We start from the raw sequence: 57,671 nt of genomic DNA, 5'->3' as shown, positions 1-57,671 counted from the left end.
TGCGCGGCCGGACGGTCGTCAACCTCTTCTTCGAGGACTCCACCCGCACCCGCATCTCGTTCGAGGCGGCCGCCAAGCGGCTGTCGGCGGACGTCATCAACTTCTCCGCGAAGGGGTCGAGCGTCTCCAAGGGCGAGAGCCTGAAGGACACCGCCCTGACCCTGGAGGCGATGGGCGCGGACGGCGTCGTCATCCGGCACGGCGCCTCGGGCGCGCCGCACCGGCTGGCGGGCTGGGTGCAGGGCAGCGTGATCAACGCCGGCGACGGCACCCACGAGCACCCGACGCAGGCCCTGCTGGACGCGTTCACGATGCGCCGCCGCCTCGGCGAGCTGGACGGCCGCAGGGTCACGATCGTCGGCGACGTCCTGCACAGCCGGGTGGCACGATCCAACGTCCTGCTGCTCGACACCCTCGGCGCCGACATCACCGTGGTGGCGCCGCCGACGCTGCTGCCGGTCGCGATCGACACCTGGCCGTGCTCGGTCTCCTACGACCTGGACGCCGTCCTCGCCAAGAGCGACGTCATCATGATGCTGCGCGTCCAGCAGGAGCGGATGAACGCCGCCTACTTCCCGACCGTCCGGGAGTACAGCCGCCGCTACGGCCTGACCGCCGAGCGCATGGCCGAGCTGCCCGAGCACGCCATCGTCATGCACCCCGGGCCGATGAACCGCGGCGTCGAGATCGCCGCCGAGGTCGCCGACTCGGTCCGCTCCACCATCGTCGACCAGGTCGCCAACGGCGTCAGCGCCCGCATGGCCGTCCTCTACCTCCTGCTCGGCGGCTCCGAGCCCGCCATCGGCCAGGAGGCCACCCAGTGAGCGAGCGGAGAGAAGCCGTGAAGTACATCATCAGGGGCGCGCGGATCCTCGGCGGGGAGGCCGCCGACGTCCTGGTGCGCGAGGGCGTGATCGCGGAGGTGGGGTCCGGGCTGGACGCCGCCGGGGCGCAGGTCGTCGACGCCGAGGGGCTCGTCGCGCTGCCCGGTCTGGTGGACCTGCACACGCACCTGCGCGAGCCGGGCCGCGAGGACGCCGAGACCGTCGAGTCCGGGACGAAGGCCGCCGCGATGGGCGGGTACACCGCGGTCCACGCGATGGCCAACACCGAGCCCGTCGCCGACACCGCGGGCGTGGTGGAGCAGGTGTGGCGCCTGGGGCGCGAGGCCGGGTACTGCGACGTCCAGCCCGTGGGGGCGGTCACGCGGGGCATCGCCGGCGAGCAGCTCGCGGAGCTGGGCGCGATGGCCGACTCCGCCGCCCGGGTCCGGGTGTTCTCCGACGACGGGCACTGCGTGTCGGACGCGGTCATCATGCGCCGGGCCCTGGAGTACGTGAAGGCGTTCGGCGGCGTCGTCGCCCAGCACGCGCAGGAGCCGCGCCTCACCGAGGGCGCGCAGATGAACGAGGGCGAGATGTCCGCCGCGCTCGGGCTGCGCGGCTGGCCCGCGGTCGCCGAGGAGGCGATCATCGCGCGGGACGTCCTGCTCGCCCAGCACGTCGGGTCGCGGCTGCACGTGTGCCACGTGTCCACGGCGGGCTCGGTGGAGATCCTCCGCTGGGCCAAGAGCAAGGGCTGCCCGGTGACCGCCGAGGTCACCCCGCACCACCTGCTGCTGAACGACGCCCGCGCCGTGACCTACGACCCGATCTTCAAGGTGAACCCGCCGCTGCGCACCGCCGACGACGTCACCGCCCTGCGGCACGCCCTCGCGGACGGGACGATCGACTGCGTCGCCACCGACCACGCCCCGCACCCCGTCGAGGCCAAGGAGACCGAGTGGGCGGTGGCGGCGATGGGCATGATCGGCCTGGAGACGGCGCTGCCGGTCGTCCAGGAGGCCATGGTCGAGACCGGGCTGCTCGACTGGGCCGGGGTCGCCGACCGCATGTCCGCCGCGCCCGCCCGCATCGGCCGCCTCTCCGGCCAGGGCCGCCCGCTGGAGACGGGGTCGCCCGCCAACATCACGCTGTACGACCCGTCGCCCCGCGGCACCGTCGACCCGACGGCGATGACGTCCAAGAGCCGCAACACCCCGTTCGCGGGCCTGGAACTGCCGGGACGGGTCGTCGCCACGTTCCTGCGCGGAAAGCCGACCGTCCTGGAAGGGAAACTGCAATGACCCCTGCTCTGCTCGTTCTGGAAGACGGCAGGGTGTTCCACGGGGCCGCGTACGGCGCCGAGGGCGAGACCTTCGGCGAGATGGTCTTCAACACCGGGATGACCGGTTACCAGGAGACGCTCACCGACCCTTCGTACGCCCGCCAGATCGTGGCCATGACGTCCCCCCACATAGGCAACACCGGCATCAACGGCGAGGACCCCGAGTCAGGGCGGATCCAGGTCGCCGGCTACGTCGTGCGTGAGCCCGCCCGTGTGGCGTCCAACTGGCGCGCCACCGGGTCGCTGGGTTCGGCGCTGCGTGAGCAGGGCGTGGTGGGCATCGCCATCCCCGGCACCCGTGCGCTGACGCGCCATCTGCGCGACAGGGGCGCGATGCGCGCCGGAGTGTTCAGCGGGACGGCGGCCGAGCCGGGCGTGGAGGCGCTGCTGGAGCGTGTGCGGCAGAGCCCCTCGATGGAGGGCGCCGACCTCGCGAGGGACGTTTCGACCACCGAACCGTACGTCGTCCCGGCCGAGGGCCAGAAGCGCTTCACGGTCGCGGCCGTCGACCTCGGCATCAAGGCCATGACGCCGCACCGGCTGGCCCTGCGCGGGTGCGAGGTGCACATCCTCCCGGCGGCCAGCACCACCGCGGAGATCCTCGCCCTCGAACCGGACGGCGTGTTCTTCTCCAACGGCCCCGGCGACCCCGCCGCCGCAGGCTACGCCGTGGACGCGCTGAAAGGCGTCCTGGACGCCGGGACCCCGTTCTTCGGCATCTGCTTCGGCAACCAGATATTCGGCCGTGCCCTGGGGCTGGGCACGTACAAGCTGCGGTTCGGCCACCGGGGCGTCAACCAGCCCGTCCAGGACCGCGCCAGCGGCAGGGTCCACATCTCGGCCCACAACCACGGGTTCGCGGTGGACGCCCCCAAGGACGGCCCGTTCGACACCCCCTACGGCCCCGCCGAAGTCACCCACGTCAATCTCAACGACGGCTGTGTGGAGGGGCTGAGACTCCTGGAGCGTCCGGCGTTCAGCGTGCAGTACCACCCGGAGGCGGCGGCCGGCCCGCACGACGCCTCGGGGCTCTTCGACCACTTCTGCGAGCTGATGGGAGGGTCGGAGTAATGCCGCGCAGGGACGACCTGAAGTCCGTCCTGGTCATCGGCTCCGGGCCGATCGTCATCGGCCAGGCGTGCGAGTTCGACTACTCCGGCACCCAGGCGTGCCGGGTGCTCAAGGCCGAGGGCCTGCGGGTGACGCTGGTCAACAGCAACCCGGCCACGATCATGACCGACCCCGAGTTCGCCGACGCGACCTACGTCGAGCCGATCACCCCCGAGGTCGTCGAGAAGATCATCGCGAAGGAGCGCCCGGACGCGCTGCTGCCCACGCTCGGCGGCCAGACGGCCCTGAACACCGCGATCGCGCTCTACGAGGGCGGCGTCCTCGCCAAGTACGGGGTCGAGCTGATCGGCGCCGACGTGGCGGCGATCCAGGCGGGGGAGAACCGGGAGAAGTTCAAGGACGTCGTCGCCAAGGTCGCGCGGGAGCGGGGCCTGAACGCCGAGTCCGCCCGGTCGCGCATCTGCCACTCGATGGAGGACTGCCTCGCCGCGGCGGGCGAGCTTGGGTACCCGCTCGTCGTGCGGCCCTCGTTCACGATGGGCGGCGCCGGCTCGGGGTTCGCCCACGACGAGGACGACCTGCGCCGCATCGCCGGCACCGGCCTGGACGCGTCCCCGACCACCGAGGTGCTCCTGGAGGAGTCGATCCTCGGCTGGAAGGAGTACGAGCTGGAGGTCATGCGCGACCGCCGCGACAACGTGGTGATCGTGTGCTCGATCGAGAACCTCGACCCGATGGGCGTGCACACCGGCGACTCGATCACGGTCGCGCCCGCGATGACGCTGACCGACCGCGAGTACCAGAACATGCGGGACGTCGCGATCGCCGTGATCCGCGAGGTCGGCGTCGACACCGGCGGCTGCAACATCCAGTTCGCCGTGCACCCCGGCACCGGCCGGATGATCGTCATCGAGATGAACCCGCGGGTGTCGCGGTCGTCGGCGCTGGCGTCCAAGGCCACCGGCTTCCCGATCGCGAAGATCGCGGCGAAGCTGGCGATCGGCTACACGCTGGACGAGATCCCGAACGACATCACCCGGGAGACGCCCGCGTCGTTCGAGCCCACGCTCGACTACGTCGTGGTGAAGGTGCCCCGGTTCGCGTTCGAGAAGTTCCCCGGCGCGGACGGCACCCTCACCACGCACATGAAGTCCGTGGGCGAGGCCATGGCCATCGGCCGCTGCTTCACCGAGGCGCTGCAGAAGGCCATGCGGTCGCTGGAGCAGAAGGGCTCGTCGTTCAGCTGGGCGGGCGAGCCGGACGCCGCCGCGCTGGTCGAGTCGGCCCGGCGCCCGCACGACGGACGCCTCAAGGACGTCCAGCGGGCGCTCTGGGCGGGCGCGAGCATCGAGGAGCTCTACGAGGCGACCGGCATCGACCCCTGGTTCCTCGACCAGATCGCGGCCGTCAACGAGACCGCCGAGGAGATCCGCACCGCCGACGACGCGCTCACCAGGGAGAAGCTGCTGCGCGCCAAGCGGCACGGGTTCTCCGACGCGCAGATCGGCGAGCTGCGGAACCTCTCCGAGGACGTCGTCAGGGAAGTGCGCCACGCCCTCGGCGTCCGCCCCGTCTACCTCACCGTGGACACCTGCGCGGCCGAGTTCGAGGCGCAGACCCCCTACCTCTACTCGGCCTACGACGAGGAGACCGAAGTACCGCCGGGCACCAAGCCCAAGGTGCTCATCCTCGGCAGCGGCCCCAACCGCATCGGCCAGGGCGTCGAGTTCGACTACTCCTGCGTCCACGCGTCGTTCACGCTGGCCGACGCGGGCTACGAGACCGTGATGGTCAACTGCAACCCCGAGACGGTCTCCACCGACTACGACACCTCCGACCGGCTCTACTTCGAGCCCCTCACCCTGGAGGACGTCCTAGAGGTCGTCTACGCCGAACAGCAGACCGGTGAGGTCGCGGGCGTCATCGTCCAGCTCGGCGGGCAGACGCCCCTGGGGCTCGCCCAGAAGCTCAAGGACGCCGGTGTCCCCATCGTGGGCACCTCGCCCGAGAGCATCCACCTCGCGGAAGAGCGCGGCGCGTTCGGGCGCGTCCTGCACAGGGCGGGGCTGCTCGCGCCCAAGCACGGCACGGCCACGTCCTACCGGGAGGCCCTCGAAATCGCCGGCGAGATCGGTTACCCCGTTCTCGTGCGTCCCTCGTACGTCCTCGGAGGGCGCGGCATGGAGATCGTGTACGACGACGCCACGCTGGAGTCGTACATGGCCCGCGCCACCGAAGCGAGCCCGGAGCACCCCGTCCTGGTCGACCGCTTCCTGGACGAGGCCATCGAGATCGACGTGGACGCCCTGTTCGACGGCGAGGAGCTCTACCTCGGCGGCGTCATGGAGCACATCGAGGAGGCCGGCATCCACTCCGGCGACTCGGCCTGCGCGCTGCCGCCCATCACGCTCGGGCACGACGACATCCGCCGCATCCGCGAGTCGACGGAGGCGCTCGCGCGCGGCATCGGGGTGCGCGGGCTCATGAACGTGCAGTACGCGCTGTCAGCGGGCGTCCTGTACGTCCTGGAGGCCAACCCGCGCGCGTCCCGGACCGTCCCCTTCGTGTCCAAGGCGACGGCCGTGCCGCTCGCCAAGGCCGCCGCCCGCGTCATGATGGGCGAGACCATCGCCGGGCTGCGCGCCGAGGGGATGCTCCCGGCGGCGGGCGACGGCGGGTCCCTGCCGCTGGACGCGCCGATCGCGGTGAAGGAGGCCGTGCTGCCGTTCGACCGGTTCCGCAACGAGCGCGGCCAGGGCGTCGACACCGTCCTCGGCCCCGAGATGCGGTCGACCGGCGAGGTCATGGGCATCGACGAGGTGTTCGGCACCGCCTTCGCCAAGTCGCAGCAGGCCGCCTACGGCTCGCTGCCGACCAAGGGCCGCGCCTTCGTCTCGGTGGCGAACCGCGACAAACGGCACATGGTGTTCCCCGTCAAGCGCCTCGCTGACCTGGGCTTTGAGATTCTTGCCACGGAGGGGACCGCCGAGGTCCTGCGCCGCAACGGCGTGCGTGCCAAGATCGTGCGCAAGCACAGCGAGGGTCCGGGACCGTCCGGCGAGCCCACGATCGTGCGGCGCGTCCTGGACGGCGAGGTCGACCTCATCGTCAACACTCCCTTCGGCAGCCCCGGCCAGTCCGGGCCGCGGCTCGACGGTTACGAGATCCGCACCGCGGCGGTGCTGCGGGGCGTACCGTGCGTGACGACCGTGCAGGGGCTCGCGGCGGCCGTGCAGGGCATCGAGGCCGTCGCCGGAGGCCAGGTCGGCGTCCGCTCCCTCCAGGAGCACGCCGAGCGGCTCGGCGGGTCCCGTGGGCGCGTCGGCGGGCCGTCCCCGGACGGTGACGGCAGTATGGCCTCCGGGTGACAGAAGCCGGGACGGGCGGGGCCGGGCGGGACGTGCCGCGCCCCGCCCGGCCGGCGCACGCGACGAGGAGAGGGAGACGGGTGTCCGACACACCGGTGCAGACGTCGGGGACGGTTCTGACGGTCCGCCAGGTGCAGGACTACCACGCGCTGACGCTGGTGGCCCCGGCCATCGCCGAGCGGTTCCGGCCCGGCCAGTTCCTGGCGCTCGCCGTCGGCGGCGAGCACACGTCCCGGCTGGTCCGCCGCTGCTTCGGGGTGCACGAGGTCAAGTCCGACTACGGCGGCACCGTCGAGCTGGTGTTCGCCGACACCGAGCCCGGCACCGCCTGGCTCGCCGGGCGCCGCTCCCGCGACCAGATCGACCTCGTCGGGCCGCTCGGCCGCCCGTTCCGGCTGCCCCGCGACCCGGTGAGCTGCCTGCTCGTCGGCGGCGGGCCCGGCGCGGCCGCCGTGTTCGCCCTCGCCGACGCGCTGCTGCGCCGCGGCTGCCAGGTGCACTTCGTGCTCGGCGGGCCGTCCGCCCGGCAGGTGTTCGGCTCCCGCATGGCGCAGCGCATCGGCGACAGCTCCACCGTCGCCACCGAGGACGGGTCGATGGGGGAGACCGGCACCGTCCGCGACGTCCTGCCGCGCGTCATCGAGGAGACCGGCGCCGACGTCGTCTACGGCTGCGGCCCCACGGACCTGCTCCGCTCGGTCACCCAGGTCGCGGGCGACTTCGGCCTGCCCTCCCAGGTGTCGGTCGAGGAGTTCCTCCAGCGGACGGGCGCCTGCGGCATCGGCGTCTGCATGACCTGCATGCTGCCCGTGCACGGCGACGACGGCGTGACCCGCATGGTCCGCGCCTGCGCGGACGGGCCCGTCCTGCGCGGCGACCGCGTCCGGTGGGGCGACCTCGGAACCATCCCGTTCGACGCGCTCGGCGCGCCGCGCGTCCTGAGCGTCTCCGAAAGGGGTCCTCGATGAGCGACCGGGTCAGGACCTCACTCGGGCCCCTGGAACTGCCCAACCCCGTCATGACGGCCTCCGGGTGCGGTGGGACGGGACGGGAGCTCGCCCAGTTCTTCGCCCTCACCCGCCTGGGCGCCTTCGTCACCACGTCTGTGATGTCCCAAGCGCGCGCGGGACGTCCCACACCACGGGTCACCGAGACGCCCAGCGGCCTCCTCACCGCGATGGGCCTCCCCGGGCCCGGCATCGAGACGTTCCTGGAACGTGACCTTCCCTGGCTCATGGAGCAGGACGTCCGCACGATCGTCTCCGTCGCCGGCAACAGCGTCGAGGAGTACGCCGACCTCGGCCGCCGCCTCCGCAACGTCCCGGGCGTCGCCGCCATCGAGGTCAACGTCGCCTGCCCGAACGCCGAGGACCGCGGCCGCGTGTTCGCCTGGCACCCGGCCGCCGCCGCGTCCGTCGTCCGGGCCGTCCGCGACCACGCCCGGCCCGGCACGGCCGTCTTCGCCAAGCTCGCCCCCGACGTCACCGACATCGTCACCATAGCCCTGGCCTGCGTCGACGCGGGCGCCGACGGCCTCACCCTCATCAACACCATGGAGGGCATGGCGATCGACCCGAAGACGCTGCGGCCCGCCCTCACCGGCGTGTCGGGCGGCCTGTCCGGGCCGGCCGTCCGCCCGATCGCGGTCCGCTGCGTCTACCAGGTGCACGCGGCGCTGCCGAGCACGCCCATCATCGGGGTCGGCGGCATCGCCACCGGCCTGGACGCGCTGGAGTTCATCCTGGCCGGAGCCTCCGCCGTCGCCGTCGGCACCGCCGTCTTCCACGACCCCTCCGCCGGGCCCCGCGTCCTGCGCGAGCTGGAGGACGCCCTCGCGGCCCGCCGCATCGGGCGCCTCGCCGACGCCGTCGGACTCGCGCACAAGCCCGCCGGGTACGTCCCGCCCCAGGTGCGCCCGCAAGAGCCCGAGAAGGAGAAGCTGTGACCGCCCCCATCGCCGTCGCGCTCGACGCGCCCGACCTGGAGACGGCCGCCCGCTGGGCCACCCTGGTCACGCCGCACGTCTCCACCGTCAAGGTGGGCCTGGAGCTCTACCTGCGCTACGGGCCGGACGTCGTCGCCAGCGTCCGGGGCGCCAGCCGCGTCCAGGTCTTCCTGGACCTCAAGCTGCACGACATCCCCGCGACGGTCCGCGGCGCCGCCCGCGCCGTCGCCCGCCTCAAGCCGTCCTACCTGACCGTGCACGCCGCGGGCGGGCCCGCGATGATCCGCGCGGCCGTCGAGGCGGCCCCCGCCACGAAGATCGCCGCGGTGACCGTGCTGACGTCCCTCGGCGAGGCCGACCTCACCGCCCTCGGCCTCGCGGGCCCCGCCCCGGACGCCGTCCGCCGGCTGGCCGTCCTCGCCGTCGAGGCGGGCGCCCAGGCGCTCGTCTGCTCCCCGCAGGAGGCCGCGGCCGTCCGCGCGGAGGTCGGCCCAGGCATCACGCTCATCACGCCGGGCGTCCGCCCCGAGGGCTCCGCCAACCAGGACCAGGCCCGCGTCGCCACCCCGGAGGACGCCCTGGCCGCCGGGGCGGACCTGCTGGTCATCGGCCGTCCCATCACCGCCGCGCCCGATCCCGGCGCCGCCGCGGCCGCCATAGCCGCCGCCCTCCGCAGGACGTCCGCCGGCGCACCGTGAGCGCGCGGGCCCGCGCCGGCGGCCCCGGTGCGCGGAGCCCGGCCGCCGCGCATCCGGAGGGCCTCCCCGGTGAACAAGTGACGGGTTCTGCTTTCTGAGCAGGTTTTGCTAAGGGGTTCTAGGACGTGCGGTATCGCACTTTGTGGTTTTACTCGCATGCGATTACGGAGACGGACTCCTCCGCATTGCGATACGTACCGAACGACGAACTCGTTCACGCGGGGCGACGATTCATGCCGGGGAACGTCCCCGGCGGATCGCCGGCGGTTCCGCGTCCATGTGCGATGCCCTGGCGGCGGGCGGGGAGCTGGAGCGGTGGCGGTGCCCTCCGGTGGCTGGCGCGATCTCGGCGGTCGGGGTGTTGTCGAGGATGACAGTAACCCTCCCGGCGCGACGTGCGGAACGGCGCGGCGTGACGAGTGTCACTCGGTCGGGATCATTTGTGGGGGACCTCACAGGCCCCGTCCGCGGGGCCCTGCGGAGGGTTCGCGGGGCGCCGGACGGCGCCGCGGCGGGGGCGCGAACCCCGCCCGCAAACCGGTACCGAGTGCCGCATATGGGGTCAGAAAGGGGGGATTTTCACGATCAAGCGAAAGTCCCAGCAAGGCGCCGGGATGGGCGGCCGAGGGGCCTCGATTGGGTACACTCTGTATTCAGGACACTCCAAGGAGTGATTTTCATGAATTTGTGGCGGGCTAAACGGCACTTCACGTTGCCTAAAGGGCGGTGAACTCGCTAGTTTCCCAACCCGTCCGACTCCGTCGAGTGGAAACCTGAGGTGACCCGGCGTGGCTCTTCCGCCCCTAACCCCCGAACAGCGCGCCGCAGCCCTGGAGAAGGCTGCCAAGGCTCGCAAGGAGCGGGCCGAGGTTAAGAACAAGCTGAAGCACGGGGGAACCTCGCTCGCCGAGGTTCTCAAAGAGGGTCAGTCCGACGACGTCATCGGAAAGATGAAGGTGTCGGCGCTCCTCGAATCACTGCCCGGTGTGGGCAAGGTCCGTGCGAAGCAGATCATGGAGCGCCTGGGCATCGCCGAGTCCCGCCGTGTGCGGGGCCTCGGCGCCAACCAGCGCGCATCCCTGGAGCGTGAGTTCGGCGGAAGTGCGAACCGCTGACGCGCGACTCACGGGCGGGCGCTGCGGCCAGGCCGCCGCGGCCGGACCGGGGCGACCCGGGACCGGCACCATCCCGCCCGGCTCCGGCGCACGCGCCGAACGCCTCCCATCACCGGCCGCCCCTCGCGGGGCGCACGTCCCCGGACGGGCCGGATGAGAATGTTCGACGCGGCTCCGGAAGGCTCCGAAACGCCTGGCCCGCTCTCGCGGCGCCTGACGGTCCTCTCCGGGCCGTCGGGCGTCGGCAAGAGCACGGTCGTCGCCGAGATCCGGCGAGCGCACCCCCGGGTGTGGCTGTCGGTCTCGGTGACCACCCGGCCCCCCCGGCCGGGTGAGACCCACGGTGTGCAGTACTTCTTCGTCGACGACGCCGGTTTCGACCGGCTCGTCGACGAGGGGGAGCTCCTCGAATGGGCCGAGTTCGCGGGCAACCGCTACGGGACCCCGCGGCGGCCCGTCGAGGAGCGCCTGGACCGCGGCGAGCCGGTCCTCCTGGAGATCGACCTCCAGGGCGCCCGGCAGGTGCGCCGCACCATGCCCGAGGCGCTGCTGGTGTTCCTCGCGCCGCCCAGCTGGGAGGAGCTCGTCCGCCGGCTGACCGGCCGCGGCACCGAGCCCCCCGAGGTCGTCGAGCGCCGCCTCGCGGCCGCCCGCGTCGAGCTCGCCGCCGAGAAGGAGTTCGACGTCACGCTCGTCAACACGTCCGTCCAGGACGTGTGCGATGAGCTGCTAGCCTTGATGGCTGTTCACTAGTGCGTCCGCCGCGTCCGGCGGGCGCGGAACGCAACACCGGAGCGAGACCTAGGGAAGGCCACCGAGTGGCAGCCAGCAATGAGGGCATCACCAACCCGTCGATCGACGAGCTCCTCGAAGTCGTCGACACCAAGTACGGCCTCGTGAGCATCGCGGCCAAGCGCGCCCGGCAGATCAACGCCTACTACGCCCAGCTGGGCGAGGGCCTGCTGGAGTACGTCGGCCCGCTCGTCGAGACGCAGGTCCAGGAGAAGCCCCTGTCGATCGCGCTCCGCGAGACGCGCGAGGGCCTCCTGAACGCCGAGCCCATCGAGGGCTGAGAGCGGCCCCGCCCGGGGCGACCCCGGCGGGAACCCGTCCGGTGCCTGATGGCACAGTGGGCGGCATGACCTCCCCCAAGCCGCGCGTCGTGCTCGGAGTGAGCGCCGGCATCGCCGCGTACAAGGTGTGCGAACTGCTCCGGCGGCTCACCGAGTCGGGCCACGACGTCACCGTCGTCCCGACCGAGGACGCGCTCCGCTTCGTCGGCGAACCCACCTGGGCCGCCCTGTCGGGGAAACCGGTCTCGACGGGGGTGTGGGACGGCGTCGCCGACGTCCCGCACGTCAGGCTCGGGCAGCAGGCCGACCTGGTCTTCGTCGCCCCCGCCACCGCCGACCTGCTCGCCCGGGCCGCCGGCGGCCTGGCGGACGACCTGCTCACCAACACCCTGCTCACCGCCCGCTGCCCGGTCGTGTTCGCGCCCGCGATGCACACCGAGATGTGGGAGCATCCCGCGACGCGGGCGAACGCGGCGACGCTGCGGAGCCGCGGCGCCGTCGTCGTCGAACCGGCGTCCGGGCGCCTCACCGGCAAGGACACCGGCCCCGGCCGGCTGCCCGAGCCCGCCGAGCTGTTCGAGGTCGCCCGGCACGTGCTGGCGCGCGGCGCGGACGGCCGCGACCTCGCCGGGCGGCACGTCGTCGTCTCGGCCGGCGGCACCCGCGAGGCCCTCGACCCCGTCCGCTTCCTCGGGAACCGCTCGTCGGGCCTGCAGGGCTACGCGCTCGCCCGCACCGCCGTGGCCCGCGGCGCCCGCGTGACGCTCGTCTCCGCCAACGTCGCCCTGCCCGACCCGGCCGGGGCCGAGATCGTGCCCGTGGAGTCGGCCGAGGACATGCGCGAGGCCGTCCTGAAGGCCGCCGGCGCCGCCGACGCGGTCGTCATGGCCGCCGCCGTCGCCGACTTCCGCCCGGCCGGCTACCAGGGCTCCAAGATCAAGAAGTCCGAGGGAAGCGAGCCGGAGCCGATCCGGCTGGCCAAGAACCCCGACATCCTCGCCGAGCTCGGCGAGAGGCGCCGCCCCGGGCAGGTGATCGTGGGCTTCGCGGCCGAGACCGACGACGTCCTGGAGAACGGCCGCGCCAAGCTCGCCCGCAAGCGCTGCGACCTGCTCGTCGTCAACCAGGTCGGGGAGGGGCTCACGTTCGGGCGGCCGGACAACGCCGCGGTGATCCTCGGCGCGGACGGCTCGCAGACCGAGGTGCCGCGCGGCGCCAAGGAGGCGCTGGCCGAGGTCGTCTGGGACCAGGTCGCCGCACGCCTCGTCCCGCCGCCGGCCGGCTGACGCCGTCCCCGCCCGGCGGCCCGCGGCCGGTGCGCCGCCGGCCGGCGCGGCGGAGGCCCCCGCGTCTCCCGGCGATCGCGGCGGCGTTCGGCGTTCCCGCTAGACTCCGCAATGACACCCGTGGGAAACCCGGCGGGGGGCGGGGTCCCCTGCCGAACTCGACAAGACATCCGTCCCTGCGACGACAGTCAGCAGCCGCTGCAAGGAGTTCACGTACGTGCCTCGCCGCCTGTTCACCTCCGAGTCCGTCACCGAAGGACACCCGGACAAGATCGCGGACCAGATCAGCGACGCGATCCTCGACTCGATGCTCAAGGACGACCCGAAGAGCCGGGTCGCCGTCGAAACGATGATCACGACCGGGCAGGTCCACGTCGCCGGTGAGGTCACCACCGAGACCTACGTGGACATCCCCGGCGTGATCCGCGAGAAGATCCTGGAGATCGGCTACGACTCGTCAAAGAAGGGCTTCGACGGCCACTCCTGCGGTGTGTCGGTGTCCATCGGCGCCCAGTCGCCCGACATCGCGCAGGGCGTCGACGACGCTTACGAGGCCCGCGAGGGCGAGGGCGTCGACGAGCTGGACCGGCAGGGCGCCGGCGACCAGGGGCTGATGTTCGGCTACGCCACCAACGAGTCGCCCGACCTCATGCCGCTGCCGATCACGCTCGCGCACCGGCTCGCGCACCGGCTGTCCGCCGTCCGCAAGAGCGGCGACGTCCCCTACCTGCGCCCCGACGGCAAGACCCAGGTCACCATCGAGTACGACGGCGACCGCGGCGTCCGCCTCGACACCGTCGTCGTGTCCAGCCAGCACGCCCCCGACATCGACCTGAAGGAACTGCTGGCCCCGGACATCAAGGAGCACGTCGTCGACCCGGTGCTCGCCGGGTTCGAGCTCGACACCGAGGGCTACCGGCTGCTGGTCAACCCGACCGGCCGCTTCGAGATCGGCGGCCCGATGGGCGACGCCGGGCTCACCGGCCGCAAGATCATCGTGGACACCTACGGCGGCATGGCGCGGCACGGCGGCGGCGCGTTCTCCGGGAAGGACCCGTCCAAGGTCGACCGGTCCGCCGCGTACGCGATGCGCTGGGTCGCCAAGAACATCGTCGCCGCGCAGCTCGCCGACCGCGCCGAGGTCCAGGTCGCCTACGCGATCGGCAAGGCCCACCCGGTCGGGGTTTTCGTGGAGACCTTCGGCACCGAGAAGGTCGCCCCCGAGAAGATCGAGAAGGCGATCTCCGAGGTCTTCGACCTGCGCCCGGCCGCGATCGTCCGCGACCTGGACCTGCTCCGCCCGATCTACCAGCAGACCGCCGCGTACGGCCACTTCGGCCGGAGCGAGCCCGACTTCTCCTGGGAGTCGACGGACCGCGCCAAGGACCTGGCCTCCGCCGCCGGCCTGTAGCCGACCGTCCGGACCGTGGTCCGGCAAACGGGAAGAGCCCCGGGGACGTCGCCCGGGGCTCTTCTTCGTGCGTGCGGTGTTTCGTTCGGCGTGGCGGTCGGCCGTGTCCGCTCAGGGGGCGCAGTGGTTGCCGCGCCGGAGGCCGTAGCGGGCGCCGATGGTGTAGCGGCCGGGCCCGTCCGCCTGCAGCCGGATGAACTCGCCCTCGCGCGCCAGGCACGCGTCCCCGCCCGTCACCCTCAGCCAGGGCGACCAGTAGGCGCGCACCAGGACGGAACCGCTCGACGGCATGTCCACGACGAGTTCGCCCGCGTCGAGCTCGTGGACGGACGCCGGGCGGTCGACCAGGGGCGTCGCCCGCAGGACGCGGTACAGCCGCCAGTGCTCGTCGTGCCAGATCTCCGTCAGGTACGGCTGGCCCTCGGCGACGAGCGCGGCCTCCTCCTGCGCCGCCCAGTCGTTCTCCTGCTCGGGCAGGACGACGTACTGCACCGCCCACTTGTGCAGCCAGTCGCGGTAGGAGTCGGACGTCAGCGCGCCGTCCTCGTAGAACAGGCCGTGGCGTTCGGCGTCGACCTGGCGGTTCCAGCCGCGCGCGAGGTTGAAGTGGCGGCTCATCCCCGCCGCCTCCCAGTGGGAGCGCAGCGGGACGACCTCGATGCGCCCCTTGCCGGCGCCGAGGTTCGTCAGCTCGGTGACGAGGCCGCTGGCGTGCGCGGCGGCCTCGTCGGCGGGTTCGGTGTGGATGAGGTCGTCGACGGGCTTCACGACCTGCCAGGACGCGGTGACGATGAAGGCCAGGGACAGGACGGCGATCCGCAGGCGGCCCTGCGCGCGCGCGACGGCCGACAGCAGGAACATCCCGCCGAACAGCAGCGAGAGCCGCTCGACGTTGCTGCCGACCGGGGACGGGATCAGCCACGTCAGGACGATCCCGGCCAGGTACACGGCGGCGCCGACCCGGACGAGGGTCCAGTTCTTCGGCGCGCACGTCAGCACGGCGATCACGCCGGTGACGGCGGGCAGGACGATGGCGGTGAACGAGATGGGCTGGATGCCGTCGAAGGGGAACAGCAGGCTCGTCGTGCCCACGACGAGGGGCAGGCCCACGGCGAGGCAGACCCCGGCGCGGCGGCGCCCGGTCAGGAACAGCGCGGCGGCCAGCACGAGGAGGAAGAGGCCCGCGACCGGGCTCGCCAGCGACGCGAGGAGGCTGAGGACGACCATCCCCGCCGCGCGCAGGGCGGGGGTGCCGCGGCGGGTGAACGCCGCGATCGTCGCCAGGAGCGCGAACATGAGGCCCAGCCCGAACGTGGTCCGGCCGGACGCGGCGTTGCATGCCAGCGCGAACGCGACCCAGAGGGAGGCGGGCAGCGCCACGGGCGCCTTGAACCGCCGCAGGAGGTGCGCGGTGAGCGCCGCCGAGACCGTGCCTGTCACCACGGCGACCGTGCGGATGCCGAACAGCGCCATGAGGTGCGGGGACAGGACGCTGTAGGACGCCGGGTGCATCCCGCCGTACCAGGCGAAGCTGTACGCGGCGTCTGGGTGCTGCCAGACGAAGTCCGTCCACGCGGCCTGCGCCGCGAGGTCACCGCCTTCCGTCGCCAGGTACAGCGCCCACACGAGGTGGAGGACGGCCGAGGCGAACGTGGCCGCCACCACGGGGTGACGCGGGTTCGCCCACTTTCTCCAGGGCGCCGGGGACGGGGAGCGGCGCGACGCGCTCTCCAGGGCAGGAGCGTCCGCCCGCTCTCGGGTATGCGGTGTTGTCATCGCCTGGTTGTCATCGCCTGCACGGGCTCGTCGGGCGGCTGGGGCTCGGGAGGCATCGGGCGGTCGACCGGCGCGACCGGCGGATGCGCACCCCGTTCGAACGGATCAACCCTAGCGTGCGCGGTCGGCTGTCGGGCTGATCTGGTAGGACGGGGTCGTGACGAAGGACGGCGGGGGGACGGACCTCATCCCGGGGCTGGGCGATCTGCCGGAGCGGCCCGTGGACGGGCCGGGCAAGTCCGCTAAGCCGGGCAAGTCCGCCAAGCCGGGCAGGTCCGCCAAGTCGGGGAAGGCCGCGAAGAAGGGTGCGCGGCGGCCCGCCGAGGAACTCCCCGTCGCGCGGATCGCGGTCGACATGTCCCTGCCCCACCTGGACCGGCCCTTCGACTACCTGGTTCCCGCCGAGCTGGCCGCCAAGGCCGTGCCCGGCTGCCGCGTGCGGGTGCGTTTCGCCGGGCAGCTCGTCGACGGTTTCCTGCTGGAGCGGGTCGCCGAGAGCGGCCACGACGGGAAGCTCCTGTACCTGGAGCGGGTCACGTCGTCCGAGGCCGTGCTCACCGCGGAGGTGGCGGCGCTGGTGCGGGAGGTCGCCGACCGGTACGCGGGGACGTTCGCGGACGTGCTCCGGCTCGCCGTCCCACCGCGGCACGCCCGTGTAGAGGCGGAACCTGGGGCCGCGCCCGGTGACGACGCCGAACCGCCCGATGACGGCGCCGAAGTGGACGTCGGCGTATGGCGTGACTACCCGGCGGGGGCGTCGTTCCTGAGCGCTCTGGCTGATGGCAGGGCGCCCCGGGCGGTGTGGACGGCCCTGCCCGGGCCCGACTGGACGGCCGCCATAGCGCGCGCAGTCGCCGTGGCCCTGCGAAGTGGACGCGGCGCACTGGTCGTCGTGGCCGACGGCCGCGATGTGGCGCGGATGGACGCCGCGCTGGAGGCGGAGCTGGGGGAGGGCCTGCACGTCGCGCTGACGGCGGAACTCGGCCCGGCGGAGCGCTACCGGAGGTGGCTGGCCGTCCTGCGCGGCTCCGCGCGGGCGGTGGTGGGCACGCGCGCCGCCATGTTCGCCCCCGTCGCCGATCTCGGCCTGGTCGTGCTGTGGGACGACGGGGACGACGTCCACGCCGAGCCGCACGCGCCGTACCCGCATCCGCGCGAGGTCCTCGCCCTGCGCGCCCACAGGGCGGGCGCGGCGGCGCTGATCGGCGGGTACACGCGGACCACCGACGCCACCCAGCTCGTCGAGACCGGCTGGGCGCACGCGCTCGCGGCGGACCGGCAGCGCGTCCGGACGGCGATGCCCCGCGTCCGCTACGTCGGCGAGGACGCCCAGCTCGCCCGGGACGCCGCCGCCCGTACCGCGCGCCTGCCGAACGTCGCGTTCGAAGCGGCGCGGCAGGCGTTGCAGGACGGGCCCGTCCTGGTGCAGGTGCCGAGGCGCGGATACGTGCCGGGCATCGCGTGCGGGCGCTGCCGTACCCCGGCCCAGTGCGCGGCCTGCCAGGGGCCGCTGTCGCTGCCGTCGTCCCATGCCGCTCCGCACTGCCGGTGGTGCGGGCGCATCGCGGGCGATTGGCACTGCCCCGAGTGCGGCTTCTTCCAGGTGCGTGCCGTGGTGGTGGGCGCCAAACGCACGGCGGAGGAGCTGGGCAGGGCGTTCCCCGGCGTGCCGGTGCGCACCTCCGGCCGGGACGCCATCCTCGAACGGGTCGGCCCAGAACGGGCTCTAGTGGTGGCCACGCCCGGGGCGGAACCGCCCGCGGAGGACGGCTACCGGGCCGCGCTGCTGCTGGACGGCTGGGTGCTGCTAGGGCGGCCGGACCTTCGCGCCGGGGAGGAGACGCTGCGGCGCTGGATGAACGCGGCGGCGCTCGTGCGCGCGCAGGGGCCGGTCGTGGTGGCAGCGGAAGGGACGCTGCCCGCCGTCCAGGCCCTCGTCCGGTGGGACCCGGTCACCTACGCGGAGCGCGAGCTGGCCGAGCGCAGGGATGTCGGTTTCCCGCCCGCGGCGCGGATGGCCTCCCTGACCGGGACGCCCGCGGCCATCCGGGACCTCCTGGCCGACGCCCGGCTGCCCGAAGGCGCGGAGGTGCTCGGGCCCGTCCCCGTCCCGCCGGCTCCCGGCCCGCAGGCGGGAACCGACGCCCAGGACAAGGAGCGCGCACTGATCCGCGTGCCCCGGGCCGCAGGACACGCGCTGGCGCGCGCGCTGAAGGAAGCCCAGGGCGTGCGCAGCGCGCGCAAGGCCACGGAGACCGTACGAGTCCAGATCGACCCCCTGGAGTTGATCTGACCAATAGGGTTCTCGCGTGGCCGACAACTGGGTGGAGACCACCGTGGGCGACCTGCGGCGGTGGGCGGACGAACACGGCAAGGCGCTGGACGAGCCGGGAGCTCGGATCCTGCTCGACCTCGCGCAGAAGGAGATGGGCCTGCCCGGCCCGGATGCGCTCACTCCGGAGCATCTGCGCGAGCTCCTGCTGAAGGTGTTCCCCGAGTCCGTGGTCGCCGGGCGCGAGGACGTCCCCACGATCCTGGACGTCCTCCGCCGGATCGCCGCGTACCTGCGCGACACGAAGGCCGTCACGCCTGACGCCGCCGCCGGCCTGGAGGCCGAGATCGACCGGATCGGGCCCGAGTTCGAGGAGCTCGTCGCCTCGGTGGACACCGAGGAGCGGCAGGCCGCCGCGGAGGTCATCGGCGGGCTGATGCAGGCCGACGGGGTCTCCCTGGACGACCAGGAGGCGGTCGAGGCGTGGATCAGCGACTTCGAGGCGCTGCCCGACCACGAGCGCTACGCCCGCACCGAGGGCTACCTGCGCCAGGTCGAGGAGCTGGTCGTCCCGCCGGTGCATCTCGCCCCGCAGGCGGAGCTGGCGGACGCCGTGCGCCGGTCCCGCCTGACCCGCCTCACCCTCGCCCTGGCCGACTGGACGGGCGAGCGTGACCTCACCGAGCACGACACGCTCACCGAGGCCGACGCCGAGGCCGCCGGTGCCGTGCTCGGCCTGGACACCCCGCGGCGCCACGGCCAGATGGAGGACTCGGGGGAGCTGGAGCGGTTCTGGTGGGCCGCCGTCGAGGCGGAAATGATCACGGCCGACGACGGTACGGCCGGCCCGGGCCCCGCCCTGGACGGCCTCCGTTCCACCGATGACACGACGCTGCTCGGCGCCTGGCTGCCGCTGTTCGACGCTCTGGCGGTGCCCGGCCACGACTATGCCGACGGCCTGGACGCGGTGGAACTCGTCCAGAACGAGATGACCGGCGTCCTCATCCACCTGTACGAGCAGGAAGAGCCGACGGAGCCCGCGACCCTTCTCGGCGCGTTGCTCGACCACGTTGAGGAGGCCTACGACCTGTCCGACGCCGATGGCATGCCGGCGCTCGTGTCGGACGCGTTCCACCTCGAACTGGCGACCCTGGAGGAATGGGGCGTCGTCCAGAAGTCCGGTGCGGAAGAGTCCGGTGAGGGGCGCGAGCTGACGCCGCTGGGCGTGTGGGCCGTGCGGGAGCTGCTCATCGCGGACGGCTTCACCGCGCCGGTCGTCGGCGAGCTGGCCGGCGCCAGGGCCTCCGAGCTCATCGCCGGCCTCACCTGGTACCGGCCGGAGGCCGCGGACGAGGAGATCGACGGCTGGCTGGCCGGCCAGGACCCCAAGGACGCCGCCGCCGACCTCCTGGACGTCATGCGCACCGGCGGTCCGGGCGCGCGCAACCTGGCGGCGGCCGTCCTGCACCGCATCGGCCCGGAGGCCGCCGGCGTGGTCCGCGCCGCGCAGGAGCATCCGCTCGTCTCGCCCTACGCCGCGCTTTGGCTGAACGCCACGGGGGACCCATCGGGACGGGAGCTGGCCCGCGAGGAGTACCTGTGGGTGTTCGTCGACACCGTCGCAGGGATGCTGGAGACCGCCGAACCCGAGGAGGCGGTCGAGGCGGCGCTCCTCGACACCCCGCCGGGGACGGAGATGGAGCAGATGGTCGACGAACTGTGGCGCACCGACCATCCCGGTGTGGCCGACGTCCTGGAGGCCCTGGGCGCGCACCACCCCGACAGGGCGACCGCCAAGGCGGCCCGTACCGCCGCCTACAAGGCGCGTTCGGCCAACCAGGGAGCCGGTCGCAGCGTGTGAATGTTCACGGTTCGCCTCCGTAGACTGAACGGAGCATCCCGCCGTGCACGAACCGCAGGAACTCCCGGGGAATCTCGTAGGAAACGGAGCCTTCGTTGGCCGTCAAGCCCATCCGCCTTTTCGGTGATCCCGTGCTGCGCACGCCCGCTGAGCCGGTGAAGGACTTCGACAAGGAGCTGCGGCAGCTCGTCAAGGACCTCACCGACACGATGATCGACGCGCCCGGCGCCGGCCTCGCCGCGCCGCAGCTCGGCGTCGGCCTGCGGGTGTTCACCTACTACGTCGACGACCGGCTGGGCCACGTGGTCAACCCCACCCTGGACCTGTCGGACGAGCAGGAGACCGACGACGAGGGCTGCCTTTCCCTGCCCGGCCTCGCGTTCCCCACGCCGCGGGCCGTCCGCGCCGTGGCGAAGGGCTTCAACATGCACGGGGAGCCGATCACGCTCGAGGGCACCCACATGCTGGCCCGCTGCGTCCAGCACGAGACCGACCACCTCGACGGCGTCATCTTCATCGACCGGATGGATCCGGAGCAGCGCAAGGCCGCGATGAAGGCGATCAGGGAGGCCGAGTGGTTCGGCGACCCGGTCCCCGTCGTCAAGGAGTCGCCGCACCGGACCTTCGGGAAGGCGATCTAGGTGCGGCTCGTCTTCGCGGGCACCCCCGAGACCGCGCTCCCGTCGCTGAGAGCGCTTCTGGAGTCCTCGCACGAGGTCGCAGCGGTCGTGACCCGTCCGGACGGGCGTTCGGGCCGTGGGCGCCGTCTGAGCGCCAGCCCGGTGGGTGCGTTCGCCGCCGAGGCCGGCCTGGAGGTGCTCAAGCCCGCCAGGGCCCGCGACCCCGAGTTCCTCGACCGGCTGCGCGAGATCGCGCCCGACTGCTGCCCGGTCGTCGCGTACGGGGCGCTGCTGCCCCGCGCGGCCCTGGACATCCCGCGCCACGGCTGGGTGAACCTGCACTTCTCGCTGCTGCCCGCGTGGCGCGGCGCCGCTCCCGTCCAGCGCGCCATCCTGCACGGCGATGAAATGACCGGCGCGGCCACGTTCCAGATCGAGGAGGACCTGGACACGGGTCCCGTCTACGGCGTCCTCACCGAGCCGATCCGGCCCGATGACACCACCGGTGACCTGCTGGGCCGGCTGGCGGTCGCCGGCGCCGCCCTCCTGCTGGACACGATGAACGGCATCGAGCAGGGAGTCCTGGAGCCCCGGCCGCAGCCCACCGAGGGCGTCTCCCACGCGGCCAAGCTGACCCCCGAGGACGCCCGCGTCGAGTGGAACAGCCCCGCCATGCACATCGATCGCCTCGTCCGCGCCTGCACCCCCGCCCCGGGTGCGTGGACGACCTTCCGTGACATGCGGGTCAAGCTGGGGCCGGTCCGCCTCAGGCCCGACGCAGAGAAGTTCTCCCCAGGTGAACTGCGCCCTGGGAAGAACGAGGTCCTGGTGGGGACGGCCACACATCCTGTCGCCTTGGGCGAGGTCCAACCGCAAGGGAAGCGCCGCATGGGCGCCGCCGACTGGGTACGCGGGCTCGACCTCACCGGCAAGGACGCGCTGCACTGATGCCGCCCGCACGCAACCGCCGACACACCCAGAACCGCAGGCCCGGCGGGCCGCGCAAGACGGGACGTCCGCAGGACCTCGTCCGCCGCACCGCGTTCGACGTCATCCGCGCCGTGGAGACACGCGACGCCTACGCCAACCTGCTGCTGCCATCCCGGCTCCGCGACCGCGGGCTCACCGGACGCGACGCGGCCCTCGCCACCGAGCTGACCTACGGCACGCTGCGGGGCCGCGGTACCTACGACGCAGTGCTCGCGCTATGCAGCGACCGCGAACTGCGCCGCATCGACGCGCCGCTCCTGGACGTCCTGCGCCTCGGCGCGCACCAGATTCTCGCGACCCGCATCCCCTCGCACGCCGCGGTGGCGACCACGGTCGAGCTGGCGCGGTCGGTCTCCGGCCCGGGGCAGGCCAAGTTCGCCAACGCGGTGCTCCGCAAGGTCGCCGGCCGCGACCTGGACGCGTGGCTGGCGATCGTGGCACCCGCCGACGCCGACACGTTGACTCGCCTGTCGATCGCGCACAGCCATCCCAAATGGATCGTGTCCGCTCTGCGGGACGCCGTCGGCGCCGCCGAGATCGAGGATCTGCTCGCCGCCGACAACGACCGTCCGCGCGTCACCCTCATCGCCCGCCCCGGCCGGGCCACCGTGCAGGAGCTGCAGGAGGCGGGTGCCAAGCCGGCGCCGTACTCGCCGTACGCCGCCATCTTGGGCGAAGGGGACCCGGCGGATATCGCCGCCGTCCGTGACGGGCGCGCCGCCGTCCAGGACGAGGCGAGCCAGATGGTCGCCCTGGCCCTGACCGAAGCTCCCTTGGACGGCCCAGATGCGCGCTGGGCCGACCTCTGCGCCGGGCCCGGAGGCAAGGCGGGCCTGCTCTCCGGCCTCGCGACCCAGCGCGATGCGCGCCTGCTGGCGGCCGACATCCAGCCGCACCGCGCCGGCCTCGTCCGCCGCGCGGTCGACGACCGCGCCGGGGTGGTCGCCGCCGACGGCACCGCGCCCGCGTGGCGCCCCGGTTCCTTCGACCGGGTCATGGTGGACGCGCCCTGCACCGGCCTAGGCGCGCTCCGGCGCCGCCCTGAGGCCCGCTGGCGGCGCGGCCCCGAGTCGGTCGCCGAACTCGGCCCCCTCCAGCGCGGGCTGCTCGCCTCGGCCCTGGACGCCGTCCGCCCGGGCGGTGTCGTCGCCTACGTCACCTGCTCGCCGCACATCGCCGAGACCCGGGTGGTGGTGGACGATGTCCTGCGCAAGCGCGACGACGTGGAACGGCTGGACGCGCCGTCCGTCCTGGCGTCGGTGGCGCATGACCTGACCGGATTGGGGAACGGCCCTTACGCCCAGTTCTGGCCGCACCGCCACGGGACGGACGCGATGTTCCTGGCTCTGCTGCGCCGCACCTGACCTCCTGGAGGTTCCGTGCTGACCGGCTTCTGGCACGCCGTGTCATTCCTGGGCAGCGCGGGCTTCTACGTACCGGTGCTCCTCGTGCTGTTCTGGTGCGCGGCTCCACGGGTGGCGGCACGGGCCGCTGTGCTCCTGCTGATCGGCGGGTATGTCAACACGGTCCTCAAGTTCGTCTTCCACGACCCCCGCCCCTACTGGACGAACCCCTCGGTCGAGGGCGAGCAGGCGTATTCGTCGTTCGGCATGCCCTCGGGCCATTCGCAGAACGCCGTGGTGGGCTGGGGCTTCGCCGCCACCCTGACCCGGCGCCGGGCCCTGTGGGCGGCCGCCGCGGTGCTCATCGTTCTGATCGGGGTCTCCCGCGTCCAACTGGGTGTCCACTCTGTGGGGCAGGTCCTGGGCGGCTGGGGGATAGGGCTGACCCTCCTGCTGGTCGCCCTCCTCGCGGAGCCCTTCGTCGTCGCGTGGTGGACGCGACGCCCCCTGGGCATCCAAGTGGCGCTCGCTCTGGGGCTTTCCCTGCTGTTCCTTGGGGCGGCGTGGGCGGCGATACAGCCGCTCGAAGGGTGGCGGTGGCCGCACGGGTGGGCGCAGGAGATCAGGGAGGCCGGAGGCGAGACCGAACCCATCACGCTCGTCGACTCGGCCCGGGCCTCGGGCGGGCTTTGCGGAGTCCTGGCGGGGCTGTCCATCCTGGCGGCCCGCGGCTGGTTCGACCCCCGCGGGCGACCGTGGCAGCTCCTGGCACGCCTCGCCGTGGCCATGGCCGGCGCCGGTGTCATCTACCTGCCCGCCCTCCTGCTCGACGCGTCCGGGCTGTTCCCGGTGTTCGCCGTCCAGGCGGCGCTGGGCCTGTGGGTGACGGCCGGTGCGCCGGAGGCCTTCGTCCGCCTCCGCCTGGCCGCCCGCCCCACCCCCGCTCTCACCCGGCCGGGTGAGGAGCAGTCGGAACTGCGCCAATAGACTCGGATCATCATGGCTCCTCAGATCGCACCCAGCATCCTGTCCGCGGACTTCGCCCGCCTGGCCGACGAGATCGCGCGCATCGCCGACTCCGCCGACTGGGTCCACGTCGACGTCATGGACAACCACTTCGTCCCCAACCTCACCTTGGGGCTGCCGGTCGTCCGGGCGCTGCTCGAACACAGCGCGCTGCCCCTCGACTGCCACCTCATGATCGAGGACCCGGACCGCTGGGCCCCTGAGTACGCCGAGGCGGGCGCGAAGAGCGTCACCATCCACGCCGAAGCGGCGAAGGCCCCGATCCGCACCCTGCGCGCCATCCGCGCCGCGGGCGCGCGCGCGGGCCTGGGCGTCAACCCCGCCACCCCCGTCGACGGCTTCGAGGACATCCTCGGCGAGATCGACATGCTGCTCCTGATGACCGTCGAGCCCGGCTTCGGCGGCCAGAAGTTCCTGGACGTCGTCCTGCCGAAGGTCCGCCGCGCCCGCGAGCTCATCAAGGGCCGCGACCTGCCCGTCTGGCTCCAGGTCGACGGCGGCGTCAGCACGGAGACCATCGAACGCTGCGCCGAGGCGGGCGCCGACGTGTTCGTCGCGGGCAACGCCGTCTACGGCGCCGACGACCCCGCCGAGGCCGTCCGCCGACTCCGCGGCCAGGCCGAGGAGGCGACGGCCAAGGCGGACTGGTGATCCTGCCCTGCGACGCCGTCCTGCTCGACGTGGACGGCACCGGTGGACGGCACTCTCGTCGACCCGACGCCCCTCGTCGAACCCCGGCCCGCGGGTGACGGCCTCTGCCTCGCCGCCGGCTGACCGGCGGACCCTTCGGTTCTCACCCGTTCGCGGGGACGATCCCGAGGGAGGCGTGGAACATCTCGTGCACGCGGAAACGCCGGACGGCCGCCAGGTTGAGGTGCTGTACCTGATGGCTTCCCAGGAAACGGCCGTTGTCGACGGCCTGCGCGGTGAGCAGCCCCGAACGCCACAGGATCTCGATGAGGTCGTTGGGTTCGCGCAGGGGCAGCCATGACTGCGTGCCGCGTGTGGGGATGTCGCCGAAGGCCAGTTCGAGGCAGAGCATCTCCAGTTCCGCGCGCTCGAAGGTGTGCGGATGGCTGCGGAAGACCTCGAAGACGCTCAGCAGGCCCGGGTACTGGGAGCGGTACTCGGCCGCGATGTCCTTCGTGCGCTCGGCGGAGTAGCCGTACTCGGACCGCTCGATCGCCGAGTACGGCACGGGCAGGCGCGACGTCCGCCCCCTGGCCAGATCCAGGGCCTCCGAGCAGAACTGGATGAGCTCCCTAGGCCGGTACAGCGTGCGGTCCACCATGTAGCCGAACGAGCCGTCCCGCGCCATGCCCGGCGGCGGCGGGGCGAAGACCGCGGACCAGCAGGCCCGGTCCCCGGCCCGCTCGAGCGCCTCGACGTCGAACCCCTTCTCGTGGGCCGAGTACCGGATCCGCTTGGCGATGAGCTCGAGCAGCGACTCCTCCGACCAGGAGATCTTCTCCACCAGGTCCCGGTGCTTCTGCGCGTCCTCGTACAGGGCGGGGATGTCGTCGTAGAGCTCCTGCCTGAGCGACATGTACACGCGCAGGTTCCGGTGCAGCGCGTTGACGGAGACGCACGCCTGGAACAGCCCGGACACGAACGCCTTCGCGTCCTCGGAGGAGTCCCAGCCGCGGTCAAGCTCGTCCACGAGGACCACGACACGCTGGCTCTCCAGGACGTTCTGCAGCGCCGGGAGCAGGTTCTGGATCTCCTCCAGCTTGTAGAGCCGGTCGAGCTCCCGGGTGCGCAGCCCCGCCTCGATCGGCCCGATCTTCACGGCCTCCAGCCGCTTCAGGTACGACATCAGCAGCGACAGCGTGCCGAGCTGCTGGGCGCCGTGGCTGTCCCTGACGTACTTGTGGATCTCCCTGCCGCCGCCCTTGGTCAGCCGCATCCCCTTCCTGGCCAGCGCCTTCATGACCAGGACGTAGATGAGGTACTTCCAGGCGGCGGCGTAGGCGCCCTGCTTCGCCCACGAGCCCGCGTCCTCCGCGGCCATCGTCGCGTTGAGCAGCTCGTACGAGTAGTCCTCGGGCGACAGCTCGATCACGTGGCTGCCGGCGGCGCGCTCCCGCTTGGCCAGCACCTTGAAGATCGCGCTCTTCCCGGACCCGCGGTTGCCCATCAGGATCGTCTTCGCGCCCGTCCGCACCCGCTGGTAGGCGGGGGACTCCACGAAGTACTTCTCCAGCCCCCGCGAGATGTCGCGCTCGGCGGAGGGGGTGCCGAAATCGAGCACGTCCAGGATTTTCGGCGACAGAGTCAGTTTGGCCATGGGCCTGTTCCCCGAGTCGGTGGCGGAGGGTTTCGTCACCGAGTTTCACCCTTGGCCGGACCTTCGGCAAGACTCCCCGTAAGGGGGATCTGGAGCGCTCCCAGGTCTTCTGGACGAGCGCCGGTTGAGCGACTTGCGCGGCCTACCTCGCCGCTGGGGCCGGGCTCCGGCGGCGAGGTGGCGCGTCAGCCGAAGAGGGGGCCCACGAGGTTCAGGCCGGGGTGGGACTCCGCGGCGTAGAGGGCGAAGAGGGCCAGCGCACCGCCGGCCAGGGAGAGGTCCTTGAGGAACTGGAGCTGCTCCTGCTGGCGCGTCTCCGGGGCCTCCTGCTTCCAGAAGTCGTGGAACACGAACGCCGTGATCAGCAGGAACGGGACGAAGGCCAGCGCGGCGAGGTCGGGCCAGATGCCGAGGACCAGCATGGCCGAGGCCACGAGGATGTAGACGCCCGAGACCTGCACGGCGAGCTTCGGCTGCGGAAGCTTCTTGGCCGCCGCGTAACCGGCCATGGCGCCGGTGGCGGTGAGATGCCCGACGCCTGCCCCGATGAAGATCGATGTGAACGCGATGCGGGCGATGAGGGCGACGACGTCCATGACTGCCTCCTGGGGGATTGTTGTCATGCGTCACTTCTGTCCCGCGATCTACCCCACCGTCATGATCGTTGAACGTTGAATCAACTTGCTGCGTGCTGTGGAACGTGCCGAATTCGTGGCGATGGTCACATCGGGCGCCTGTGGACGGCGTGGCACACTGGATGGCAAAGCATGAACGCGTGCTCCGGGGTCGGTGAAATTCCGAACCGGCGGTTACAGTCCGCGACCCGGCCGAAGCCATCGGCCGGTTGACCCGGTGGAACTCCGGGACCGACGGTCAAAGTCCGGATGGGAGGCAGCGCGCGGCACGTCCCTGACCTGGGGCGTGCGCCGATGTATGGACGTCCCCGGAGCCTTGACCTAGGAGGCCCGGGTAGATGTTCACCGGCATCGTCGAGGAACTCGGCGAGATCACGGGGGTCGAGCCCCAGGGGGATTCCGTCGAGCTCGCGGTCCGCGGGCCGCTCGTCACGCAGGACGCCGTGCACGGCGCGTCGATCGCCGTCAACGGGGTCTGCCTCACCGTCGTGGACGTCAAGGGCGAGGTCTTCACCGCCGACGTCATCAAGGAGACCCTCGGCAAGTCCAGCCTCGGCGCGCTGGAACCCGGCTCCAAGGTCAACCTCGAACGCCCGCTCCGGCTCTCCGACCGGCTCGGCGGCCACCTCGTCCAGGGCCACGTGGACGGCGTCGGCACGATCATCTCCCGCGAGCCGGGGGAGCGCTGGGACGTGGTCACGGTGTCCCTCCCGCACGACCTCGCGCGCTACATCGTGGACAAGGGCTCGATCACCGTGGACGGCATCAGCCTCACCGTCGTGGAGGCCGGCGCGGACCGGTTCAGCGTCGCCCTCATCCCGACGACGCTCGCGCTCACGACGCTCGGCCACAAGACTCCCGGCGACCCGGTGAACCTCGAAGTGGACGTCGTGGCCAAGTACGTCGAGCGCATGCTGGGGGACCGCTCATGAACCGGCCCCGGCGCGACCGCGCGACGACGATGACGATCAGCTTCGGGACGCTCAGCTTCGAGACGACCAGCTCCGACCAGCGGCTCCGGGACGCCCGGGCCCTGCACGCCCCCGGGCGGAAGGCGGTGACCGCATGAGCGGCAACGGCAGTGCAAGCGAGACGGGGACCAGCGAGACGGGGATCTTCGACTCCATCGAATCGGCGCTCGCGGACATCGCGGCGGGACGTCCCGTCGTGGTCGTCGACGACGAGGACCGCGAGAACGAGGGCGACATCATCTTCGCCGCGGCGAAGGCGACGCCCGAGCTGCTGACGTTCACGATCCGCTACACCAGCGGCGTCATCTGCGTCCCGATGGAGGGCGCCGACCTCGACCGCCTGCACATCCCCCTCATGACCGCGCAGAACACCGAGCGCATGCGCACCGCGTACACGGTCAGCGTGGACGCGCGGCTCGGCGTCACCACCGGGATCTCCGCCGCCGACCGGGCCCGGACGATCCGCACGCTGTGCGACTCGGCGTCCGAGCCGCGCGACCTCGTCCGCCCCGGCCACATCTTCCCGCTGCGCTACCGCGAGGGCGGCGTGCTGCGCCGGCGAGGGCACACCGAGGCGGCCGTCGACCTCGCCAGGATGGCCGGGCTCACCCCCGCGGGCGTCCTCGCCGAGGTGGTCAACGAGGACGGCACCATGGCGCGCCTGCCGGAGCTCCAGATCTTCGCCAAGGAGCACGGGCTCAAGCTCGTCTCGATCGAGCAGCTCGCCGAGTACCGCAGGCGCACCGAAGCGATGGTCGCCCGCGTGGTGGAGACGCGCCTGCCCAACCGGTACGGGCAGTGGCGCGCGGTCGGGTTCTCCAGCGCGATCGACGGCGGCGAGCACGTGGCGATGGTGCTCGGGGACATCGGCGACGGCGAGGACGTCCTGATCCGCGCCCACTCGGAGTGCCTCACCGGCGACGTCCTGCACTCCGAACGCTGCGACTGCGGGACCCAGCTCGACGCCGCCATGGAGCGCATCGCGGAGGAGGGGCGCGGCATCGTCCTCTACCTGCGCGGGCACGAGGGACGCGGCATCGGCCTCCTCGCCAAGCTGCAGGCGTACGCGCTCCAGGACAACGGGTCCGACACCGTCGACGCCAACCTGGAGCTCGGGCTCCCCGCCGACGCGCGCGAATACTCCAACGCCGCCCACATGCTGCGTGACCTCGGCGTACGCTCGGTGAGGGTGCTCACCAACAACCCCGCCAAGCTCAAGGGCCTGGACGGCTTCGGCCTGGACGTGCGGGGCCGCGTGCCGATGCCCGTCATCGTCACCGAGCACAACCGGCGCTATCTGACGGTCAAGCGCGACCGTCTCGGACACCAGATCGAGGGACTCACATGAGCGGCGAAGGACGCCCCGAGGCGAGCACGGTCGACGCCGCCGGCGTCACGCTCGGCATCGTCTGCACCCGGTGGCACGCGCGCATCACCGACCAGCTCCTCGACCGCGCGCTCGCGGCCGCCAAGTCCTGCGGCGTCGACCAGCCCGTCGTCACCCGCGTCGCGGGCGCCCTGGAGCTGCCGGTGATCGCGCAGCAGCTCGCCCGCGACCTGGACGCCGTCGTCTGCCTCGGCGCGGTCATCCGCGGCGCCACCGCCCACTTCGACTACGTCTGCGACTCGGTCACCGCGGGTGTGACCCGTGTCGCGCTCGACGAGGCGACTCCGGTGGGCAACGGAGTTCTCACATGTGACACCATTGAGCAGGCACTGGAACGCAGCGGGCTGCCCGGCAGCTCCGAGGACAAGGGATGGGAGGCGACGGTGGCCGCACTCGACACGGCACTGACCCTGCGAGGTCTGCGGCATCACGGTCACGCCGGGAGCGACCAGAAGCATATGTAGGTCCGGAACGACCGCATTCGAGCTTCTGAGCCTCCGGGCCCTCGCACTTCCATCTCATCGAAAGGCAATTCCGTGCTGTCACTGGTCCTGCCCAAGGGGTCGCTGGAGAAGGCGACCATGCAGCTGTTCGACGCCGCCGACCTCACCGTCCAGCGCTCGTCGGACCGCGACTACCGCGCCTCCATCGACGATCCCCGCATCGACCGGGTGCGGGTCCTGCGCCCGCAGGAGATCCCCACCTACATCGAGCAGGGTCTGTTCGACCTCGGCATCACCGGCCGCGACTGGATCACCGAGACCGACGCCGACGTCGTGAGCCTCGGCGAGCTGCAGTACTCGAAGGCGACGTCCAACCCCGTCCGCGTGATCATGGCGGTGCCGGAGGGCGCGCCGTGGCAGCAGGTGTCCGACCTGCCGGAGGGCGTCCGGATCTCCACCGAGTTCCCGGCCCTGACCAGGCGGTTCCTCGACAAGCACGGCGTGAAGGCCACGGTCGTCCCGTCCTACGGCGCGACCGAGGCGAAGGTCCCCGACATCGTGGACGCGATCGTCGACCTCACCGAGACCGGCTCGTCCCTGCGCAAGAACGGCCTGCGCATCCTCGACACGCTCCTGACCAGCTACACCGAGCTGGTCGCCAACCGCGCGGCCTACGAGGACGCCGAGAAGCGCGCCGCGATGGAGGACATCTCACTGCTCCTGCAGGGCGCGATCCGCGCGCGCGGCAAGGTCCTGCTGAAGCTGAACGTCGCCCAGGCCGACCTTCAGAGCGTCCTGGAGATCATGCCGTCGATGTCCTCGCCCACGGTCACGTCCCTGGCGGGCGGCGACTCGCACGCCGTGGAGTCCGTGGTCGCCAAGCGCGGCGTGAACCGGCTGATCCCGGCGCTGAAGGCGGCCGGCGCGCACGACATCCTCGAGATCCCCATCGCGAAGATCGTTGACTGAGACCCCGGTGCTCCCGACCGTGTGGCGTCCCCGCGTCACCCGGATCGTCGCCTACATCACGGCGGGCGTGATCATGCTGGCCCTGATCGTGCTCGCCGTGGTGGTGGCGCCCCAGTTCAAGCTGTTCGACCGCATCCTCATCGTCGTGTTCGGCGCCTTCGTCGCATGGGTCCTGCACATGCTCGCCCGCTGCCGCGTCGCCGCCGACGAGTCGGGCCTCACGGTCGTCAACGCGTTCCGCACCCGCACCTTCGAATGGCCCGAGGTCCTGGACGTCACCATGTCCGAGGGCGAGCCCTGGCCCACCCTCGACCTGGCCGACGGCACCTCGATGAGCGCGATGGGCATCAACGGCACCGAAAAGGCCCTGGCCGCCCGCCAGCTCACCGAACTGAAAACCCTCCTGCACACCCGAGGCGAAGCCCCCGACCCCACCTGACCGCGTCTGTTCTAGGCTGTTGTCCAGTCCGAGAGCGCGCAGTGTGCCACAGTGGACTCATGACAGCTCAGAGTGTTGAGACGATCGCAGAAAGTGGCTACATGGACGGTGAGCCGCTGCCAGACTGGGTGATCCCCCCGCCGGGGGGCTTCACCGCTGCCGACTTCCTTCGCATGGACGGTTTGCTGCCCCGGCACACCGAGCTGATCGACGGGAGTCTGGTCTTCGTGAGCCCGCAGACGATGTGGCATGCACAAGTGCTCAAGCTGCTGGAGAACGAACTGGACCGCCAGGCGCCCGCACACCTGCGAGCCGTCCGGGAGATGACCGTCCGGCTGGGGGAACGACAGGCACCCGAGCCGGACGTCGCGGTCGTGACGGCCGAGGCGTTCGACCGTGGCCCCTCCTGCACCCACTTTCTGGCGGAGGACGTCGTGCTGGTGGTCGAAGCCGTCTCGGCGGACTCGGTCGAGCGTGATCGTGAGATCAAGCCTCGCCGGTACCTGGCCGCGGGGATCAGGCACTACTGGCGCGCGGAGCGGGACGGGGACAGGACCGTCGTCTACGTGTACGAGTTCGACCCCCGCGACGCCGCCTACGCTCTGACGGGCATTCACCATGACCGGCTCAAGGTGACCGCTCCGTTCGACATCGAGATCGATCTGACCGCCATCGGCCAGCGCCGGTAGCGATCCGCATACCTCCGGGCGGCCGGCTGCGCCGGAGAGCATCCCGGTCCACGGGCCCCGGCGAACAGCTGGCCGATCGCGGGGTCGACGCCGTGGAACGCGCCCGGCACCGTCGACGCGGCGAGCGACCCGTCGTTCACGGGCCCGGCCTCCACGGCGGTTGCCGCACGCGGCCGGGCTCCTCGCCGTCGCTCACATGGTCAGCGTCCAGCCCGCGCGTCGTCGCACGAGTCATCGCGGCGAGCCCCCGTGGGCGGCGAAAACGCAAGGGTCCGGACCGTGTGACTTGCGCCTCGGGCTGAGTAGCCTGAAAGCCGTGGGGGAGACGGCACCGATGACACTGGACCAGGTCGGATCGCCCGCGGACCTCGCGGGCCTGCTCGACAGGCACGCCTACCTGTGCGACGAGGGGCTCGCGACGGCGTGCTTCCTCGCGCTGCGCATGGGCCGTCCGCTGTTCCTGGAGGGCGAGGCCGGGGTCGGCAAGACCGAGCTCGCCAAGACGCTCGCGCGGGGCCTCGGCGCGCCACTGATCCGGCTGCAGTGCTACGAGGGCCTCGACGCGTCCCAGGCCCTCTACGACTGGGACTTCCCGCGCCAGCTCCTGCACCTGCGCGCCGCCGAGGCGGCGGGCGTCAGCGACGTGGCGCGGCTGGAGGGCGAGCTGTACGACCGGCGGTTCCTGGTGGCCCGCCCGCTGCTCCAGGCCCTGGAGACCTCGCCGAGCGTCCTGCTGGTGGACGAGCTCGACCGCGCCGACGACGAGTTCGAGGCGTTCCTCCTGGAGGTCCTCAGCGACTTCACCATCACCGTCCCGGAACTGGGCACGATCCGGGCCGAGCGGCCGCCGGTCGTCGTGGTCACCTCCAACCGGACCCGCGAGGTCCACGACGCGCTGAAGCGGCGCTGCCTGTACCACTGGCTGGAGCACCCGTCGTTCGACCGCGAGGTGGCGATCATCCGGCGGCGGCTCCCCGGCGCGGCGGAGCGGCTCGCCGGGCAGGTCGCCCGCGCCGCGCAGCGGATGCGCGAGACCGACCTGCTGAAGCCGCCCGGGGTCGCCGAGACCATCGACTGGACCGAGGCCCTCGTCGCCCTCGGCGTCCGCGACCTGGACCCGGGGACCGCGGCGGTGACGCTCGGCGCCGTCCTGAAGTACCGCGAGGACCAGCAGCGCGTCCTCGGCGGCGGACTAGAGGCCCTGCTCAACGGGGGGTGAGGGCGTGGAGCGGGACGTCACCGAGACGATGGTCGGCTTCGCCCGGACGGTGCGCGCGGCGGGCGGGAGCGCCGATCCCGAGCGGGTGCAGGCGATGCTCGCCGCCCTCGACCACCTCGACGTCCTCGACCCGTCCGACGTGTACTGGGCGGGCCGCCTGACGCTCTGCGCCGACCCCGACGACCTCCCCCGCTACGACCGGTGCTTCGCCGCGTACTTCTCCGGCGCGACCGCCCGCCCGGGGCGCCGCCCGCCGCCGCCCGTGGTCGTCCGCCGGGTGACGGTGCCCGACCCGGGCGCCGGGGACGGCGCGGAGGAGTCCGGGAACATGAAGGCCGTCACCGCCAGCGCCGTCGAGGTGCTGCGCGACCGGGACGTGGCGCGGCTCAGCGCCGCCGAGCGCGCCGAGGTCGCCCGGCTGATCGCGATGCTGGACGCGGGCGCCGAGCGGCGCCGGTCCCGGCGGTTCACGGCCGCCGCGACCGGGCGGCTCGACCCGGCGCGGACCGTCCGGGAGACGCTGCGGCGCGGCGGCGAGACCGCGCTGCTGCGGCACCGCACGCACCGCACCCGCCCCCGCCGCGTCGTGCTGATCGTGGACGTCAGCGGGTCGATGAGCCCGTACGCCGACGCGCTGCTGCGGTTCGCGCACGCCACCGCCCGCTCCGGCGGGCGCGACGTCGAGGTGTTCAGCGCCGGGACGCGGCTGACCCGCCTCACCCGCGAGCTGCGGCACCGCGACCCGGACGCGGCGATGGCGGCGGCGTCCGCGGCCATCCCCGACTGGAGCGGCGGCACCCGGCTCGGCGAGGAGCTGAAGGAGTTCCTCGACCGGTTCGGGCAGCGCGGCCTGGCCCGCGGCTCGATCGTCGTGATCGCGTCGGACGGCTGGGAGCGCGGCGACGCGGCGCTGCTCGGCGAGCAGATGGCGCGGCTGCACCGGCTCGCGCACCGGGTGGTGTGGGCCAACCCGCACAAGGCGCGCCCCGGGTACGAGCCGCTGACCGCGGGGATGGCCGCGGCGCTCCCGCACGTCGACGACTTCACGTCCGGGCACAGCCTCGCGGCGCTCGAAGCGCTGGCCCGCCTGGTGGCCGGCGCCGGACGTGGCTCAGGGAACCTCGGAAAGGGGAGGGCACATGCGTGACGTCCTCGGCGACATCGCCGGCTGGTACGCGTCCGGGGAGACGTTCGGGCTCGCGACCGTGGTGAACACCTTCCGCAGCGCGCCGCGCCCGCCGGGCGCGGCGATGGCGGTGTCGCCGGGCGGGGAGGTCGCGGGCAGCGTGTCCGGCGGCTGCGTCGAGGGCGCCGTGTACGACCTGGCGCAGTCGGTGATGGAGAGCGGCGAGCCCGTCGTCCAGCGGTACGGGGTGAGCGACGACGACGCGTTCTCCGTCGGCCTGACCTGCGGCGGGATACTCGACGTCCTGGTGGAGCCGGTCGGCCCCGCCACGTTCCCCGAGTTCGCGGAGGTCACTGCGGCCATCGAGCGGCACGAGCCCGTGGCCGTCGCCACCGTCGTCGCCGGCCCGGGGCGCATCGGCGCGCGCCGCGTCATCTGGGCCGACCGCGCCTCCGGGTCGCTCGCGCCGGGCGCCCCGCACGCCGGGCGCCTCGACGCCGCGGTGGACGACGACGCCCGCGGCATGCTCGCCCAGGGCCTCACCGGCCAGCGGCACTACGGCGCGGAGGGGGAGCGGCGCCTGGACGACCTGACGGTCTTCGTGCACTCGTTCGCCCCGCCGCCGCTGCTGCTGGTGTTCGGCGCGATCGACTTCGCCGCCGCCGTCGCCCGCATCGGCAAGTTCCTCGGCTACCACGTGACGGTGTGCGACGCGCGGCCGGTGTTCGCGACGCCCAAGCGGTTCCCGGAGGCCGACGAGGTCGTGGTGAAGTGGCCGCACAAGTTCCTGGAGGAGACGGCGTCCGCCGTCGACGAGCGGACGGCGATCTGCGTCCTGACCCACGACCCCAAGTTCGACGTCCCGCTGCTGGAGGTCGCGCTCCGCACCGGCGCGGGTTACGTCGGCGCCATGGGGTCGCGCCGCACCCACGACGACCGGCTGGCGAGGCTCCGCGAGGCGGGCCTGACCGGGGCCGAGCTGGGCCGGCTGCGCTCCCCGATCGGCCTCGACCTCGGCGCCCGCACGCCGGAGGAGACGGCGGTGTCGATCGCGGCCGAGCTCGTGCAGCTCCGCTGGGGCGGTTCCGGGCGGCCGCTCACCGACACCACGGGCCGGATCCACGCCGACGCGCCGTGACGGCACTACCCTCGCGGAATGACGTTGCACGGTGCGGAGCCGCCGGCGGGACTGCTGCTCGCGGCGGGTGAGGGAAGCCGGCTCGGGCGTCCGAAGGCGACGGTGGAGCTGGCCGGGGAGCGCCTGGTCGACCGGGGCGTGCGGATGCTGCGGGACGGGGGCTGCTCCCCGGTCCTGGTGGTCGCCGGGGCCGAGCCGGTCGAGGTGATCGGCGCCGTCGTGGTGCCCAACGCCGGCTGGCGCGACGGCATGGGGTCGTCGCTGCGCGCCGGGCTCGCCGCGCTGCCGCCCGGCTGCCCCGCGGTGGTCGTCGCGCTGGTCGACCAGCCCCTCGTCACCTCCGCGGCGGTGGCACGGCTGATCGCCGCCTACGAGGACGGCGCCGAGATCGCCGTCGCGACCTACGGGGGAGCGCCGCGCAACCCCGTGCTGCTGAGCGCCGGGCACTTCGCCGCGGCGGCCGAGGCCGCCGTCGGCGACATGGGTGCCCGCGCCTACCTGCGCGCCCACCCCGACCGGATCACGCGCGTCCCCTGCGACGGCGTCGCGGCCCCCGACGACATCGACACCCCCGACGACCTGCGCACGGTCGAGCGGGCGGCGCTGGACCGCCGCGCCGGAGGACCGGGCGGGGACGGCCGGTAGGGGCTAGGTGGCGGGCAGGGCGCTCTCGTCGAGGGCGCCGCAGTCGACGGCGCGGCGGAGGCGGGCGGTGAGCGCCTTGATGGTGGCGGGCTCGTCCAGGACGCCCGCGTTGCCGGCGATTTGCTCGTGCCACGCCCGGACCCGCCCGATGACGTCGTCGACGCCGCTCAGGTGGAACGCGTACACGGCGGCGTACCGGCTGGGCAGGTGCGCGGGGTGCAGGTCCCAGCCCTGGTAGAAGCCGTGCCGCAGCGAGTGCCGCACGTGCGCGGCGTGCGCGGCCCACGTCGCGTTGACCTCGTCGGGCCCGTCGTTGCGGGGGATGACGTTGGTGGAGCCGTCCGACAGCCGCACGCCGGTGCCGGCGAACGACACCTGCATGACGTGCCGGGCGAAGTCGCACGCGGGATGGTCGAGGCGCTGCTCGTGCGGCGGCAGCCCGATCGCGGCGGTGTAGTCGAACACCCCGAAGTGGGCGGCGGTGAGCCGGCCCCCGGCGGCGGCCGCGATGGCGCGCAGCGCGGTCCGGCCCTCGCCGTCCAGGATCGACTCGGGCGTCTCGACCTGCACCTCGAACCGCAGGATGCCGGCCGGCAGGCCGAGCGCGGTCTCCAGCCGCTCCAGGTACTCGGTGAACAGCGCGACGTGCTCGGCCGCGACGACCTTCGGGAACGTGATGGTGAACCCGCCGGGCAGCCGACCGAGCCGGTCGCGCAGCGCGGTGAGGAACGCGTCGAGCGTGCGCATCGCGCGCTCGTGCCCGCCGTCGGCGAACGACTTGACCCGCACGCCCCAGTAGTGGGGGAGGCCCTTGACCTGGTACGCGGCGGCGACGGCCTCGACGACCTGCGCGACGTGCGCGTCCTCCTCGGCGTCGGGGCGCACGCCGTAGCCGTCCTCGAAGTCGATCCGCACGTCCTCGACCGGCTCGGCGGACAGCTTCGCCGCGACCCGCTCCCGGACGAGCCCCGCGATCTCGGGGTCGAGCCCGAACGCCGCGCCGAACGACCCGGCGCCCGGCGTGTGCGTGTTCAGCAGCCGCAGGGCCTCCGCGCCGAAGTCGGCCGGGGTCGAGCGGGAGAACCGGTCGGCCGGCACGTACACCGTGTGCACCGGCTGCCGCCCGTCGGCGCCGCCGGGGTGGCGCTCGCGGTGCTCGTCGCGGACGGCGGCGATGCGCGCGGACAGGTCGTCGAACGAGGAGACGCTGAGATTCACCACCCCGCAATGATCCCGCAACCCCCACCTGCTGGGAAACCGGCTTGCCGGGGAATTGTCCCCTTCGGAGCGGAAAGGGGACCGGGTCAGGACACCGCCTGGATGCCGTACGTGCCGGTGTGCTCGCTGCCGGGCGCCAGGTCGATCAGGCCCTCGCCGGAGGCGAACGCGTTCGGCGGGCACGTCATGGGCTCGACGCCGAGCCCCGCGCGGGGGGCGGGGGCGTTGTCGGCGGTGTAGATCATCATCCAGGGGTACGCCTCGTCCGCCCAGAGCCGCACCGCGCGGCCGCCGCCGGACAGGGTCACCCGCACGCGGCCGTCGCCGTCGCGGTTGAGGTCGGCGAACGCGTTGTCGATCACCCGGTCGCCCAGGACCGCGCCCGTGCGCAGGTCGTACCGGGTGCCGGTGACGTCCAGGGACGGCCCGGACGGGATCATCCGCTCGTCCACCGGGATGTAGCGGTCGGCGCCGAGGGTCACCTCGCAGGCGTCGATCGGCTCGCCGACCGTGAGGTAGGGGTGCGCGCCGTGCCCGTACGGGGCGGTCGCCGTCCCGGCGTTGCGGGCGGTGACGCGGACGCGCAGGCCGTCGCCGGCGTCCAGGGTGTACTCGGCCTCCAGGTCGAGGCGGAACGGGTACCCGGCCGTCGCGAGCAGCCGGTGCGTCAGCCGCACCCGGTCCGGCTCGTGCTCGGCGGCAGGCCAGGAGGCCCAGCGGACCAGCCCGTGGATCGCGCAGTCGCGGGCGGGCTCGGAGATGTCGAGCTGGTGCGGGACGCCGCCGTAGTCGTAGCGGCCGCGGTCGACGCGGTTCGGCCACGGGAGCAGCAGGTGCCCGAACGCCGCCGGGGCGGGCTCGTCGGCGCCGTGCGACAGCACCAGCGGCCGGCCGTCGTGGGTCAGCTCGCGCAGGCTCGCGCCCGACTCGGTGACGACCGCCTGGTACGGCCCGGCGCTGAGGGCGTACTGCTCCCCGGTGATCTGCTCTCCGATGATCCGCTCCCCGCTGATCGACTCGCTCATGCCGGGGACGCTACCCCCTGCCGCGACCGCTACGCGATCTCGGCGAGGGCGTGCAGGGCGTCGGTGAACACGCCCGGCGGCGGTTCGACGAGGCCCGCGCCGACCTGCCCGGTGCCCGCCTCGCGGCCCGCGATCCCGGTGTCGATGACCGGCAGGATCCCGGTGCGGACGACGCGGGTCACGTCGATCCCGGCGGGGGTGCCGCGGAACGACAGCAGGGGGATCTGCAGCGCCGGGTGCTCGGTCAGCGTGATCTCGTACATCCGCTGCGTGGCGGCCACCGCGTCCGGCACCTCGCCGCCGACGAAGCGGACGATCGCGGGCGCGGCGGCGAGCGCGAACCCGCCCATCCCGGCCGTCTCGGTGATCGCCGAGTCGCCGATGTCGGGGTTGGCGTCGTCCGGGCCGTAGCCGCCCAGGTAGAGGCCGTCGGGCACGCCCGCCGGGCCGGTGAACCAGCGGTCGCCCGTGCCGGACACCTGGATGCCGAACTCGGTGCCGTTGCGGGCCATCGCCACGACCAGGCTGGACCCGGGGACGCCGCGGGCCGCGTCGGCGCACGCCTTCGCCGCGGCCATGCCCGGGTTCAGGAAGAAGTGCTCGTTGCCCGCCGCGAACCGCAGGGCCTCGGCGGCCAGGTCGCGCGGCACGTCCTCGGCGGCGGCGAGGTCGGGCGCCAGCTCGCGGAGCAGCAGCGACGTCGCCGCCCGGTTCCGGTTGTGCAGCTCGTCGCCCATCTGGACCGCCTGCGCGATGAGCGCCATCAGGTCGAGGGGGCCGTGGCGGCGGACGGCGGCCCGGAGCGCGGGGCCGAGGAACTCGCCCATCCACCTCAGCCGCTCGATGACCTCCGGCCCGTACGCCCCGTACCGCAGGACCTTCCCGAGGCCCTCGTTGAGGGAGCAGTACGACCTGCCGCCGTGCTCGGCGTCCTCCACGACCCACATCCACATGGACGGGCTGACGACCCCGGCCATCGGCCCGACCGTGGCGTGGTGGTGGCACGGTTCGAGCGCCGCCGCCCCGCGCGCCAGCTCGCGCTCCGCCTCCTCGGGTGTGGCGGCCAGGCCCTCCAGCAGCATCGCGCCCATCAGCGCTCCGCGCATCGGCCCGGACGCCCGCTCCCACTCCAGCGGCGGGCCCGCGTGCAGGAACGTCCCGGCGTCCAGGCCGAGGACCTCCCGCGCCGGGCGGACGTCCACGAGGTGCGGACGGGCCGTCACCATGCGCCGCACGGCGCGGGCGTTGGCGTCCGCGTGGCCGGGGTCGCCGAGCACCGCCGCGAGCGCCTGCTCCGTCCCGGCGGGCGGCGGCCTCCAGTCGACCGCCTCCACCGGCACCGCCTGCTCGGCGAGCGCCCCGGCGAGGACCTCCACCCCGGCGGCGACGACCCTGGTCTCCCGTGTGAGCAGGCCGCCCAGCCGGTGCCGCTGGTCGTTCATTCGGGCGTCCCTTCCACCGTCGCGAGGGCGTGCCGGGTCGCCTCGGCGTTGGACGCGAACACGTCCGCGCCCGCCCCGCACAGGGCCGCCGCCTGCCGGTCGCGGCCCTGCGGGTCCGCGGGCGTCCCGCACAGCGACACGGCGACGGCCAGGTCGGGGCGGTCCTTCACCGCCTCGGCGATGGCCGGGGCCAGCGACGCCGCCGGGTCCGGCTCGGCCCCGTACCCGAGCACCACGTCCAGCAGGAGGACGCCGACCCCCGGGTCGGACGCCGCCTCCCGCACCGCCTCCAGCCGCAGCGTCGGGTCGATCATCGGGTGCGCGCGGCCGCGCGTGTAGGCGTCGTCGCCGAAGTCGGTGAACCGGTGGCCGGGTGCTTCCGCGCCCCGCGCTTCCAGGTCCCAGCCCAGCGCGCCCCGCGCGATCATCTCCGCCTCGTCGCGCAGCGTCCCGCCGGCGAACAGCCCGCGCAGCGCCTGGCCGCTCCCCGGCTCCGGACGCCGCTCGGCCGCCCACCGCGGCCACCGCGGGACCGGCCGGCCGAGCGCCCGCAGCGCCTTCTCCGCCGCCTGCGTGATGTCGTCCTCGCCGGGCATCGGCAGCGCGAAGACGACCGGGGTGTCGAGCCGCCGCGCCGCCTCCCGGATCAGGTCCGCCACCTGCGGTGCGGGCGGCTTGGACACCAGCACGATCAGCTCGGTGCCCGGGTCGGCGTCCAGCGCCGCCAGCGCGGACAGCGCCGAGCGGCCGCTCACCTCCGGCGACAGGTCGCGCCCGCCGACGCCCAGCACGTGGCCGACGCCCACGCCGGCCGCGTCCAGCAGGCACATCAGCTGCTGCGCGCCCGTCCCGGACGCCGCGACGATCCCGACCGGCCCCGGGCGGACCGCGTTCGCGAACCCCAGGCCCGCGCCGCCGATCACCGCGGTGCCGCAGTCCGGGCCCATCACGATCAGGCCGCGGCGCGCCGCCGCCTCCTTCAGCGCGATCTCCTGGCCGAGCGGCACGTTGTCACTGAAGATCATCACGTTGAGGCCGGCGTCCAGGGCGTCCATCGCCTCCGGGAACACGTGCGGGCCCGGCACCGACAGCAGCGCCACGGTCGCATCGGCCCGCGCCGCCGCGGAGCCCGTCGTCCGGGCCGGTACCGCGGCGCCCAGCAGCCCGGCTCCGGCCGGGGGGCGGGACGCGTCGCGCAGCAGCCCGTCCAGCGCCTCGCGCGCCGCGTCGAGTTCCCCGCCGCCGGCCGCGCCGGCCACCCGGATCGCGACGACCAGGTCGTCCGGACCCGCGCCCGCCGGCACCTCGAAGCCCATGCCCTCGACGATCTCGCGGTTGAGTTCGGTGCCCATCGCGACCATCGCCCCGGCGACCCCCGGCCGCTCCGACAGCGACCGGCTCACCCGCATGAGCGTCACCGAATCGTGGTAGGCCCCCCGCCGCACCTCGACCCAGTCCCTCACGTGGCGCCTCCCGCGGACCGTCCGGTGCCTCCCGCGAGCCCCGGGGGCGCTTTCCGGCGCCGCCCTTTCTCGTCGCCCTGCTCGCCCGCTCCGTGCTCCGGGCCGCTCATGCGGACACCCTCGGGGTGGGGCGGCCGGCGCGGGAGGCGTGCGCCGTCAGCGTTAGGACGGCGCGGCAGCCGGCGAGGACGCCCTGCGCGAGGTCGGTGCCCGAGGTGTGGCCGACCGCGAGGAGGCGGCGGACCGCCGTGTCGGGCGGCTCGTGGCCCGCGACGCAGCGCAGGACGGCGGCGACCTCGGCGCCCGCGCCGCCCGCGGTGGCGCAGTGCAGCAGCGTCGCGGCCAGCGCGGTCGTCCGGGTGCCGGCGTCGGCGGTGACGGCGGCGCCGAGCCAGTCGGCCAGCCGCACCGCGTCATGCAGGGGGACCGGGCGGCCGTGCCGGACCGCGCCGCCGACCAGCCGCAGCGACACCAGCAGGCCGCACAGGATGTCGTCCCCGCTCGGCGTGAGTCCGGGGCCGAGGCCGACGATCCGCTCGGCGGCCTCCACGGCGCCCGCGAGGTCGCCGGCGGCGCAGGCCGCGGCGAGATCCACCGGGTCCGGGTGGCCGGCGAGGCCGCCGCCCGCCATCCCGGCGCCGTCCAGTGCGGCCTCCAGCGCGGCCTCCAGGGACCGGACGCCGGCGGCGAGCGCGGCGGGCTGCAGCGTGCCGAGCGCGGGGGACGGGTCCCACCAGCGGCGGACGCGCACCCGCAGCCCGTCGGCCTCCACCCGGCCGTCGCCGACGAGCGCGTCGCCGCCCTCGCGGACGGCGCGGAACGGGTGCTCGCGGCGCGTCGCGACGAGCACCACGGCGTTCGGCAGCCGGTGCGCGTCGGAGGTGACGACGGCGAGCACGCGCGGCTCGGGGCCGCCCCGCATCTCCAGGTACAGCGCCGAGGGGAACACGGCGATGACCCGCGCCGGGCGGCGCGGCGGGTCCAGCAGCGGCCGCAGCGCGAGGCTCGCCGCGCCGGCGGCGGGCGGCCGTCCGCCCGGCCGTGCCGGGAGCGGGATCGGGTCGCGGACGAGGGCAGTCACGGATCCTCCCGAGGCCGGTGACGGTGGCCGTCCGGCACGCGGGCGGACCGGCCTCTGCGGAGACCGTAGAACGGCCCCCGCGGCGGACGTATGGGGAAAGCTGCCAAGGATGGTTGTCATCGTTCGTCTTTGTTGTCACTGTTGATCAGGAACAGGTAGCGATCACGCCGTAACGGGCGATGTACGCACCAAAAGGCGAGGTGACCCCTGGCATGAGTTACACCAGCGCGGACCCGGGCCCACCGGCCCTCAGGCTCGCGAGCACCGGAACACTGACCTATGGCCTGTCGGTCGGTGAGGTCCTCGGCGTCAGCACCCTCAACGGCGCCCGCCTCATCGCGGGACGGACCGGACTCGACCGCATCGTCCAGCGGCTCAACGTGATGGAGGTCCCCGACATCCTGTCGTGGGTCAAACCCAACGAGCTGCTCCTCACCACCGGCTACCCCCTGCGCAACACGCCCCAGTCGCTCGACAACCTGGTCGCCGACCTCGACGAGCGCGGCCTCGCGGCGCTGGCCATCAAGCTGGGCCGCTACCTCGACTCGCTGCCCGCCGAGATGATCGCGCAGGCGGACCGGCGCGGCTTCCCCCTGATCCTGCTCCCGAACGACGTCGGCTTCGACGACATCCTGAACCAGGTCCTGACCGACATCCTGAACCGGCAGGCGGCCGTGCTCGCGCGCACCGAGGAGGTGCACCGGGCGCTCGTCCAGATCGTGCTGTGCGGCGGCGGCCTCCAGGAGGTCGTGGACGAGGTCGCGACCCTCCTCGACGTGGCGGTCGTCGTCCTGGACGGGGAGCAGCGCGTCCTCGCCGGCGCCGGGCCGGACGAGCACGTCCAGGCGATGCGCGCGTTCGACGCGGGCCGGCACGCGGCGTGCGGGCGCGGCGGCTGCGGCATCATCGGCGCGCACGGCACCGGCGACCACCTGGTCGTGCCCGTGATGGCGGGCGGCTTCGACCACGGCCGGATCGTCGCGTTCACCCCGGCCGGCACGCTGCGCGGCACCGACCTCGGCATCCTGGAGCGCGCCGCGACCGTCGCCGCGCTGGTGGTGACCAAGCAGCAGGCCGTCGCCGCCGTCGAGAGCAAGTACCGGGCCGACTTCCTGCGCGACATCCTCGCGGGCCGCGCCGGCGACGACGGCCGGGTGATCGCGCACTGCGACGGGTTCGGCTGGAACCTGGACCGCCCGGTGATGGTCGTCGTCGCCGAGCTCGACGGCCGGCCGCGCGGCGCGCCGGCCGCGGGCGCCGACGCCGACGGCAAGGGCCGCGGCAAGGGGGCCGACGCCGACGGCGGCAACCGCGGCCGCGGCGCCGAGGAGCGCACCGCGCAGGAGCGCCTCGCCGCCGCGTGGACGACGGCCGTCCGGCGGCACGACCGGGGCGCGGCCGTCGCGAGCTTCGCGCACGAGGTCGTCGCGGTCGTCGGCGCGGACGGCTTCGACTCCGCCGAGCTGACGGCCGGTCCGGTCCAGGCGATGGTCAAGGAGGCGTCGTCGATCTTCGCCGAGCACCTGCCGGTGCGGCGCACGTTCTCCACCGGCATCAGCCGGACGGTGTCGTCCCCGGCGGCGCTGCCCGAGGCGTACGAGCAGGCGGTCAAGGCCGTCCGGGTGGGGCGGCAGCTCAACGGCGCGGGCGCGCGTGCGCACTTCGACCAGCTCGGCGTGTACCGGCTGCTGAGCCTCGTGTCCGACCCGGAGGAGCTGCACGCGTTCGTCCGGGAGACGCTGGGCGACCTGGCCGCCGACGACGAGCCGGAACTGGTCGACCTGCGCCGCACCCTCCAGGTGCTGCTGGAGACCAACCTCAACGTCGCCGAGACCGCGCGGCGGCTCCACTTCCACTACAACACGCTGCGCTACCGCATCGGGAAGCTGGAACGGATGCTCGGCGCGTTCACCGAGGACGCGCATCTGCGGCTCAACCTCACCCTCGCTCTTCACGTTCTGCGCATGCGAGGTATCTGACGGTAGTACGCCCACCCCGGCGCGTCCGCCAGGCGCGCCGTGCGGCCGATTGCACCGGCCGCTCCTCCCAATCGGGGGCGCGGGCTTTGGCAGAAGTCGCCGATGCCCGCCCACCAGGGTAGATCTACCTTGCCCGCATACCGCGGAGGGTTGAGCGCGGACGGTTGAGCAGGGAGGGGCCCGATGGCGATCGGCTGGAAGCTGCACGGCGACGGACGAACACCGCCGCCAGGGGAGGTGGTCAGACCGGACGAGCGCCTGTCGTGGCCGCGCACCGCCGGGATCGGCGCGCAGCACGTCGTGGCGATGTTCGGCGCGACGTTCGTGTTCCCCGTGGTGATGGGCCTGGACCCGAACCTCGCGATCATGATGTCCGGGGTCGCGACGATCCTGTTCCTGCTCATCGTCGGCGGCCGGGTGCCGAGCTACCTCGGCACGAGCGCGTCGTTCGTGGGCGCGGTCGCGGCGATCCGCGCGGCGGGCGGCGACACCGCCACGGTGACCGGTGCGATCCTCGTCGCGGGGCTCGTCCTCGCGCTGATCGGCCTACTGATCCACTTCGTGGGCGGCGAAGTCATCCACAAGGTCTTCCCGCCCGTGGTCACCGGCGCCGTGGTCATGCTCATCGGGTTCAACCTGGCCCCGGTGGTCGCGAACGTCTACTGGCCGCAGGACCAGTGGGTCGGGCTGGCGACGCTGGGCTTCGCCGTCCTGTGCGCGGTGCTGCTGCGCGGGTTCTGGGGACGCATCACGATCCTGCTGGCGCTGGTCTTCGGGTACGCCCTGTCGTGGATTCTCGACAAGACCGTCGGCCAGATCACCTCCGTCCTGCCGGGCCAGAATCTGCTGGACGCCAACGGCCAGCCGTGCACGGCCGAGGGGCCGTACTGCGTCGCGACCGCCTTCCCCCACGACCGGGTGGACTTCGGCGGCGTGAGCTCGGCCGACTGGTTCGGGCTGCCGAGCATGCACGGCCCCGACTTCAAGACCTCGGCGATCCTGCTGGCGCTGCCCGCGGTCATCGCGCTGCTCGCGGAGAACACCGGGCACGTCAAGGCCGTCGCCGCGATGACCCGCGAGGACCTCGACCCCGTCCTCGGCCGGGCGATCGGCGCGGACGGCGTCGGCACCGCCCTCGCCAGCGCGGTCGGCGGCGCGCCCACCACCACCTACGCCGAGAACATCGGCGTCATGGCCGCGACGCGGATCTACTCGACGGCCGCGTACTACGTCGCCGCGGCCGTGGCGATCCTGTTCGGGCTGTGCCCCAAGTTCGGCGCGCTGATCGCCGCCACGCCGGGCGGCGTGCTCGGCGGCATCACCGTCGTCCTCTACGGGATGATCGGCCTGCTCGGCGCGAAGATCTGGGTCGAGAACCGGGTGGACTTCGCCGACCCGGTCAACCTCGTCCCGGTGGCGGCAGGCGTGATCCTGGCGATCGGGGACGTGACCCTGAAGGTCACCGACGACTTCCCGCTGCAGGGCATCGCGTTCGGCACCATCGCCGTCCTGCTCGGGTACCACGTCCTCAACGCGCTGCGCCGGCCGGACGCCTCGGGCGCCGGGATCATCGCCCCGGGCGAGGAGATCGGCGGGCCGGTGCGCCGCGCGGACGGGCCCGGCGAGAGCGGGTCCGGCAAGGGCGAGTCGAGCCAATCGAAGGACGAACCCGGCGGCGGGCCGGGCTGAGGAGGCGGCCGGTGAAACCACCCCCGTTCGGATACCGCGCCCCGCGCACGCTCGACGAGGCGCTGGACGCGCTCGCCGCCGTACCGTCGGGCAAGGTGCTCGCCGGGGGCCAGAGCCTCATCCCGCTGCTCAACATGCGGCTCGCCGCCCCGTCCCACCTCGTCGACATCAACCGCGTGGCCGGGCTCGACACCGTCCACGCGGGCGACGAGGGGGTGCGGGTCGGCGCGCTCGCCCGGCACGCCCGGGTGGAGCGCTCGCCGGAGGCCGCGGCGATCCAGCCGCTGCTCGGGCGGGCGCTCCGGCATGTGGCGCACCCCGTCATCCGGAACCGGGGCACGGTCGTCGGGAGCCTCGCGCACGCCGATCCCGCCGGGGAGATGCCCGCCGTGCTGGCGGTCCTCGGCGGGACGGTGGAGGCGGCGTCCGCGCGGGGCCGCCGGACGATCCCGGCCGCCGAGTTCTTCCGGGGCCCGCTGGAATCGGCGCTCGAACCGGGCGAGCTGGCCGTGTCGGCGTTCTTCCCGGCCGCGCCGCCGCGCACCGGCACCGCGTTCGCCGAGACGGCGCGGCGGCACGGCGACTACGCGCTCGCCGGGGTCGCCGCCGTCGTCACCCTGGACGAGGACCTGCGGGTGTCGGCCGCCCGCGCCGGGTACCTCGGCATCTGCGGGGTGCCGCTGGTCCTCGACCTGGCCGGCGCCGCGGGACCGGCGGGCGACTGGGCGGCGGCCGCCGCGCACGCGCGCGACAGCATGGATCCCGAGCCCGACATCCACGCGGGCGCCGAGTACCGGCGCCATCTGGCCGGTGTGCTCACCGAGCGCACCCTGAGCATCGCGGCGGCCGAGGCGCTGCGGAGGGCGGGAGTTTGATGGAGGAGTGCTTCGAGGTCGCGCTGACCGTCAACGGGATCCCGCGCACGGCGAGCGTCCCGGCCAGGCGGCTGCTGTCGGACCTGCTCCGGCACGACCTCGGGCTCACCGGCACGCACGTCGGCTGCGAGCACGGCGTGTGCGGCTGCTGCACCGTCCTGCTGGACGGGGAGCCGGTGCGGTCGTGCCTGATGTTCGCCGTCACCGCCGCCGGGCACGAGATCACGACCGTGGAGGGCCTCGCCGCGGAGGACGGCACCCCCTCGGCGGTGCAGCGGGCCTTCCGCGAATGCCACGGCCTGCAGTGCGGCTTCTGCACGCCCGGGTTCCTGTGCACCGTCACCGCGCTGCTGCGGGAGACGCCGCGCCCGACGGACGACCAGGTCCTTGAGGGGATCTCCGGGAACCTCTGCCGCTGCACCGGCTACCAGAACATCGTGAAGTCGGTGCACCGCGCCGCCGAACTGCTGCAGGAGGGGGAGGGCTGAGTGGCGACGCGATTCTTCGGGGAACCGGTCGAGCGCCGCGAGGACGGCAGGCTCACCACCGGCCAGGGGCGGTACTTGGACGACCTCGGCCCCGGCGCGCTCGCGGCGGCGTTCGTCCGGTCCCCGCACGCGCACGCCCGGATCGCCGACATCGACGTCTCGGAGGCGCTCGACGTCGACGGCCTCGTCGCCATCTACACCTGGGAGGACCTGCCGGGCCGGGTCGGGGAGCCGCTGCCGCTGCTGATCCCGCACCCGTCCCTGACGCACGGCCGCACCGGCTATCCGCTGGCGCGCGACGTCGTCCGGCACGTCGGCGAGCCCGTCGCGATGGTCGTCGCCCGGGACCGGTACCTGGCCGAGGACGCCGCCGAGCGCATCCGCGTCGAGTACGAGCCGCTCCCCGCCGTCGTCGGCATCGAGGCGGCTTCGCGGGCGGAACGGCTCGTCCACGACGACGTGCCGGGGAACGTCGGCGCGGTCCTGCTCCAGGAGAACGGGGACGCGGCCGCCGCGATCGACGCCGCCCCCCACGTGCTGGAGTTCGGCCTCGCCATCGAGCGAAGCGCGTCCATGCCCCTCGAAGGGCGCGGCGTGTACGCGCGGTGGGACGCCGACGACGGGTCGCTGCGCGTGTACTCGTCCACGCAGGCGTCCACCAGCGTGCGCGCCGCGATCGCCGCGCGGCTCGGGCTCCCGAACGGCAAGGTCGAGGTGGTCGCGCCGGACGTCGGCGGCGGGTTCGGCGTCAAGATCGTCCACCCGTGGCCGGAGGAGATCCTGGTCCCGTGGGCGGCGCGGCTGCTGGACCGCGAGGTCAAGTGGACCGAGGACCGCCGCGAGCACTTCGTCGCCGCCGCCCACGAGCGCGGCCAGCTCCAGGACGTGCGGGTCGGCTTCGACGACGAGGGCCGCATCCTCGGCCTGGACGTGCGGATCCGGCACGACCACGGCGCCTACACCCCGTACGGGATCATCATCCCGATCATCACGTCCACCCAGCTGCTCGGCCCGTACAAGATCGGCGCGTACCGGGCGGAGGTCGTCAGCCTCTACACCAACACCCTGATCGTCACGCCGTACCGGGGCGCGGGCCGCCCGCAGGGCGTGTTCTGCATGGAGCGGACGATGGACCGCGTCGCCCGCCACCTCGGCCGCGACCGCGCCGAGGTGCGGGAGGCGAACCTCATCCAGCCCGACGAGTTCCCCTACGACCAGGGCCTGACGTTCCAGGACGGCCGCCCCCTCATCTACGACTCGGGCGACTACCCGGAGCTGCTCCGCAAGGCCCGGGAGCTGATCGGCTGGGACGGCTTCGAGGCCGACCGCGCCGCCGCCGAGGCCGAGGGCCGCCGCGTCGGCATCGGACTCGGCATCTACGTCGAGGGGACCGGCGTCGGCCCGTACGAGGGCGGGCACGTCGAGATCGACACGGCCGGGCGGGTGCACGTCTCCACCGGCCTGACCTCGCAGGGGCAGAGCCACGAGACCGTCTTCGCGCAGATCGCCGCCGCGGAGCTCGGCGTCCCGATCGACGACGTCCGGGTCACGACGGGCGACACCCGCCGGTTCGGGTACGCGGTCGGGACGTTCGCGTCCCGCGCGGCCGTGATGAGCGGCAACGCGATCGCGCTCGCCGCCCGGAAGGTGCGCGCCAAGGCGCTGCGCATCGCCGGCGAGGCGCTGGAGGCCGACCCCGGGGACCTCGACATCACCGACGGCGTCGTCCACGTGCGCGGCGACCCGTCGGCCGCGGTTCCGCTGCGGACGGTCGCGGTGCTGTCGAACCCGCTGCGGTACGCGTTCGACGAGGAGGCCGCGGCGGCGACGCAGTTCGCGGTCGGCCGCCCGGTGACCGAGCCGCCCGTCGCGGAGGGGGACGAGCCCGGCCTGGAGGGGCGCGACTACTACTCGCCGGTCCGCTCCACGTTCGCGGCCGGGGCGCACGCCGCGATCGTGGAGGTCGATCCCGACACGGCGGAGGTCAGCATTCTGCGGTACGCGGTCGTCCACGACTGCGGTCGGCTCATCAACCCGATGGTGGTCGAGGGGCAGATCCACGGCGGCGTGGCGCAGGGCATCGGCGGGGCGCTGTACGAGCGGATGGTCTACGACGAGGCGGGCCAGCTGCTGAACGCCTCGTTCATGGACTTCCTCATGCCGTACGCGACGGAGGTCCCCCGCATCGAGACCGACCATCTGGAGACGCCGTCGCCGCTGAACCCGCTGGGCATCAAGGGCGCGGGGGAGGCGGGCGTGATCCCGGTGTCGGCGGTGGTCGCCTCGGCGATCGAGGACGCGGAGGGCGTCCGGGTGGACGCGATGCCGATCTCCCCGGACGAGCTCTACACGCTCCGGCTGCGCGCCGCCGCCGACCCGTCGCTGCGCGTCGGGGAGGACGTCCGGACGGGGTGACGCGGCCCAGAGGTGCTCCTGGCGGGTGGGGGTGATGCTGGCGGGGTCGGCTCGGGTTGCGGGGGACCTCAACCCCGCCAGCGTGTAGACCCTAGTGAACGCTGACCTGGGCCTTCGGCGTTAACGGGATTCCTCCGGGAAGGTCGCCTTTCACCCGTGCGCCGGCGGCTTGTCGGGCGCGTTGCCGCCGAGGGACCGCGGCAGGTAGTTCTCGACGGCGGCGGGTCGGAATCCGGCCTGCTCGATCCAGCTGAGGATCATCTTGAGCTGCCCGGCGAGGCCCTTGCGGTAGTGCATGAGGACGATGTCGCCGGGCTTGAACCCCTTGCCGCCGTCGCCGCGGGCGAAGCCGTTGAAGCCGACGCCCGGCCCGGACGTGCCGTTGTAGAACTCCGCCGACCACAGCAGGATCGACTTGATGCCGCACTCCTTGGCCATCTGGCGGGTGGTCTCGTTGAAGCTGCCGAACGGGGGCCGGAGGATCTCGGGGCGGCGGCCGTAGCTCTTCGCGATCTGGTCGGACGCCTCGCAGATCTGCCGCTTCTGCTCCTCGGGCCCGAGCGTCGCCATGTTGGGGTGGCTGACGGTGTGGTTCTCCATCACCGAGCCCGCGTTGCGCATGGCCCAGAAGTACTGCCCCTGCCCCTTGATGTAGGTGGAGGTCAGGAACGTCATGATGGGGACCTTCTCCTTGCGGACGAGGTCCACGAACTCGGAGTCGTAGGTGTAGCCGTCGTCGATGGTGAGGAAGACGACGCGCTCCTTCGTCTCGATGTTCTTGATGACGGCGGGGAGCCCGTCCTTGGCGGGCTGCGGGACCGTCCAGGAGCCCGGCTTCGGCGTCGCCCACGTCTGGTGCCCGATCACCGAGGCGAGCTGCGCCCGCATCGGCGGCTCCGACCCGCCCGCGACGGCGGCGGCGACGGGCCAGCCGCCCGCGGCCGCGCCGAGCACTCCGGCGGCCACCATGGTGATGACGGGCGTCTTCCCTCGCATCTGCCGCGTACCCCGTTCGTTCGGTCGGAGACCTGTTCTTCAGTTCGGCGTTCAGTGTGCCGGTCAGTTCGGCGATCTTCCTCGGTTGACGCGCCGGTGCCGGCGGGAGTTCGCAGCCGACGGAATCCGCCGGACTTATCTGACCATTTCCCGGCGGCTCCGGAACAGCTTCGCCCAAACCTCGGCGTGTGGTCGGCAGAAGTTGCCGTGTGGCCCGGCGGCGTCATTGCCTAAAGTCGGGTCATGCAGCTCAACGGCAGTGTCACCGTCGCCGCGCCGCTCGACCGCGTGTGGGACGCGCTCCAGGACCCGGCCGTCCTGGCGAGGACGATCCCGGGATGCAGTTCGCTGGAGGAGACGGGCCCCGACAGGTACCGCATGACCGTCACGGCGGGCGTCGCGTCGATCCAGGGCACCTACGTGGGCCAGGTCGAGCTCGCCGAGCCGGACCCGCCGCGCTCGTTCGTCCTGCGGGCGCGCGGGCAGGGCGCGCCCGGCACGGTGGACGCCGTCGTCCGGGTGCGGCTGACCGACGGCGACGGCTCGACCCGGATCGACTACGACGCGGACGCGACCGTGGGCGGCATGGTCGGCGGCGTCGGCCAGCGGATGCTCGGCAGCGTCGCCAAGCGCACCGCCGGCGAGTTCTTCGCGGCCGTCGAACGCGACCTCACGGCCCTCGCCGCGGCCGCCGGCCCCGCCGCCCCGCCCGAGGCGGCCCAGCCCGGAGCGGCCACCCCCGGGGCCGCGGCACCGGCCCCGGGGACTCCCACCGGGACCGGCACCGTCTACGCGGGACGCGCCGCGGCGGCACCGGCCCCCCGGCCGGAGCTCCGGTCCGCGGCCTGGCCGATGGCCGCCGCGTTCGGCGCCGGCGCGGCCGCCGCCCTTTCCGGCGTCGCCCTCGGCTACCTCCTGGGCAGGTCCCGCAACCGCTGAGCTACTTCACGCCCACCAGGTCGACGACGAAGATGAGGGTCTCGCCGGGCTTGATGGCGGGGCTCGGGCTGCGGTCGCCGTAGGCGAGGTGCGGCGGGATGACGAGCTTGCGGCGCCCGCCGACCTTCATCCCGACGATGCCCATGTCCCAGCCCTTGATGACGCGGCCGCTGCCGAGCTCGAAGTCGAGGGTGGAGCCGCGGTTCCAGGACGCGTCGAACTCCTCGCCCGTCGACCACGACACGCCGACGTAGTGCATCGACACGTTCGAGCCCTTGGCGGCCTCGGGGCCGTCGCCCTCGGTGATGTCGGTGATGTCGAGGTACTCGGGCGGCCGGCCCTCGGGGAAGTCGATCTCGGGGCGTTCAAGCGCCATGTAGGGGCTCCAGCGGTCTCGTCTAATGCGTCGGTCGGATGGAACCGCCCAGCCTAGCGGGAGCGGGGCCTGACGAAAGAACATCCCGTCCGTTGGCAGATCACGACGGTTCCGCAGGTGGGGGCCGTCCGGTAGACCTTGGGCATGGCACGGCGGCTGCGGATCGGGATCGACACGGGCGGGACGTTCACCGACGTCGTCGCGCTGGACGAGGACGGGGGAGGGCTCGTCACCACCAAGACGCCCTCGACGCCCGCGGACCCCGCGGAGGGGTTCGCGGCGGGCGTCGCCAAGGTCCTCGGCCTGCTCGGCGGGGAGCCGGGCGACGTCGCGGCGCTGTCGCACGGCACGACCGTCGCGACGAACCGGCTCCTGGAGGACCGCCTCGACGACCTCGGCTTCATCACCACCGAGGGCTTCGGGTCGATCCTGGAGATCGCGCGGCAGAGCGTCCCGGACGGCTACGGCAACAGCTACTTCTGGGTGAAGCCGCCGCGGATCGTCCCGGTGCACCGGGTGCGTACGGTCGGCGGGCGGCTCGACCACACCGGCGCGGAGCTGCGCCCGTTCGACGAGGAGTCGGCGGTCGCGGCGGCCCGCTGGTTCCGGGACGCGGGCATCCTCGCGATCGGCGTGTGCCTCCTGCACTCCTACGCCGACCCGTCGCACGAGCTGAGGATGCGCGAGATCCTCGCCAGCGAGCACCCGGACGCCGTGGTGTCGCTGTCGTGCGAGGTGCTGCGCGAGTACCGCGAGTACGAGCGGTCGGTCACGACGCTCGTGGACGCCGCCGTCAAACCCGCGATGAACGGCTACCTGTCCCGTATCGCCGGGCAGGTGACGGCCCCGCTGCTGGTGATGAAGAGCAACGGGGGCGTGCTGTCGGCGGAGGAGGTCGCGCGGCAGCCGATCACGACCGTGCTGTCCGGCCCGGCGGCGGGCGCGCTCGGCGCGGCGTTCGTCGTCGCCCGCAGCGGGCACGGGTCGGTGGTGACGCTCGACGGCGGCGGGACGTCCACGGACGTCGCGGTCGTCCTGGACGGCGAGCCGGCCCTCACCACCGAGGGGTCGATCGGGCGGCACCCCGTCAAGATCCCGATGATCGACATCGTGACGGTCGGGGCGGGCGGCGGCTCGGTCGCGTGGCGCTCGCCGGCGGGCGCGCTGAAGGTCGGGCCGCGCAGCGCGGGCGCCGACCCGGGGCCGCTCTGCTACGGGCGCGGCGGCACCGAGGTGACGGTCACCGACGCGCACGCCGTCCTCGGCCGCATCCCGCCGCACCTGCTCGGCGGTGAGGTGCCCCTGGACGTGGGCGCCGCCGCGGCGGGCGTCGACGCCCTCGCCGGCGAGCTGGGCCTGCGGTTCGAGGAGGCCGCCGCGGGCGTACTGGAGATCTCGGCGTGGAACCAGGCCAACGCCATCCGGCAGATCACGGTGAAGCGCGGCCTGGACGTCCGCGACTACCCGCTCGTCGTGTTCGGCGGCTCCGGCCCGCTGCTCGCGTGCCGGCTGCTCGACGTCCTCGGCATGCCCGCCGCGGTGGTCCCGGAGAACCCCGGCAACCTGTCGGCGTTCGGGCTGCTCACGGTGGACGTGAAGAACGACTACGTCCGGACCCGCGTCGTCCGCGACGCCGAACTCGACCCCGCGCTCCTCGCCGGGATCTACGCCGACCTGGAGGCGGAGGCGGCCGCGGCCCTCGCGCTCGAGGGCTTCGCGCCCGGTGCGGGCCGCGCCGCCCGCTCCGCGGACCTGCGGTACTACGGGCAGGCGTTCGAGGTGCGGGTCCCCGCGCCCGCCGGCGAGCCGGACGACGCGTTCCGCGCCGAGGTCGTCCGCCGCTTCCACGACGCCCACGAGTCCCTGTACGGCTACTGCCACCGCGACGACCCGCGCCATCCCGTCGAGTGGGTCAACCTGCGCGTCTCGGGCATCGGCCCGATCGCCCGGCCCCGCCCCCCGGAGCGTCCGCCGGGGGACGGCGACCCGTCGCGCGCCCGCACCGGCGGGCGGCCCGTCTTCTTCGACGACTGGGAGAAGACGCCCGTCTACCGGCGCGAGGGGCTCGCCCCGGGCGACGTGATCGAGGGGCCCGCCGTGATCGAGGAGTTCGGCTCGACGGTCCCGCTCCACCCGGGCTTCACCGCGGAACTCGACCCCCGCGGCAACCTCGTGATCACCGCGAGCGGCGGAAGGGTGCGGCCATGAACGGCGAGGCCATGAACGGCGAGGTTGCGAACACGGCGATGGGCACCGGCATCGACCCGATCCTGCTGGAGATCGTCGAGGGGACGCTCGCGTCCGTCGAACGCGAGGTCGAGACGGCCATCGCGCGCACGGCCCGCTCCCCGATGATCCGGGACGCGCACGACTTCCGCGCGGGCATCCACGACCGCCGCCTCCGCAAGCTCACCGGGCGCTCGTACTCCGCCCTCGTCCAGCCGGTCGCCCGCGACTTCCCCCTCGACGAGATGTGTCCGGGCGACGTGTTCTTCCACAACGACGTGTACCTGTCGGAAGGCGGCATCGGGCACCTGCCCGACCTGTGCGTGACGGTCCCGGTGTTCCACGGCGGCGAGGTCGTCGCGTTCGTGCAGGCGTTCGGGCACCACGACGACATCGGCGGCGCCGTCCCGGGGTCGATGCCGAGCCACGCCCGCAGCGCGTTCGAGGAGGGCCTGATGGTCCCCCCGATCAAGCTGTGGGACCGGGGCGTCCCGAACGAGGCCGCGCTGACCATCATGACCCGCAACTCCCGGATGCCCGACTCCCTCGCCGGCGACCTGGACGCCGAATGCTCGGCGTGCCTCATGGGCGCCCGGCGACTCGGCGAGCTGTTCGACCGCTACGGCCGCGCGGCCATCGAGGCGTGCTTCGACGCCATCATCGACAAGACCACCGACACGTTCCGCCGCGAGCTGCTCGCCAAGATCCCGGACGGGACGTTCGTCTGGGAGGACTACGCCGAGCACGACGGCGTCGACCCGCCCCGCCTGCACGCGCAGCGCATCACGCTGACCGTCGACAAGTCGGCGGACGTCCCCCTGGTCATCGACTTCGCCGGCACATCGCCGCAGGCCAAGGGACCCATCAACCACGCGGGCGACTACGCGGACGGCGTGTTCCTGAAGAAGTGGCTGGCGCCCGTCCTGCGGAACCTGGCCGACACCCCCGAACGCGCCGCCGAACTCGACGTGAACGAGGGCGTGGTTCCCCTCATCGAGATGCGCTTCCCGGAGAAGGGAACCCTCCTCACGCCCGTCTTCCCGGCCCCGACCAATGCCCGCACGTTCGTCATCCTGCGCCTCCTCGGCGTCCTGGCGGGCGTCCTGGCGAAGGCGACGAACGGCCGGATGCCCGCCGACCAGGAGACGATCCGCTACACCGGCGTCTACGGCGAGGACGACCGCGGCCCGTACCTGATGCGCGAGGTCCTCGGCGGCGGCTCCGGCGGCCGGTACTACGCCGACGGCGAGGACACCATCCACGTCGTCCCCGACTCCCGCAACATCCCCGCCGAGTTCGCCGAGGCCCGCTGGCCGTTCGTCGTCGAGCGCCTCGGCCTGGCCGTCGACTCCGGCGGCCCGGGGGAGTACCGCGGCGGCCTCGGCTACGACAAGCACATCCGGATGCTCCGCGACGCCTCGTTCATGTCGATCGCCGACCGGTCGATCCTGTCGTGCTGGGGCGTCAACGGCGGCCGCGCGGGACGCCCCTTCCGCGTCGACATCGACGGCGAGGAGATGGAGGGCCTCGTGGACGACCACCCGGTGAAGGCGGGGCAGGTCATCCGCATCCGCACCACGGGCGGCGGAGGCTGGGGCGACCCGTTGAACCGCGACCCGTCGCGCGTGGCGGCCGACGTCCGCGACGGCAAGGTCTCGATCGAAGGCGCCCGCACCGACTACGGCGTCATCCTGACCGACGGCACCGTGGACGAGGAAGCGACCACGGCCCTGCGCGACCGCCTCCGCACCGAACGCGGCCCGGCCCCCTTCTTCGACCGGGGCCCGGGCTACCCCGAACTCTCCGGCGGGCTCCCCTCCGCCCCCCTCGACACCCTCTGAGAACGCTGGGGGCGTGGTCCTCCGGGCACTTCGGCCCTAGCGATCGGGTTCGCCGGTCCGCGTCAGCAGATCGGCGAGCAGTTCCGCGGCGCCCGCGTGGCCCCTCTCGGCCGCGCGCGTCAGCCAGGTCTCGGCTTCTTGGAGGTCGTCGGTCTCCAGCTTCAGGCGTCCGAGGTTGGCCATCCCGTCGACGCTGCCCGCGTCGGCGGCCCGGCGGAACCACTGCCCGGCGTTCTCTGTGTCGCCCTGGAGGACGTGCTGGATGGCGAGGTTGTTCATCGCGAGCTCGACCCCGGCCTCGGCGGCGCGGCGGTACCAGTCCATCGCCTCCTCGCGGCGACCGGCGCGGCTGAGCAGGGAGCCGAGGTTGTTCATCGCCAGGCCGTCGCCCTTCTCCGCGGCCCTGCGGTACCACTGCTCCGCCTCGTCGGGGAGGGAGCGTCCCAGCTCGAACATCGCCCAGGGATCGTCGGCCCGGGCGGCCCGGCGGAGCCACGTCACCGCGTCCCCGTCCTGCCCCGCCTCCCAGGCCAGCCAGACCAGGCACTTGACGGCGGCGAGGTCACCGCCTTCGGCCGCCGGACGGAAATGGTCCTGAGCCGCCCCGATCATCCCGAATTGGGCCAGCCGTGCGCACCAGAGAGACGCGGCGTCCGTGTCGTCCTCGGCCGCGGCCTGGGGAAGCGCGGTCACCGCGGCCGGCCCGATCCCCGTGGCGAGCCGATCATCGTTGCTCATCTCGTCAGGCTATCGAGCTGATCATCGTGATATGCCGGTTTCGTTAGCGCCGAATCACTTCAGAGCGGAAAAGGATTTGCGTGTATCTTTCGCCCTCGCTGATCCTGAGCCGATCGACACGTTTCCCTTTGCGAGTACCGCGATCAGCCTGCTGGCCGTCCACCACCGGATCCTGGACCTGGCCGAGCGGCTCCTGAATGATGACGACGTCCACCTCTATTCAGCGGAGGCTTGGGCGAAATACACCGGCGCGTGTGACTACGACCAGGACCTCCATCGCGACTATCTCAATCACACTCTGCTGGTGCCGAGCAGAGCGGCCGGGTGCCGCCAGGTGGAGATGTTCGTCTTCCTGAGCGACGTACCCGAGGACCTCGGCCCGCCGCATCTGGTTCCCCGCGAGCACACCGCGGAACTGCCCGCCGTGCCAACTGGTTCCTGCGACCAGGGCGGGAAGGCGGCGGGCGCTTCATCGACGACAGCGGCAGCCCGGAGCTCTACGCCGCGGAGGTCTCCGGTGCCGGACCGGCGGGAACGGTCATCGCCTTCGAGACCGGGACGCTCCACCGAGGCACCCGGCTCACCGCGCCTCGCGGCGCCCGCTCCAGCATGCACCTCGGATTGCGCCCCTCCGGCCTCCAGTGCGGGCAGCGGGCTGGATGGGCCGCGCAGGGTTTCGGTCGGGAATGGGTCGGCTTCGTCCACCGCGCCACCCCTCGCCAACTCCAAGCCTTCGGTTTCCCGCCGCCGGGGCATCCCTACTGGACACCCGGGACACTGGCCGGGATGGCCCTCCGGTATCCCGAACTCGACCTCAGTCCATGGTCCACCGACGCCTAAGCCTCGATCCACCGGTGAATGATCGTCCAGGAGTCGGGAACAGCAAAAGGGATGCCCCGTGGCCTGCGATG

Annotated in this window: 50 protein-coding genes and 1 riboswitch (1 of these 51 running past the window's edge); of the genes, 38 read left to right on the top strand and 12 right to left on the bottom strand. The window is 73.2% G+C overall.

Annotation, left to right across the window (positions count from 1 at the left end; all coding sequences use genetic code 11):
* From IEZ03_RS06920 to metK, 12 genes are all read left to right on the top strand, one after another.
* A protein-coding gene (locus IEZ03_RS06920) for an aspartate carbamoyltransferase catalytic subunit (RefSeq protein ID WP_184886341.1) crosses the window boundary here: on the top strand, positions 1-824 show its 3' portion. Its footprint begins 118 nt before the window's first position; 824 of the gene's 942 nt are visible here — the last part of the coding sequence; its start codon lies beyond the left edge, outside the window; it ends in the stop codon at positions 822-824.
* Positions 821-2,125 (top strand): dihydroorotase, encoded by a 1,305-nt coding sequence (locus IEZ03_RS06915; protein WP_184886339.1) that lies wholly within the window; start codon positions 821-823, stop codon positions 2,123-2,125. Before IEZ03_RS06920 ends, IEZ03_RS06915 begins: the two co-directional genes overlap by 4 nt.
* Positions 2,122-3,237, top strand: coding sequence for a glutamine-hydrolyzing carbamoyl-phosphate synthase small subunit (gene carA, locus IEZ03_RS06910; RefSeq protein ID WP_184886337.1), 1,116 nt, complete (start codon positions 2,122-2,124; stop codon positions 3,235-3,237). The genes IEZ03_RS06915 and carA overlap by 4 nt, the downstream gene beginning before the upstream one ends.
* Complete coding sequence (gene carB, locus IEZ03_RS06905) at positions 3,237-6,605, top strand: carbamoyl-phosphate synthase large subunit (RefSeq protein ID WP_184886335.1); 3,369 nt, start codon at positions 3,237-3,239, stop codon at positions 6,603-6,605. The genes carA and carB overlap by 1 nt, the downstream gene beginning before the upstream one ends.
* Before the next feature lie 80 nt (positions 6,606-6,685).
* Positions 6,686-7,573, top strand: coding sequence for an iron-sulfur cluster-binding protein (locus IEZ03_RS06900; RefSeq protein WP_132044507.1), 888 nt, complete (start codon positions 6,686-6,688; stop codon positions 7,571-7,573).
* Positions 7,570-8,550: a dihydroorotate dehydrogenase gene (locus tag IEZ03_RS06895; protein WP_184886333.1), complete on the top strand. Its 981-nt coding sequence runs from the start codon at positions 7,570-7,572 to the stop codon at positions 8,548-8,550. Before IEZ03_RS06900 ends, IEZ03_RS06895 begins: the two co-directional genes overlap by 4 nt.
* Complete coding sequence (gene pyrF / locus IEZ03_RS06890; RefSeq protein ID WP_184886331.1) at positions 8,547-9,248, top strand: orotidine-5'-phosphate decarboxylase; 702 nt, start codon at positions 8,547-8,549, stop codon at positions 9,246-9,248. Before IEZ03_RS06895 ends, pyrF begins: the two co-directional genes overlap by 4 nt.
* Before the next feature lie 788 nt (positions 9,249-10,036).
* On the top strand, positions 10,037-10,363 hold the full coding sequence (gene mihF / locus IEZ03_RS06885; RefSeq protein ID WP_021597647.1) for an integration host factor, actinobacterial type: 327 nt from the start codon (positions 10,037-10,039) through the stop codon (positions 10,361-10,363).
* A gap of 159 nt (positions 10,364-10,522) precedes the next feature.
* The gene (gene gmk, locus IEZ03_RS06880; RefSeq protein ID WP_184890762.1) at positions 10,523-11,116 is read left to right on the top strand and encodes a guanylate kinase; all 594 of its coding nucleotides are present in this window, start codon (positions 10,523-10,525) and stop codon (positions 11,114-11,116) included.
* A gap of 65 nt (positions 11,117-11,181) precedes the next feature.
* Entirely contained in the window at positions 11,182-11,436 is a 255-nt protein-coding gene (rpoZ, locus tag IEZ03_RS06875) for a DNA-directed RNA polymerase subunit omega (protein ID WP_021597645.1), read from the top strand.
* A gap of 65 nt (positions 11,437-11,501) precedes the next feature.
* Positions 11,502-12,722 (top strand): bifunctional phosphopantothenoylcysteine decarboxylase/phosphopantothenate--cysteine ligase CoaBC, encoded by a 1,221-nt coding sequence (gene coaBC, locus IEZ03_RS06870; protein ID WP_184886330.1) that lies wholly within the window; start codon positions 11,502-11,504, stop codon positions 12,720-12,722.
* A 217-nt stretch (positions 12,723-12,939) separates the two neighbouring features.
* Positions 12,940-14,133, top strand: coding sequence for a methionine adenosyltransferase (gene metK / locus IEZ03_RS06865; protein ID WP_184886328.1), 1,194 nt, complete (start codon positions 12,940-12,942; stop codon positions 14,131-14,133).
* A gap of 111 nt (positions 14,134-14,244) precedes the next feature.
* Here the strand turns inward: metK and IEZ03_RS06860 are convergent, their stop codons facing one another.
* Positions 14,245-15,798: a DUF8823 domain-containing protein gene (locus IEZ03_RS06860; protein WP_184886326.1), complete on the bottom strand. Its 1,554-nt coding sequence runs from the start codon at positions 15,796-15,798 to the stop codon at positions 14,245-14,247.
* A 268-nt stretch (positions 15,799-16,066) separates the two neighbouring features.
* On the opposite strand from IEZ03_RS06860, the gene IEZ03_RS06855 reads away from it, so the two are divergent.
* The 7 genes from IEZ03_RS06855 to rpe all read left to right on the top strand — a co-directional run bounded on the left by IEZ03_RS06855 (position 16,067) and on the right by rpe (position 24,672).
* A complete protein-coding gene (locus IEZ03_RS06855; protein ID WP_184886324.1) occupies positions 16,067-18,202 on the top strand; it encodes a primosomal protein N' in 2,136 nt (711 codons plus the stop codon).
* 16 nt (positions 18,203-18,218) lie between these two features.
* Positions 18,219-20,042, top strand: a complete 1,824-nt coding sequence (locus tag IEZ03_RS06850; protein ID WP_184886322.1) for a hypothetical protein — start codon at positions 18,219-18,221, stop codon at positions 20,040-20,042.
* Positions 20,043-20,137: 95 nt separating this feature from the next.
* The gene (gene def, locus IEZ03_RS06845) at positions 20,138-20,683 is read left to right on the top strand and encodes a peptide deformylase (protein WP_184886320.1); all 546 of its coding nucleotides are present in this window, start codon (positions 20,138-20,140) and stop codon (positions 20,681-20,683) included.
* Entirely contained in the window at positions 20,684-21,610 is a 927-nt protein-coding gene (fmt, locus tag IEZ03_RS06840; protein WP_184886318.1) for a methionyl-tRNA formyltransferase, read from the top strand.
* Positions 21,610-23,016, top strand: a complete 1,407-nt coding sequence (locus IEZ03_RS06835) for an RsmB/NOP family class I SAM-dependent RNA methyltransferase (RefSeq protein ID WP_184886316.1) — start codon at positions 21,610-21,612, stop codon at positions 23,014-23,016. The genes fmt and IEZ03_RS06835 overlap by 1 nt, the downstream gene beginning before the upstream one ends.
* 15 nt (positions 23,017-23,031) lie before the next feature.
* Entirely contained in the window at positions 23,032-23,982 is a 951-nt protein-coding gene (locus IEZ03_RS06830; protein ID WP_184886314.1) for a phosphatase PAP2 family protein, read from the top strand.
* Between the two features lie 12 nt (positions 23,983-23,994).
* A complete protein-coding gene (gene rpe, locus IEZ03_RS06825; protein WP_184886312.1) occupies positions 23,995-24,672 on the top strand; it encodes a ribulose-phosphate 3-epimerase in 678 nt (225 codons plus the stop codon).
* Between the two features lie 142 nt (positions 24,673-24,814).
* Here the strand turns inward: rpe and IEZ03_RS06820 are convergent, their stop codons facing one another.
* Both IEZ03_RS06820 and IEZ03_RS06815 read right to left on the bottom strand, forming a co-directional pair.
* Entirely contained in the window at positions 24,815-26,308 is a 1,494-nt protein-coding gene (locus IEZ03_RS06820) for a P-loop ATPase, Sll1717 family (RefSeq protein WP_184886310.1), read from the bottom strand.
* A 185-nt stretch (positions 26,309-26,493) separates the two neighbouring features.
* Positions 26,494-26,904 (bottom strand): DoxX family protein, encoded by a 411-nt coding sequence (locus IEZ03_RS06815; protein ID WP_184886308.1) that lies wholly within the window; start codon positions 26,902-26,904, stop codon positions 26,494-26,496.
* 175 nt (positions 26,905-27,079) lie between these two features.
* A riboswitch (FMN riboswitch) is annotated at positions 27,080-27,210 on the top strand.
* 71 nt (positions 27,211-27,281) lie between these two features.
* On the opposite strand from IEZ03_RS06815, the gene IEZ03_RS06810 reads away from it, so the two are divergent.
* The 11 genes from IEZ03_RS06810 (at position 27,282) to IEZ03_RS06760 (ending at position 35,969) form a co-directional block, all read left to right on the top strand.
* On the top strand, positions 27,282-27,875 hold the full coding sequence (locus IEZ03_RS06810) for a riboflavin synthase (protein WP_132044476.1): 594 nt from the start codon (positions 27,282-27,284) through the stop codon (positions 27,873-27,875).
* On the top strand, positions 27,872-28,012 hold the full coding sequence (locus tag IEZ03_RS06805) for a hypothetical protein (protein WP_184886306.1): 141 nt from the start codon (positions 27,872-27,874) through the stop codon (positions 28,010-28,012). Before IEZ03_RS06810 ends, IEZ03_RS06805 begins: the two co-directional genes overlap by 4 nt.
* Positions 28,009-29,262 (top strand): bifunctional 3,4-dihydroxy-2-butanone-4-phosphate synthase/GTP cyclohydrolase II, encoded by a 1,254-nt coding sequence (locus IEZ03_RS06800; protein ID WP_221480812.1) that lies wholly within the window; start codon positions 28,009-28,011, stop codon positions 29,260-29,262. The genes IEZ03_RS06805 and IEZ03_RS06800 overlap by 4 nt, the downstream gene beginning before the upstream one ends.
* Positions 29,259-29,765 carry a 6,7-dimethyl-8-ribityllumazine synthase gene (ribH, locus tag IEZ03_RS06795; RefSeq protein WP_184886304.1) on the top strand — a complete coding sequence of 169 codons (507 nt, stop codon included), beginning with the start codon at positions 29,259-29,261 and terminating at the stop codon, positions 29,763-29,765. The genes IEZ03_RS06800 and ribH overlap by 4 nt, the downstream gene beginning before the upstream one ends.
* A 72-nt stretch (positions 29,766-29,837) precedes the next feature.
* Entirely contained in the window at positions 29,838-30,713 is an 876-nt protein-coding gene (hisG, locus tag IEZ03_RS06790; RefSeq protein WP_184886301.1) for an ATP phosphoribosyltransferase, read from the top strand.
* On the top strand, positions 30,706-31,152 hold the full coding sequence (locus IEZ03_RS06785) for a PH domain-containing protein (protein WP_229808089.1): 447 nt from the start codon (positions 30,706-30,708) through the stop codon (positions 31,150-31,152). The genes hisG and IEZ03_RS06785 overlap by 8 nt, the downstream gene beginning before the upstream one ends.
* A gap of 101 nt (positions 31,153-31,253) precedes the next feature.
* Complete coding sequence (locus IEZ03_RS06780) at positions 31,254-31,841, top strand: Uma2 family endonuclease (protein ID WP_184886300.1); 588 nt, start codon at positions 31,254-31,256, stop codon at positions 31,839-31,841.
* 334 nt (positions 31,842-32,175) lie between these two features.
* Positions 32,176-33,060 carry an AAA family ATPase gene (locus IEZ03_RS06775; protein WP_132044468.1) on the top strand — a complete coding sequence of 295 codons (885 nt, stop codon included), beginning with the start codon at positions 32,176-32,178 and terminating at the stop codon, positions 33,058-33,060.
* A 4-nt stretch (positions 33,061-33,064) separates the two neighbouring features.
* A complete protein-coding gene (locus IEZ03_RS06770; RefSeq protein WP_229808087.1) occupies positions 33,065-34,207 on the top strand; it encodes a vWA domain-containing protein in 1,143 nt (380 codons plus the stop codon).
* Positions 34,200-35,324, top strand: a complete 1,125-nt coding sequence (locus tag IEZ03_RS06765; protein ID WP_184886298.1) for an XdhC family protein — start codon at positions 34,200-34,202, stop codon at positions 35,322-35,324. The genes IEZ03_RS06770 and IEZ03_RS06765 overlap by 8 nt, the downstream gene beginning before the upstream one ends.
* Before the next feature lie 18 nt (positions 35,325-35,342).
* Positions 35,343-35,969, top strand: a complete 627-nt coding sequence (locus tag IEZ03_RS06760) for a nucleotidyltransferase family protein (RefSeq protein WP_184886296.1) — start codon at positions 35,343-35,345, stop codon at positions 35,967-35,969.
* A 3-nt stretch (positions 35,970-35,972) separates the two neighbouring features.
* Here the strand turns inward: IEZ03_RS06760 and IEZ03_RS06755 are convergent, their stop codons facing one another.
* The 5 genes from IEZ03_RS06755 to IEZ03_RS06735 form a co-directional block, all read right to left on the bottom strand.
* Positions 35,973-37,190, bottom strand: a complete 1,218-nt coding sequence (locus tag IEZ03_RS06755) for a DUF6986 family protein (RefSeq protein WP_229808086.1) — start codon at positions 37,188-37,190, stop codon at positions 35,973-35,975.
* Positions 37,191-37,273: 83 nt separating this feature from the next.
* On the bottom strand, positions 37,274-38,212 hold the full coding sequence (locus IEZ03_RS06750; RefSeq protein ID WP_221480810.1) for an aldose 1-epimerase family protein: 939 nt from the start codon (positions 38,210-38,212) through the stop codon (positions 37,274-37,276).
* 29 nt (positions 38,213-38,241) lie between these two features.
* Entirely contained in the window at positions 38,242-39,654 is a 1,413-nt protein-coding gene (locus tag IEZ03_RS06745) for a YlbE family protein (protein WP_184886294.1), read from the bottom strand.
* The gene (locus IEZ03_RS06740) at positions 39,651-41,117 is read right to left on the bottom strand and encodes an AllF/FdrA family protein (protein WP_229808085.1); all 1,467 of its coding nucleotides are present in this window, start codon (positions 41,115-41,117) and stop codon (positions 39,651-39,653) included. The genes IEZ03_RS06745 and IEZ03_RS06740 overlap by 4 nt, the downstream gene beginning before the upstream one ends.
* 106 nt (positions 41,118-41,223) lie before the next feature.
* A complete protein-coding gene (locus IEZ03_RS06735) occupies positions 41,224-42,198 on the bottom strand; it encodes an oxamate carbamoyltransferase subunit AllH family protein (RefSeq protein WP_184886292.1) in 975 nt (324 codons plus the stop codon).
* Between the two features lie 212 nt (positions 42,199-42,410).
* Here IEZ03_RS06735 and IEZ03_RS06730 point away from each other — a divergent pair, with 212 nt between their 5' ends.
* The 5 genes from IEZ03_RS06730 to cutA all read left to right on the top strand — a co-directional run bounded on the left by IEZ03_RS06730 (position 42,411) and on the right by cutA (position 49,644).
* Positions 42,411-44,177, top strand: coding sequence for a PucR family transcriptional regulator (locus tag IEZ03_RS06730; RefSeq protein ID WP_184886290.1), 1,767 nt, complete (start codon positions 42,411-42,413; stop codon positions 44,175-44,177).
* A gap of 183 nt (positions 44,178-44,360) precedes the next feature.
* Complete coding sequence (locus IEZ03_RS06725) at positions 44,361-45,866, top strand: uracil-xanthine permease family protein (RefSeq protein WP_184886288.1); 1,506 nt, start codon at positions 44,361-44,363, stop codon at positions 45,864-45,866.
* An 11-nt stretch (positions 45,867-45,877) separates the two neighbouring features.
* A complete protein-coding gene (locus tag IEZ03_RS06720; protein ID WP_184886286.1) occupies positions 45,878-46,741 on the top strand; it encodes an FAD binding domain-containing protein in 864 nt (287 codons plus the stop codon).
* Positions 46,741-47,229 carry a (2Fe-2S)-binding protein gene (locus tag IEZ03_RS06715; protein WP_184886284.1) on the top strand — a complete coding sequence of 163 codons (489 nt, stop codon included), beginning with the start codon at positions 46,741-46,743 and terminating at the stop codon, positions 47,227-47,229. The genes IEZ03_RS06720 and IEZ03_RS06715 overlap by 1 nt, the downstream gene beginning before the upstream one ends.
* Complete coding sequence (gene cutA, locus IEZ03_RS06710) at positions 47,230-49,644, top strand: aerobic carbon-monoxide dehydrogenase large subunit (RefSeq protein ID WP_184886282.1); 2,415 nt, start codon at positions 47,230-47,232, stop codon at positions 49,642-49,644.
* A 150-nt stretch (positions 49,645-49,794) separates the two neighbouring features.
* Here cutA and IEZ03_RS06705 read toward each other — a convergent pair whose 3' ends face one another.
* Positions 49,795-50,640, bottom strand: a complete 846-nt coding sequence (locus IEZ03_RS06705; protein ID WP_184886280.1) for a polysaccharide deacetylase family protein — start codon at positions 50,638-50,640, stop codon at positions 49,795-49,797.
* A gap of 243 nt (positions 50,641-50,883) precedes the next feature.
* Here IEZ03_RS06705 and IEZ03_RS06700 point away from each other — a divergent pair, with 243 nt between their 5' ends.
* Entirely contained in the window at positions 50,884-51,579 is a 696-nt protein-coding gene (locus tag IEZ03_RS06700; protein ID WP_184886278.1) for an SRPBCC family protein, read from the top strand.
* Position 51,580: 1 nt separating this feature from the next.
* Here the strand turns inward: IEZ03_RS06700 and IEZ03_RS06695 are convergent, their stop codons facing one another.
* Positions 51,581-51,955 carry an FKBP-type peptidyl-prolyl cis-trans isomerase gene (locus IEZ03_RS06695; protein WP_184886276.1) on the bottom strand — a complete coding sequence of 125 codons (375 nt, stop codon included), beginning with the start codon at positions 51,953-51,955 and terminating at the stop codon, positions 51,581-51,583.
* 144 nt (positions 51,956-52,099) lie between these two features.
* On the opposite strand from IEZ03_RS06695, the gene IEZ03_RS06690 reads away from it, so the two are divergent.
* A complete protein-coding gene (locus IEZ03_RS06690; protein ID WP_184886274.1) occupies positions 52,100-54,163 on the top strand; it encodes a hydantoinase/oxoprolinase family protein in 2,064 nt (687 codons plus the stop codon).
* Positions 54,160-56,022: a hydantoinase B/oxoprolinase family protein gene (locus tag IEZ03_RS06685; RefSeq protein WP_229808084.1), complete on the top strand. Its 1,863-nt coding sequence runs from the start codon at positions 54,160-54,162 to the stop codon at positions 56,020-56,022. Before IEZ03_RS06690 ends, IEZ03_RS06685 begins: the two co-directional genes overlap by 4 nt.
* Positions 56,023-56,058: 36 nt before the next feature.
* On the opposite strand, the gene IEZ03_RS06680 is transcribed toward IEZ03_RS06685, so the two are convergent.
* Together IEZ03_RS06680 and IEZ03_RS06675 are read right to left on the bottom strand one after the other, a co-directional pair.
* Positions 56,059-56,760, bottom strand: a complete 702-nt coding sequence (locus tag IEZ03_RS06680; protein ID WP_184886272.1) for a tetratricopeptide repeat protein — start codon at positions 56,758-56,760, stop codon at positions 56,059-56,061.
* A gap of 43 nt (positions 56,761-56,803) precedes the next feature.
* Positions 56,804-56,974: a hypothetical protein gene (locus tag IEZ03_RS06675; RefSeq protein WP_184886271.1), complete on the bottom strand. Its 171-nt coding sequence runs from the start codon at positions 56,972-56,974 to the stop codon at positions 56,804-56,806.
* Positions 56,975-57,671: the final 697 nt, after the last annotated feature.

This window comes from Actinomadura livida, assembly GCF_014648675.1.
GTDB classification, from domain to species: Bacteria; Actinomycetota; Actinomycetes; order Streptosporangiales; family Streptosporangiaceae; genus Spirillospora; species Spirillospora livida.
This window is presented reverse-complemented; position numbering and strand designations above follow the sequence as displayed.

Coding starts and splice junctions, on each gene's coding strand:
- carA (WP_184886337.1), top strand. CDS start 2,122: ATGACCCCTGCTCTGCTCGTTCTGGAAGACGGCAGGGTGTTCCACGGG.
- carB (WP_184886335.1), top strand. CDS start 3,237: ATGCCGCGCAGGGACGACCTGAAGTCCGTCCTGGTCATCGGCTCCGGG.
- IEZ03_RS06895 (WP_184886333.1), top strand. CDS start 7,570: ATGAGCGACCGGGTCAGGACCTCACTCGGGCCCCTGGAACTGCCCAAC.
- gmk (WP_184890762.1), top strand. CDS start 10,523: ATGTTCGACGCGGCTCCGGAAGGCTCCGAAACGCCTGGCCCGCTCTCG.
- coaBC (WP_184886330.1), top strand. CDS start 11,502: ATGACCTCCCCCAAGCCGCGCGTCGTGCTCGGAGTGAGCGCCGGCATC.
- IEZ03_RS06835 (WP_184886316.1), top strand. CDS start 21,610: ATGCCGCCCGCACGCAACCGCCGACACACCCAGAACCGCAGGCCCGGC.
- rpe (WP_184886312.1), top strand. CDS start 23,995: ATGGCTCCTCAGATCGCACCCAGCATCCTGTCCGCGGACTTCGCCCGC.
- IEZ03_RS06820 (WP_184886310.1), bottom strand. CDS start 26,308: ATGGCCAAACTGACTCTGTCGCCGAAAATCCTGGACGTGCTCGATTTC.
- IEZ03_RS06815 (WP_184886308.1), bottom strand. CDS start 26,904: ATGGACGTCGTCGCCCTCATCGCCCGCATCGCGTTCACATCGATCTTC.
- IEZ03_RS06810 (WP_132044476.1), top strand. CDS start 27,282: ATGTTCACCGGCATCGTCGAGGAACTCGGCGAGATCACGGGGGTCGAG.
- IEZ03_RS06805 (WP_184886306.1), top strand. CDS start 27,872: ATGAACCGGCCCCGGCGCGACCGCGCGACGACGATGACGATCAGCTTC.
- IEZ03_RS06800 (WP_221480812.1), top strand. CDS start 28,009: ATGAGCGGCAACGGCAGTGCAAGCGAGACGGGGACCAGCGAGACGGGG.
- ribH (WP_184886304.1), top strand. CDS start 29,259: ATGAGCGGCGAAGGACGCCCCGAGGCGAGCACGGTCGACGCCGCCGGC.
- IEZ03_RS06780 (WP_184886300.1), top strand. CDS start 31,254: ATGGACGGTGAGCCGCTGCCAGACTGGGTGATCCCCCCGCCGGGGGGC.
- IEZ03_RS06775 (WP_132044468.1), top strand. CDS start 32,176: ATGACACTGGACCAGGTCGGATCGCCCGCGGACCTCGCGGGCCTGCTC.
- IEZ03_RS06765 (WP_184886298.1), top strand. CDS start 34,200: ATGCGTGACGTCCTCGGCGACATCGCCGGCTGGTACGCGTCCGGGGAG.
- IEZ03_RS06760 (WP_184886296.1), top strand. CDS start 35,343: ATGACGTTGCACGGTGCGGAGCCGCCGGCGGGACTGCTGCTCGCGGCG.
- IEZ03_RS06750 (WP_221480810.1), bottom strand. CDS start 38,212: ATGAGCGAGTCGATCAGCGGGGAGCGGATCATCGGAGAGCAGATCACC.
- IEZ03_RS06745 (WP_184886294.1), bottom strand. CDS start 39,654: ATGAACGACCAGCGGCACCGGCTGGGCGGCCTGCTCACACGGGAGACC.
- IEZ03_RS06730 (WP_184886290.1), top strand. CDS start 42,411: ATGAGTTACACCAGCGCGGACCCGGGCCCACCGGCCCTCAGGCTCGCG.
- IEZ03_RS06725 (WP_184886288.1), top strand. CDS start 44,361: ATGGCGATCGGCTGGAAGCTGCACGGCGACGGACGAACACCGCCGCCA.
- IEZ03_RS06715 (WP_184886284.1), top strand. CDS start 46,741: ATGGAGGAGTGCTTCGAGGTCGCGCTGACCGTCAACGGGATCCCGCGC.
- IEZ03_RS06705 (WP_184886280.1), bottom strand. CDS start 50,640: ATGCGAGGGAAGACGCCCGTCATCACCATGGTGGCCGCCGGAGTGCTC.
- IEZ03_RS06700 (WP_184886278.1), top strand. CDS start 50,884: ATGCAGCTCAACGGCAGTGTCACCGTCGCCGCGCCGCTCGACCGCGTG.
- IEZ03_RS06695 (WP_184886276.1), bottom strand. CDS start 51,955: ATGGCGCTTGAACGCCCCGAGATCGACTTCCCCGAGGGCCGGCCGCCC.
- IEZ03_RS06690 (WP_184886274.1), top strand. CDS start 52,100: ATGGCACGGCGGCTGCGGATCGGGATCGACACGGGCGGGACGTTCACC.
- IEZ03_RS06685 (WP_229808084.1), top strand. CDS start 54,160: ATGAACGGCGAGGCCATGAACGGCGAGGTTGCGAACACGGCGATGGGC.
- IEZ03_RS06680 (WP_184886272.1), bottom strand. CDS start 56,760: ATGAGCAACGATGATCGGCTCGCCACGGGGATCGGGCCGGCCGCGGTG.